Annotated in this window: 56 protein-coding genes and 1 pseudogene (2 of these 57 only partly in view); 22 read left to right on the top strand and 35 right to left on the bottom strand. The window is 71.2% G+C overall.

The features are described 5' to 3' along the window. Positions 1-282, top strand: partial view of an L-2-amino-thiazoline-4-carboxylic acid hydrolase gene (locus MZC64_RS12545; RefSeq protein ID WP_247757076.1) — the end only. 363 nt of this gene lie to the left of the window's left edge; only the last 282 of its 645 coding nucleotides appear in the window; the start codon falls outside the window, past its left edge; it ends in the stop codon at positions 280-282. Positions 283-340: 58 nt separating this feature from the next. Here the strand turns inward: MZC64_RS12545 and MZC64_RS12540 are convergent, their stop codons facing one another. From MZC64_RS12540 to MZC64_RS12530, 3 genes are read right to left on the bottom strand one after another with little or no spacing between them, the layout of a single operon-like run. Then, positions 341-1,552: an acyl-CoA dehydrogenase family protein gene (locus tag MZC64_RS12540; RefSeq protein ID WP_247757078.1), complete on the bottom strand. Its 1,212-nt coding sequence runs from the start codon at positions 1,550-1,552 to the stop codon at positions 341-343. Beyond that, complete coding sequence (locus MZC64_RS12535) at positions 1,553-2,665, bottom strand: phosphotransferase family protein (protein WP_247757080.1); 1,113 nt, start codon at positions 2,663-2,665, stop codon at positions 1,553-1,555. It lies immediately after the preceding gene. Further along, entirely contained in the window at positions 2,662-3,324 is a 663-nt protein-coding gene (locus MZC64_RS12530; protein ID WP_247757082.1) for an HAD family phosphatase, read from the bottom strand. Before MZC64_RS12530 ends, MZC64_RS12535 begins: the two co-directional genes overlap by 4 nt. Positions 3,325-3,412: 88 nt before the next feature. On the opposite strand from MZC64_RS12530, the gene MZC64_RS12525 reads away from it, so the two are divergent. Further along, positions 3,413-4,027 carry a TetR/AcrR family transcriptional regulator gene (locus tag MZC64_RS12525; RefSeq protein ID WP_247757083.1) on the top strand — a complete coding sequence of 205 codons (615 nt, stop codon included), beginning with the start codon at positions 3,413-3,415 and terminating at the stop codon, positions 4,025-4,027. A gap of 489 nt (positions 4,028-4,516) precedes the next feature. Here MZC64_RS12525 and MZC64_RS12520 read toward each other — a convergent pair whose 3' ends face one another. Continuing rightward, complete coding sequence (locus MZC64_RS12520; protein ID WP_247757085.1) at positions 4,517-4,969, bottom strand: MarR family winged helix-turn-helix transcriptional regulator; 453 nt, start codon at positions 4,967-4,969, stop codon at positions 4,517-4,519. Positions 4,970-5,088: 119 nt separating this feature from the next. Here MZC64_RS12520 and MZC64_RS12515 point away from each other — a divergent pair, with 119 nt between their 5' ends. Beyond that, positions 5,089-5,454, top strand: coding sequence for a cupin domain-containing protein (locus tag MZC64_RS12515; RefSeq protein ID WP_247757087.1), 366 nt, complete (start codon positions 5,089-5,091; stop codon positions 5,452-5,454). A gap of 34 nt (positions 5,455-5,488) precedes the next feature. Here MZC64_RS12515 and MZC64_RS12510 read toward each other — a convergent pair whose 3' ends face one another. From MZC64_RS12510 to MZC64_RS12450, 12 genes and pseudogenes are all read right to left on the bottom strand, one after another. Beyond that, complete coding sequence (locus MZC64_RS12510) at positions 5,489-6,289, bottom strand: helix-turn-helix transcriptional regulator (protein ID WP_247757088.1); 801 nt, start codon at positions 6,287-6,289, stop codon at positions 5,489-5,491. A 187-nt stretch (positions 6,290-6,476) separates the two neighbouring features. Then, entirely contained in the window at positions 6,477-7,349 is an 873-nt protein-coding gene (locus MZC64_RS12505; protein WP_247757089.1) for an NmrA family NAD(P)-binding protein, read from the bottom strand. Positions 7,350-7,421: 72 nt separating this feature from the next. Further along, positions 7,422-7,826 carry a hypothetical protein gene (locus MZC64_RS12500; RefSeq protein ID WP_247757090.1) on the bottom strand — a complete coding sequence of 135 codons (405 nt, stop codon included), beginning with the start codon at positions 7,824-7,826 and terminating at the stop codon, positions 7,422-7,424. Positions 7,827-7,930: 104 nt separating this feature from the next. Next, positions 7,931-8,488, bottom strand: coding sequence for a sugar O-acetyltransferase (locus MZC64_RS12495; protein ID WP_247757091.1), 558 nt, complete (start codon positions 8,486-8,488; stop codon positions 7,931-7,933). Between the two features lie 234 nt (positions 8,489-8,722). Further along, positions 8,723-9,838, bottom strand: coding sequence for a phosphotransferase (locus MZC64_RS12490; protein WP_247757092.1), 1,116 nt, complete (start codon positions 9,836-9,838; stop codon positions 8,723-8,725). Between the two features lie 157 nt (positions 9,839-9,995). Beyond that, positions 9,996-10,145, bottom strand: coding sequence for a hypothetical protein (locus MZC64_RS12485; protein WP_247757093.1), 150 nt, complete (start codon positions 10,143-10,145; stop codon positions 9,996-9,998). 24 nt (positions 10,146-10,169) lie between these two features. Further along, entirely contained in the window at positions 10,170-10,787 is a 618-nt protein-coding gene (locus tag MZC64_RS12480) for a pentapeptide repeat-containing protein (RefSeq protein WP_247757095.1), read from the bottom strand. Further along, positions 10,780-11,043 carry a hypothetical protein gene (locus tag MZC64_RS12475; RefSeq protein ID WP_247757097.1) on the bottom strand — a complete coding sequence of 88 codons (264 nt, stop codon included), beginning with the start codon at positions 11,041-11,043 and terminating at the stop codon, positions 10,780-10,782. Before MZC64_RS12475 ends, MZC64_RS12480 begins: the two co-directional genes overlap by 8 nt. Before the next feature lie 113 nt (positions 11,044-11,156). Continuing rightward, positions 11,157-13,024, bottom strand: a pseudogene (locus MZC64_RS49105) (dipeptide ABC transporter ATP-binding protein); the annotation flags it as partial. Position 13,025: 1 nt separating this feature from the next. Further along, complete coding sequence (locus tag MZC64_RS12460; protein ID WP_247757099.1) at positions 13,026-13,934, bottom strand: ABC transporter permease; 909 nt, start codon at positions 13,932-13,934, stop codon at positions 13,026-13,028. After that, the gene (locus MZC64_RS12455) at positions 13,931-14,926 is read right to left on the bottom strand and encodes an ABC transporter permease (protein WP_374205739.1); all 996 of its coding nucleotides are present in this window, start codon (positions 14,924-14,926) and stop codon (positions 13,931-13,933) included. Before MZC64_RS12455 ends, MZC64_RS12460 begins: the two co-directional genes overlap by 4 nt. Before the next feature lie 34 nt (positions 14,927-14,960). Beyond that, a complete protein-coding gene (locus tag MZC64_RS12450; RefSeq protein ID WP_247757100.1) occupies positions 14,961-16,781 on the bottom strand; it encodes an ABC transporter substrate-binding protein in 1,821 nt (606 codons plus the stop codon). Between the two features lie 100 nt (positions 16,782-16,881). Here MZC64_RS12450 and MZC64_RS12445 point away from each other — a divergent pair, with 100 nt between their 5' ends. Next, positions 16,882-17,709 (top strand): M55 family metallopeptidase, encoded by an 828-nt coding sequence (locus tag MZC64_RS12445; RefSeq protein ID WP_247757101.1) that lies wholly within the window; start codon positions 16,882-16,884, stop codon positions 17,707-17,709. 1 nt (position 17,710) lies between these two features. Here MZC64_RS12445 and MZC64_RS12440 read toward each other — a convergent pair whose 3' ends face one another. Then, a complete protein-coding gene (locus tag MZC64_RS12440; protein ID WP_247757102.1) occupies positions 17,711-18,934 on the bottom strand; it encodes an FAD-dependent monooxygenase in 1,224 nt (407 codons plus the stop codon). A gap of 85 nt (positions 18,935-19,019) precedes the next feature. Between MZC64_RS12440 and MZC64_RS12435 the strand changes: the two genes are divergently transcribed. From MZC64_RS12435 to MZC64_RS12415, 5 genes are all read left to right on the top strand, one after another. Continuing rightward, positions 19,020-19,598, top strand: a complete 579-nt coding sequence (locus MZC64_RS12435; protein ID WP_247757103.1) for a TetR/AcrR family transcriptional regulator — start codon at positions 19,020-19,022, stop codon at positions 19,596-19,598. Then, a complete protein-coding gene (locus MZC64_RS12430) occupies positions 19,591-20,124 on the top strand; it encodes a GNAT family N-acetyltransferase (protein ID WP_247757104.1) in 534 nt (177 codons plus the stop codon). Before MZC64_RS12435 ends, MZC64_RS12430 begins: the two co-directional genes overlap by 8 nt. Before the next feature lie 100 nt (positions 20,125-20,224). After that, positions 20,225-20,752 carry a hypothetical protein gene (locus MZC64_RS12425; protein WP_247757105.1) on the top strand — a complete coding sequence of 176 codons (528 nt, stop codon included), beginning with the start codon at positions 20,225-20,227 and terminating at the stop codon, positions 20,750-20,752. 141 nt (positions 20,753-20,893) lie between these two features. Then, a complete protein-coding gene (locus MZC64_RS12420; RefSeq protein ID WP_247757106.1) occupies positions 20,894-21,682 on the top strand; it encodes a hypothetical protein in 789 nt (262 codons plus the stop codon). Between the two features lie 24 nt (positions 21,683-21,706). Then, positions 21,707-23,974 carry a hypothetical protein gene (locus MZC64_RS12415; RefSeq protein WP_247757107.1) on the top strand — a complete coding sequence of 756 codons (2,268 nt, stop codon included), beginning with the start codon at positions 21,707-21,709 and terminating at the stop codon, positions 23,972-23,974. Between the two features lie 22 nt (positions 23,975-23,996). On the opposite strand, the gene MZC64_RS12410 is transcribed toward MZC64_RS12415, so the two are convergent. Both MZC64_RS12410 and MZC64_RS12405 read right to left on the bottom strand, forming a co-directional pair. After that, on the bottom strand, positions 23,997-25,892 hold the full coding sequence (locus tag MZC64_RS12410; protein ID WP_247757108.1) for an NB-ARC domain-containing protein: 1,896 nt from the start codon (positions 25,890-25,892) through the stop codon (positions 23,997-23,999). 58 nt (positions 25,893-25,950) lie between these two features. Then, a complete protein-coding gene (locus MZC64_RS12405; protein ID WP_247757109.1) occupies positions 25,951-27,093 on the bottom strand; it encodes a nucleotide disphospho-sugar-binding domain-containing protein in 1,143 nt (380 codons plus the stop codon). 49 nt (positions 27,094-27,142) lie between these two features. On the opposite strand from MZC64_RS12405, the gene MZC64_RS12400 reads away from it, so the two are divergent. Further along, positions 27,143-28,558 (top strand): FAD-dependent monooxygenase, encoded by a 1,416-nt coding sequence (locus tag MZC64_RS12400; protein ID WP_247757110.1) that lies wholly within the window; start codon positions 27,143-27,145, stop codon positions 28,556-28,558. Here the strand turns inward: MZC64_RS12400 and MZC64_RS12395 are convergent. Then, positions 28,524-29,468, bottom strand: coding sequence for a GlxA family transcriptional regulator (locus MZC64_RS12395; protein ID WP_247757112.1), 945 nt, complete (start codon positions 29,466-29,468; stop codon positions 28,524-28,526). The two genes, MZC64_RS12400 and MZC64_RS12395, sit on opposite strands and share 35 nt — an antisense overlap. A 132-nt stretch (positions 29,469-29,600) precedes the next feature. On the opposite strand from MZC64_RS12395, the gene MZC64_RS12390 reads away from it, so the two are divergent. The 4 genes from MZC64_RS12390 to MZC64_RS12375 all read left to right on the top strand — a co-directional run bounded on the left by MZC64_RS12390 (position 29,601) and on the right by MZC64_RS12375 (position 32,016). Continuing rightward, the gene (locus MZC64_RS12390; protein WP_247757114.1) at positions 29,601-30,236 is read left to right on the top strand and encodes a DJ-1/PfpI family protein; all 636 of its coding nucleotides are present in this window, start codon (positions 29,601-29,603) and stop codon (positions 30,234-30,236) included. Between the two features lie 4 nt (positions 30,237-30,240). Next, on the top strand, positions 30,241-30,705 hold the full coding sequence (locus MZC64_RS12385) for a DUF2269 family protein (protein WP_247757116.1): 465 nt from the start codon (positions 30,241-30,243) through the stop codon (positions 30,703-30,705). A gap of 1 nt (position 30,706) precedes the next feature. Beyond that, positions 30,707-30,949 carry a hypothetical protein gene (locus tag MZC64_RS12380; protein ID WP_247757117.1) on the top strand — a complete coding sequence of 81 codons (243 nt, stop codon included), beginning with the start codon at positions 30,707-30,709 and terminating at the stop codon, positions 30,947-30,949. A gap of 347 nt (positions 30,950-31,296) precedes the next feature. Further along, complete coding sequence (locus tag MZC64_RS12375) at positions 31,297-32,016, top strand: nucleotidyltransferase domain-containing protein (RefSeq protein ID WP_247757118.1); 720 nt, start codon at positions 31,297-31,299, stop codon at positions 32,014-32,016. A gap of 51 nt (positions 32,017-32,067) precedes the next feature. Here the strand turns inward: MZC64_RS12375 and MZC64_RS12370 are convergent, their stop codons facing one another. From MZC64_RS12370 to MZC64_RS12335, 8 genes are all read right to left on the bottom strand, one after another. Then, complete coding sequence (locus tag MZC64_RS12370) at positions 32,068-33,288, bottom strand: Glu/Leu/Phe/Val dehydrogenase dimerization domain-containing protein (RefSeq protein ID WP_247757120.1); 1,221 nt, start codon at positions 33,286-33,288, stop codon at positions 32,068-32,070. Positions 33,289-33,415: 127 nt separating this feature from the next. After that, a complete protein-coding gene (gene thrS, locus MZC64_RS12365) occupies positions 33,416-34,672 on the bottom strand; it encodes a threonine--tRNA ligase (RefSeq protein ID WP_308300993.1) in 1,257 nt (418 codons plus the stop codon). A 125-nt stretch (positions 34,673-34,797) separates the two neighbouring features. Then, entirely contained in the window at positions 34,798-35,406 is a 609-nt protein-coding gene (locus MZC64_RS48615; protein ID WP_247757122.1) for a TetR/AcrR family transcriptional regulator, read from the bottom strand. A 150-nt stretch (positions 35,407-35,556) separates the two neighbouring features. Then, on the bottom strand, positions 35,557-36,924 hold the full coding sequence (gene eccD / locus MZC64_RS12355; protein WP_247757124.1) for a type VII secretion integral membrane protein EccD: 1,368 nt from the start codon (positions 36,922-36,924) through the stop codon (positions 35,557-35,559). A 29-nt stretch (positions 36,925-36,953) separates the two neighbouring features. Next, a complete protein-coding gene (locus MZC64_RS12350) occupies positions 36,954-37,310 on the bottom strand; it encodes a YbaB/EbfC family nucleoid-associated protein (protein WP_247757126.1) in 357 nt (118 codons plus the stop codon). 21 nt (positions 37,311-37,331) lie between these two features. Then, a complete protein-coding gene (locus tag MZC64_RS12345) occupies positions 37,332-38,438 on the bottom strand; it encodes a polymorphic toxin type 44 domain-containing protein (RefSeq protein WP_247757127.1) in 1,107 nt (368 codons plus the stop codon). Next, on the bottom strand, positions 38,435-39,415 hold the full coding sequence (locus MZC64_RS12340) for a WXG100 family type VII secretion target (RefSeq protein ID WP_374205738.1): 981 nt from the start codon (positions 39,413-39,415) through the stop codon (positions 38,435-38,437). Before MZC64_RS12340 ends, MZC64_RS12345 begins: the two co-directional genes overlap by 4 nt. A gap of 40 nt (positions 39,416-39,455) precedes the next feature. Then, positions 39,456-40,211, bottom strand: a complete 756-nt coding sequence (locus tag MZC64_RS12335) for a type VII secretion target (protein WP_247757129.1) — start codon at positions 40,209-40,211, stop codon at positions 39,456-39,458. A 125-nt stretch (positions 40,212-40,336) separates the two neighbouring features. On the opposite strand from MZC64_RS12335, the gene eccCa reads away from it, so the two are divergent. The 6 genes from eccCa to MZC64_RS12305 all read left to right on the top strand — a co-directional run bounded on the left by eccCa (position 40,337) and on the right by MZC64_RS12305 (position 47,653). Beyond that, a complete protein-coding gene (eccCa, locus tag MZC64_RS12330; protein WP_374205700.1) occupies positions 40,337-44,305 on the top strand; it encodes a type VII secretion protein EccCa in 3,969 nt (1,322 codons plus the stop codon). Between the two features lie 119 nt (positions 44,306-44,424). Further along, entirely contained in the window at positions 44,425-44,787 is a 363-nt protein-coding gene (locus tag MZC64_RS12325) for a WXG100 family type VII secretion target (protein WP_247757130.1), read from the top strand. A gap of 23 nt (positions 44,788-44,810) precedes the next feature. Continuing rightward, positions 44,811-45,134: a hypothetical protein gene (locus MZC64_RS12320; protein WP_247757131.1), complete on the top strand. Its 324-nt coding sequence runs from the start codon at positions 44,811-44,813 to the stop codon at positions 45,132-45,134. A 111-nt stretch (positions 45,135-45,245) separates the two neighbouring features. Then, positions 45,246-45,611 carry a hypothetical protein gene (locus MZC64_RS12315; protein WP_247757132.1) on the top strand — a complete coding sequence of 122 codons (366 nt, stop codon included), beginning with the start codon at positions 45,246-45,248 and terminating at the stop codon, positions 45,609-45,611. Positions 45,612-45,616: 5 nt separating this feature from the next. Beyond that, positions 45,617-46,825, top strand: a complete 1,209-nt coding sequence (locus MZC64_RS12310; protein ID WP_247757133.1) for a PPE domain-containing protein — start codon at positions 45,617-45,619, stop codon at positions 46,823-46,825. Between the two features lie 12 nt (positions 46,826-46,837). Then, complete coding sequence (locus MZC64_RS12305; RefSeq protein ID WP_247757134.1) at positions 46,838-47,653, top strand: hypothetical protein; 816 nt, start codon at positions 46,838-46,840, stop codon at positions 47,651-47,653. On the opposite strand, the gene MZC64_RS12300 is transcribed toward MZC64_RS12305, so the two are convergent. Genes MZC64_RS12300 through eccB form a run of 5 tightly spaced genes read right to left on the bottom strand, consistent with a single transcriptional unit; the run spans position 47,634 to position 52,777 of the window. Continuing rightward, positions 47,634-48,290, bottom strand: a complete 657-nt coding sequence (locus MZC64_RS12300) for a hypothetical protein (protein ID WP_247757136.1) — start codon at positions 48,288-48,290, stop codon at positions 47,634-47,636. The genes MZC64_RS12305 and MZC64_RS12300 overlap by 20 nt on opposite strands. 32 nt (positions 48,291-48,322) lie before the next feature. Beyond that, positions 48,323-49,432: a S8 family serine peptidase gene (locus MZC64_RS12295; RefSeq protein WP_247757138.1), complete on the bottom strand. Its 1,110-nt coding sequence runs from the start codon at positions 49,430-49,432 to the stop codon at positions 48,323-48,325. Next, positions 49,429-50,718 (bottom strand): sensor histidine kinase, encoded by a 1,290-nt coding sequence (locus tag MZC64_RS12290; protein WP_247757140.1) that lies wholly within the window; start codon positions 50,716-50,718, stop codon positions 49,429-49,431. Before MZC64_RS12290 ends, MZC64_RS12295 begins: the two co-directional genes overlap by 4 nt. Beyond that, positions 50,718-51,380: a response regulator transcription factor gene (locus tag MZC64_RS12285; RefSeq protein WP_185004862.1), complete on the bottom strand. Its 663-nt coding sequence runs from the start codon at positions 51,378-51,380 to the stop codon at positions 50,718-50,720. Before MZC64_RS12285 ends, MZC64_RS12290 begins: the two co-directional genes overlap by 1 nt. Beyond that, positions 51,377-52,777: a type VII secretion protein EccB gene (eccB, locus tag MZC64_RS12280; protein ID WP_247757142.1), complete on the bottom strand. Its 1,401-nt coding sequence runs from the start codon at positions 52,775-52,777 to the stop codon at positions 51,377-51,379. The genes MZC64_RS12285 and eccB overlap by 4 nt, the downstream gene beginning before the upstream one ends. A gap of 126 nt (positions 52,778-52,903) precedes the next feature. Between eccB and MZC64_RS12275 the strand changes: the two genes are divergently transcribed. Next, positions 52,904-54,007 (top strand): type VII secretion protein EccE, encoded by a 1,104-nt coding sequence (locus tag MZC64_RS12275; protein ID WP_247757144.1) that lies wholly within the window; start codon positions 52,904-52,906, stop codon positions 54,005-54,007. Between the two features lie 4 nt (positions 54,008-54,011). Here MZC64_RS12275 and MZC64_RS12270 read toward each other — a convergent pair whose 3' ends face one another. Next, positions 54,012-54,794: an MBL fold metallo-hydrolase gene (locus tag MZC64_RS12270; protein ID WP_247757146.1), complete on the bottom strand. Its 783-nt coding sequence runs from the start codon at positions 54,792-54,794 to the stop codon at positions 54,012-54,014. A 92-nt stretch (positions 54,795-54,886) separates the two neighbouring features. Between MZC64_RS12270 and MZC64_RS12265 the strand changes: the two genes are divergently transcribed. Then, on the top strand, positions 54,887-55,489 hold the full coding sequence (locus MZC64_RS12265) for a TetR/AcrR family transcriptional regulator (RefSeq protein ID WP_247757148.1): 603 nt from the start codon (positions 54,887-54,889) through the stop codon (positions 55,487-55,489). 28 nt (positions 55,490-55,517) lie between these two features. On the opposite strand, the gene MZC64_RS12260 is transcribed toward MZC64_RS12265, so the two are convergent. Continuing rightward, on the bottom strand, positions 55,518-55,905 hold the end of the coding sequence (locus tag MZC64_RS12260; protein ID WP_247757149.1) for an ATP-dependent RecD-like DNA helicase. It continues 1,829 nt past the right edge of the window; only the last 388 of its 2,217 coding nucleotides appear in the window; its start codon lies beyond the right edge, outside the window; it ends in the stop codon at positions 55,518-55,520.

The following is a 55,905-nucleotide window of genomic DNA, read 5'->3' as shown; positions in this document are numbered from 1 at the left end:
GTCGCGATCAGCAAAGCCCGGGAGGAACACGCCTTCGGCGCCGGTTTCGCCTTCCACCGCGCGGCCGATGACGACCGCGAGTATCTGCTGGAAGTGCGGCAGTGCTTCTACCACGAGGTGCTCAAGGCGCACGATGCCGCGGAGCTGACGCCGGCGCTGTGCGCCTTCGACGAGAGCTGGATCGGCGCGATCGATCCGGACCGGCACGGCCTGACCTTCGAACGGTCGACCACGCTGGGCCTGGGCGGCACGCACTGCCCGTTCTCGTTCCGGCGTAGCTGAGCCCAGAACCGGATCCGGAATGTCCATTGTGGACATTCCGGACCCGGTTCCTCACTGTCTAGCCCTTGTACTTCTTCAGTTCCCGCCGCGCCAGCGAGGCCAGGTGCACCTCGTCCGGACCGTCGGCCAGTCGCAGCGTGCGGCCCTGGGCCCACAGGTGCGCCAGTGGCAGGTCCTGGCTGACCCCGCCCGCGCCGTGCGCCTGGATCGCCTTGTCCACCACCCATTCGGTCATCCGCGGGGTGGCGATCTTGATCGCCTGGATCTCGGTGTGCGCGCCCTTGTTGCCCACGGTGTCCATCAGCCACGCGGTCTTGAGCACCAGCAGGCGGGTCTGCTCGATGCGCACCCGGGATTCGGCGATCCACTCCCGCACCACGCCCTGCTCGGCCAGGGGTTTGCCGAAGGCGACCCGGTCCAGTGCCCGCCGGCACATCAGTTCCAGGGCACGCTCGGCCATGCCGACCAGGCGCATGCAGTGGTGGATCCGGCCGGGCCCGAGCCGGGCCTGCGCGATGGCGAACCCGTCACCCTCGCCGGCGACCAGGTTCTCCACGGGCACCCGGACGTTGGTGAACACCACCTCGGCGTGCCCGCCGTGCGCGCCGTCGGTGTAGCCGAAGACGTGCATGCCGCGCTTGATGTCCACGCCGGGGGTGTCCGACGGGACAATGATCATGCTCTGCTGGCGGTGCCGTTCCGCGCCGGGGTCGGTCTTGCCCATGACGATGAGCACCGCGCAGTCCGGGCTCATCGCACCGGAGGCGTACCACTTGCGGCCGTTGACCACGTAATGGTCGCCGTCGCGCTCGATCCGGGTGGCGATGTTGCTCGCGTCAGAGGAGGCCACCTCCGGCTCGGTCATGCAGAACGCGGAGCGGATCTGCCCGCCCAGCAACGGTTCCAGCCACCGCCGCTGCTGCGTCTCGGAGCCGAACTCGGCCAGCAGTTCCATGTTGCCGGTGTCCGGCGCGGCGCAGTTGAGCGCCTCCGGGGCCAGGCTCGGGCTGTGGCCGGTGATCTCGGCCAGCGAGGCGTACTGGAGGTTGGTCAGCCCCGCGCCGTGCGCGCCGGGCAGGAACAGGTTCCACAGGCCACGCCTGCGCGCCTCCTCCTTGAGGTCTTCCATCACCGACGGCCGGTCCCACTCCGCGCCGGGCGCGACGTCCTTGCCGAGCAGCTCCTGCTCGGCCGGGTAGATGTGGGAATCCATGAACGCCAGCAGCTTCTCGCGCAGTTCGAGGGTCCGCTCGTCGAGGGCGAAGTCCATCTAGCTCTCCTCTGCCAGTGCGTTCAGCCCGCTGCTCACCAGCAGGGGCGTGAGTTTGCCGATCTTGTCGAAGCCCGCGCCGACGGTTTTGCCGGCCACGAACCGGAAGTGGATGCCCTCCACGATCACTGCGAGCTTGAAGAAGCTCAGCGCCACGTACCAGTTCAGCCGGCCGACGTCGCGGCCGCCGTGCTGGGCGTAGTGCGCGATCAGCTCGTCGGTGCCGGCCAGTCCGGGCACGGAGTTGCTGCCGGAGATCTCCTCACCGGCCGCGCCGAGGTCGTGGTTGTAGACCACCAGCAGTCCCAGGTCGGTCAGCGGATCGCCCAGGGTGGACATCTCCCAGTCCAGCACTCCGGTGATGCCCAGCGGATCCGCGCCGACCAGGACGTTGCCCAGCCGATAGTCGCCGTGCAGGATCGCGGGTGCTCCGGATTCCGGGATCCGCGCGCCGAGCTGGGCGTGCAGGTCGTCGATCCCGGCCAGTTCCCTGCTCCGCGAGGCGTCCAGCTGCTTCTTCCACCGGTTGACTTGCCGGGTCAGGAACCCGTCCGGCCGCCCGAAATCCGCCAGGCCCACCGACTCGGGCGCCACGGCGTGCAGGTCTGCCAGGACCTCCACCAGTTCCAGCGACAACGCCCGAGCCTGTTCCGGCCGCAGCCAGGCGGCGTCGGACCGCGTGCGCAACACCTGCCCAGGCGTCCGGTCCATGAGGTAGAAGGGCGCGCCCAGCACCTCCGGATCGGCGCAGAGCAGCACGGTGGTGGGCACCGGCACCGCGGTGTCCCGCAACGCGGTGATCACCCGGTACTCCCGGCCCATGTCGTGCGCGGTGGCCAGCACATGCCCGAGCGGCGGCCGCCGCAACACCCAGTCGTGCACTCCGTCACTGACGGAGTAGGTCAGGTTGGACCGCCCGCCCGCGATGAGTTCGGCGGTCAGCTCCCCGGCGCGCAGTCCGGGCCGCTGCTCGTCGAGGTAAGCGCGGAATCGCCCGAGATCAAGGCCCGGCAGCTCCCCTGATCCGCCCGCGGGGACTCCGGAGGATTCGCCCGCGGAGGCTCCGGACCCCTCCAGGGTCCTGGGCTTGCCCGTGTTCTCCGGTCCACTCATGCCGATCCTCCCGCCAGCGCCGGCGCGAGCGCCGTCACCGCCGCGATGGTGCTGGCCGCGTCGGTGTGCCACACCGCGTGCATGCCCACCGCCCGCGCACCCAGCACGTTCGGCTCCGCGTCGTCGACGAACACGCAGCGCCCCGCGGGCAGCCCCAGCCGCTCCAGGGTGTGCTCGTAGATCGCCGCGTCGGGTTTACGCAGCCCGACCTCGCCGCTGATCACGATCACCTCGCACAGCTCGCGCAGCCGCTCCATCGGGTAGCCGCCGCCCCAGCTGTTGGACAGCAGCGCGGTACGCAGCCCGGCCTCGCGGGCATCCCGCAACAGGTCGAGCATCGCCTCATCCGGACCCACCCCGGCGAACATCCGCCGGATCAGTCCCTTCGAGTCGATGGCCCGGCCGTCCACGGAGGTGAGCCGGGCGGCCAGATGCCGCTCGAACTCGCCGGTGTCCAGCTCGCCGGTCTCCAGCAGATGGATCGGGTTGCCGGGCTCGGCCCGCGCGCCCAGCCAGTCGCCGAGCAAGCCGCGCAGGCTGTCCTGGGTGATGCCGTCGGCCTCGCACCAGTCGCGGAAGGACGACCGGATCGAGGTGGTCAGCACCCCGCCGTAGTCCACCACCAGCGCGTCGATCTCTCGGGTGTCCGTCAATGCCACCCCACGGAGGTTACCGACCGGTTGGAATGTCGGCAATGCCGCTCATCGGGTGCAGTGAATCACCCCAGTTAGTGGCAGTATCAGCACTGTGTCAGCACGATCCGAGTCCGCACCGACCGACCGGTTTGTCCCGGAACGACTGGTCGAGGCCGCAACGCGCCTGTTCGCCGACAAGGGCTACCCGGCCACCTCGGTCCAGGAGATCGCCGACGCCGCCGGGGTGACCAAGGGCGGGCTCTACCACTACTTCAAGTCCAAGGCAGAGCTACTGCACGAGGTCTACCGGCGCCTGCTGTTCCTGCAGACGTACCGCCTCGAACAGATCGCGACCAGCTCCGGCTCGCCAGCCGAACGCCTGCGCGCCGCCGCCGAGGACGTGGTGACCAGCAGCGCGAACAGCCTGCGCGAGGTGACGGTGTTCTTCCGCGAGATGCACCACCTCCCGCCGACCACCCTGGCCACGGTCCGCGCCGAACGCCGCCGCTACCACGAGCGCTTCCGTGGCCTGGTCGAAGAAGGCCAGCGCGCCGGCGAGTTCCGCCCGGACATCTCGGCGGACCTGGTGACGCACTCCTTCTTCGGCGCCATCCACCACATGGCGGTCTGGTACCGCCCAAGCGGCCCGAAGAGCGTCACCGAGATCGGCGCGGACTTCACCGAGCTGCTGCTCAGCTCACTCCGCCCGGTCACCCCGGCCAACTGAGCAGCACCGGCGAGGTCACCTCAGCCAAGCCCGCCACAGGCTCCGGCTCGGCACAGGCTCCAGCTCCGGCTCGGCACCGCCTGCACAGTCCCGCCGCCCTGGCCTAGGCCGATCCGGCCTTCGACCAATCCACCGAGACCACTCACCCAGTGCGCGACTCTGGCGAACTCGATCATGTCCGCCGCCACGCAGGTCTGACCTGCGACAGTGGCTCGCGACCAGCCACGCCCTGACCAGTCGCTGCCCGAGCAAGTCGCGCCGACGCACCTGACTCGGCCAAACGCCGCCAGTCCCAGCCCTGCGCCAGTCCAACAAGCGACGACGATCCGCCAGGCGGAAGCGCCCTGGAACCCAGCCCAGCACGGCCCGCACCGCACTGGCCCTTCGTCAGCCTGGTCGCCGCCCGCCGCCCTGACCGCCGTCCGCGCTGACGGTCATGTCCACGACGGTCACCGGCCCGTCAGCTCAGGCCCTCGCCACCGGAACGTGTCACCAGAGTGGTCGCAGTCCGACCGGTCGCTCTGAATTTCGCACGTAGGCCCAGAGCGCGAATCGCACCTCCTCCAGCGCCTGCTTACCAACCAGTTGTTCCCAACGTTCCTCCTCCTCCAGCCACATCAGCTCGACTTCCTGGATGCACTGCCTGCCTCGTTCGGTCAGTTCGACGATCTTGGCGCGGCCATCGCCCGGGTGTGGGCGCCGCGCCACAAAGCCCTGGTTCTCCAGTTCCTCGACGAGCTGCACCGCCGCCTGTTTGGTGACCCCAAGATGGATGGCCAGCGCCACCGCGGTCGTCGTGGGGTTGTGGGACAGGAAGTTGAAGGCGTATCCGTAGGCGGGCCGCAGCCCGGGATATCCCTGCTCGTCCATCCGCGCGTGCACGCGGTCGTTCATCAACCGGAACACCATCGCGAGCGTCACGGGAAGCTGCCTCTCGGCCATGGCGCCACCCTAGATCCGCTCGTTCGCCCGTCTGCATTCAACACCGACTTGCGCGATGTGGTCAAGCTGCTTTACCTTCAATCTCGACAAGCCGCTTGACCATCTCGCTGGAGGGACAGATGAACAGGACCTACCCCGGACCGACGTTCTCCCTGGGCGCCAACACATTCCATCCCGTCTCCACCCCGAGCCTCGGCGGCCGGGAGCTGGCGGTGTGCTGGCTGGAGCTGGGCGCCGGCAGCGCGGGCGAGGCGCACACGGTCGATCGTGAGGAGGTCTTCGTGCCCGTGGACGGCCCGCTGACCGCGACCGTGGACGGGGTCGAACGGGTGGTCCCGCCGGGCATGGCGCTGACCATCGCGCCCGGCGAGCTGTTCGCCTTACGCAACACCGCCGAGTGCCCGCTCTCGGTCCTGGTGTGCACGAGCGCGGGCATCTCGACGGAGCTGAACGGTCAGGTGTTCGCGCCCCCGTGGGCGCAGTGAGGAGGCAGACGATGAACCCGATCAACTGAGTCGGTCAACCCCGCCGCGCGCGCAACACGGTCTCGGTCGCCTCGTCGGCGGGAAAGAACGACTCGATCGCCAGTTCGGAGACGGTGATGTCCGCCGGTGTGCCGAACGTGGCGACCATGCTGAAGAAGGTCAGCTCCTGGCCCTCGTGGCGCACGCGTAGCGGCACCACGACCTCGCCCGGTCCGGGCAGCTCGATCTCCGGCTCCGGCTCGGCGCACGGATAGCCGGACAGTTCCTCGTACAACTCGGTCAACACCGGATCGGCGGTCATCGCCACCTGCCGCCGCAGCCGGCCCAGCAGATGTGCCCGCCACTCCCCCAGGTTCGCGATCCGCGGCGCGAGCCCTTCGGGATGCAGGCTGGCACGCAGCACGTTCACCGGTGGCACCAGCAGGTCCGGTCGCACCGACTCGGTCAGCACGCCGATGCTGGTGTTGGCCTCGACCATGGTCCAGGCCCGGTCGACGACGACGGCCGGGTAAGGCTCATGGGCGGTGAGGATCTGCCGCACCGCGGTCCGGACCGCGGTCATGTGCGGCGAATCCAGTGCCGACTCGGCGTAGACCGGCGCGTATCCAGCGGCGAGAAGGAGGTGATTGCGTTCCCGTAGTGGCAGGTCCAGGTGCTCGGCCAGGTGCAGGAGCATGTCCCGGCTTGGCTTGGATCGCCCGGTCTCCACGAAGCTGAGGTGCCGGGTGGAGATGTCGGCCCGCACCGACAACTCGAGCTGGCTGAGCCGCCTGCGGTCCCGCCACTCACGGAGCAGTTCGCCGACCGGCCGCGTGGCCTGGGTCGTGGTGGCCACACGACCTGGTCCAGGCCGGGAACGCTGAACCGTGCCCGTGAGGGTCGTGACCGAGGCGGACGGCGGCACCGCGGTCGCGTCGCCTTCGTGCCAGCCATTCCTGGCCGCGGCGGTCCTGCCGCCGGTGGCCGGCTCGCCGCGGCTGTCACGGGTGAGACTGTCTCGGGCGGGACTCCTCGGCCCCCGCCTACCGGAAGTCGTCGGCATGATCGGCCGCCCATCGCGCGTAGGTGCGAGCGGGCCGGTTCAGCACCCGCTCGACGTCATCGGTCAACTCCGCCGCCCCCACCAAATCCGATTCGGAGACAGGAGCGTCCTCTGGCCCCAGCATCCACTCTACGAAAGTCCGGCCATAGCCCTGGGCCAGCCAGTCCGCCCGCGCCTGGTCCGGGCTGATCGCCTCGAAGCGCAGGTCGCGCCCGATCGCCGCGCCGATCGCGGCGACCTGCTCCGGCGGGGTGATCAGCTCGGGTCCGGTGAGCACGTACTTGGCGCCGTGGTGTCCGTCCTCGGTGAGCGCCGCGATCGCGACCGCGGCGATATCCGCCTCGTGCACCATTCCGGAGGCGATCTTGCCGAAGGGCGAGCGCACCACACCCGTGGTCCGGATGGCGGGTGCCCAGTCCAGTGTGTTGGCCATGAACTCCCCGGCCCGCACGTGTGTCCACTCAACCCCGGCGGCCTCCACCGCCTGTTCCACGGTCACCTCGTCGGCGTGGTGGTAGTCGGCGTCCCCGTAGCCGGGTTCGTCCTCCACCACCGCACCCGAGGACAGCGTCACGATCCGTCGCAGACCGGCGGCGGTCGCGGTCACCAGCACGTCGTTCACCGTTGCCGACACAGCGAAAGCAGGTGCCAGAAAGAGCCGATCCACGTTCTCGAACACCCCGGTGAGCGTCTCCGGGGCGGTCAGGTCCCCGCGGAGGACCTCGGCAGCCTCGGGCAGGCCGGCCCGGCCCGGATCCCGAGTGAGTGCTCGCACCGTGTGCCCGGCGGCGAGCAGTTGCCGCAGTACCTCGCCGCCGACGGTTCCGCTGGCCCCGGTGACCAGAATCCGCATGACTCCCCCATTACTCAAGTTTGAATGGAGCGCCACTGTAGCGACCACCGAGGCCCTGGACAAGTCACGGGACTAGCGGGCGGACCGGCGCAGCCCGATCACCTGCAGCTCCGCGAACACCGCTACCGCCGCAGCCTGGACCAGCACAAACGCTACTCCCAAGCTGGTCGTCGGCAGGGTGACGGCGATCGCGACGCTGGCCGCGACCCACAGTGCGTTGATCACCACGATCTCCCAGGCACCAACCCGGCTGAGCTGCCGCCGCATCCCCACGGTGGCGACCCCGGCCGCGAACACGACCAGCACCACACCCGCCCCGAGCAGCAGTCCGGCGGGCAGGCCCAGCAACTCAGCGAGGAAGGAGCTGCCCAGCAGCAGAAGCACACCCATAGCGCCGGAGGCCACCGCGTCCAGCCGCAGGGCGAGGCGGAGCAGACCGGTGGGATTGGCGGTGGCGGCGGAAACCTGAGTGGTCATCGTGACTCCTTGATCGGAAGTTCGGCTGTCCTTGTGGACATGACGATCTCCCGTCACAGGTCAAGCTGTCGATTACCTCAGAGGTAATGCCGCAGGTCAGGACCTCACAAGTCCCTGATCACCCGGCACGGGTTGCCGACGGCCAGCACCCGCTCGGGCAAATCCCTGGTCACCACGCTGCCCGCGCCGACCACGGTGTTCGCGCCGATGGTCACGCCGGGGCAGACGATGACCCCACCGCCGAGCCAGGCGTTGTCCCCGATGATGATCGGTGCCGCGGTCTCCCAGCGTTGCCGCCGCTGCTCGTGATCCTCGATCGGGTGCAACGAGGTGAGCAGCTGAGCCCGCGGGCCGATGGACACGTCGTTGCCGATGGTGATCGGCGCGCAGTCCATCAGGATCGCGTCGTAGTTGATGAAACTGTTGTCCCCCATGCGAATGAGGTAGCCAAAGTCACACTGGAACCGTGGCATGATCCACGATCCGGCGCCGATCCCGCCGAGCAGCTCGGTCAGGATCTGTTGCCGCGCCTCGTCCTCACCGGAGCGGGTCGCGTTGAACCGGTCCACCAACTGCTGGCAATGCCTGCGCTCGGCGACCAGCACGGGATCGTTGTCGCGGTACAGCTCGCCGCGCAGCATGCGTTCCTTTTGCTCGCTCATGATCACCCACACTAGCCAGCCAGATTGCCGGGCGGGCTCGGATCCCGTGATCGGGAACGCGCGGGCACCGGGAAGTTCGGCCACTCTCGGGGGCGGAGGGAGGAGGAGTTCGACCACCCGGCGCCGGTGTGGCCCGGACTAGGGTGCGTGTGTGCCGCGCGGCGTGGATCGCGTGGTTGGCGTCGTGCGACCGGGCTTGGCTCGACCGGCTAGGTGCGGTGGCCAGCGTGCCATTCAGGGCGCTGCGGTGGGATCCGTGGCGATGGGATCCGGATCCGTGACCACGGCATCCGTAGCCGCGGTGGCTGAGACCGTGATGGCGTCGCCCGCGGCCGTGGTGGCCGTGGTGGCCGTGGCCATGATGCCTTCGAGCGCGGTGGCCTTGCCCGGCGTGCCCGTGAGCGCGGACAGGGTTTCCGTGAAACCGGTCCAGGCTTGTTCGGTGTCCGCGGTTCGGGTGTGAGGGGAGCGGAACCAGTGCAGGAAGGCCGACAGGTCGTCGAGGGCCCAGCGTAGGCGGTACAGCTCCAGGGTCGAGCGATCGACCGGGCGGCCGCTGATCTCGGTGTAGTGGGCCAGGTCCGCATCGTCCTGGGCGACCAGCCAGAGATCGCGTTCGGGGACTGCCAGGCCGACAGTGTCCCAGTCGAGCAGGATGTGGCGGTTTTCCAGGCGCATCAGGTTGCCGGGGTGGGGTTCGCCGTGGGTGATCACGAGAGTGCCATGCGGGGTGGCGGTTCTGCGGTCGAACTCGGTCAGGCGGTGGTGCAGGTGGGTGGCGTGCTGGGCGGTCAGGGCGCGGGCGGGTTCGGCGAAGGGGCCGCCGGTCCAGGGGGTGTGCAGGGTGGTCAGGGCTGCGGTGAGGGTGGCGCGGGAGGGCAGGGCCGGTGGGCAGATTGGGGTGGTGGCTGGGGGTTTGGTGCGGTGGAGGTGGGCCAGCAGGGTGAGGATCGCGGTGCGGTCGGGGCGGTTGACGGGGTCGCCGAAGTGGCCGGCGGTGCCGTCCAGGAATGGGAAAACGCTGAGGGCGTAGCGGGTTCCGAGGCGGCGGAGGGTGTCGCCGTCGGGGGTGGGCACCGGGGCGGCGATGAAGTCCAGGGGGAGGGTGGCCGCGGTGGTCATGGCTTGGTGGAGGCCGTGCCAGGCGGTGGCGGGGGTGGGGCCGCAGTGGGGTTTGGCGGTGAGGTCCGCGACGGTGATGAACCAGCGGCGGGTGTGCTGGTCGGTGGCGGTCCAGTGGTGGTCGCCGAAGCCGACGGGGGCGTGGGTGAGGCTGGTGGCGGTGATGTTCCAGGCTTGCAGGGCCTGGTGCAGGGTGTGGTCGTCCAGGTCCGATGGCCGGGATTTCATGGCGGGGAAGCTAGCCGGTGGGGGCCGGTCAGGGCGCGCGTTTTTTGGGCGGGCGCGTAGCCGTGAGGCTGGCGAGGTGGCGCGGCTGGGTGGCACGGGACTGGCTGGTGTGGGGATCGGGCGGTGGACCGGGTGGGCTGCTGGTGGGGGCTGGGGGTCAGACGGGGTAGTGCAGGGCGATGTCGCGTTCGGTTTTGCCGCCGTCGAAGTCGGGGGCCCGGCTGGTGTCCTTGGCGGGGCTGGTTTCCGACAGGGGGATGCGGTCGGGGAGTGTGGCGAACTTCGGGTCTGGCTTGTGCTCGGTCATGGACTCACCCCTTTTCTTTCGAGGTTAGCCGACGCGCAGGCCCAGCGCCGTAACGATGACCAGGGCTTGTTCCGGGTCGATCAGGGCGCCTTCGAGTTCGGCGTTGCGGGGGTCCAGGGCGGACAGGTCGGTGCCGCGGAGGTCGGCTCGGGTGAGGTCCACGCGGTGCAGCAGGGCGTCGGTCAGGTCGACTCGGTGCAGGGTGGCGCCGGGGAGGCGGGCGGCGGTGAGGTCGGCCTCGTGCAGGCGGGTGCCGGTGAAGGTGGCGCGGCTGAGGTTGGCGCCGGGGAGGCCGACGTAGGACCAGTCGCCGCCGCTGACCTTGAACAGCTCGAAGGTGCAGTTGTCGAACATGCTGCCGGTGAGTTTGCAGTCGGTGAAGGTGGTGTCGAAGAAGCGGCTGCGGGTGAAGGTGCAGTTCAGGAAGGCGCTGCCGGTGTGCTCGGCGGCGTTGAAACGACACTGCCGGAAGTTGCAGTCGACAAAACTCGCCTGGCGGCTGGACATCTCGGACAGGTCGACGTCGAGGAAGGCGACTCTGGTGAAGGTCTGGCCGTCGAGGTCCTGGTCGATGTCCCAGTCGCGGTTGTGGACCGTGGTGTCGGTGGCGGGGGCGGGTTTGCCGCCGAGGCGCTCAGCCATGGGCGGGGATGACGCGCAAGCCGGTGGGACTCTCGGTCAGGGCGGTGACCGGGTCGGGGGCGTCCAGGGTGAGGTTGTACTCGGCCAGGGAACGGGTGAGGCGTTCGGCGGCGTTGCGGCGGCCGGCGGGGCTGACCGCCATCACCAGGCTCACGGTCACCCCGCCGGGGGTGGTGTCGACGCGGAAGGTGCCGGCGCGCATGGCGCGCAGCGCGTGCTGGACTAGCTCGACGGGGATGGCGGGTTCCGGTGGCACGGGTTCAGAATGCCCTGACCTGGATCTCAGCCGCGCACGGGGGCGGCGGCCAGGTGGCAGGCGACCTCGATGTCGGCCTGGCCGGTGAGGATGGGCAGGTCGCGGCGGCGGCAGGACTCGGCCACCGGGTCGGCGATTCCGCTGGCCAGGGCGGGGCATCGGGGGTGGAAGCGGCAGCCGCCGGGCACGCGGGTCGGGTCGGGGGCCTCGCCGGTGAGCACCGTCGGGGTCTCGCCGAGCACGGAGAGCAGCGCCTGGGTGTAGGGGTGCTGGGGGTGGGTGAGGACCTGCTCGACCGGGCCCACCTCGACGATCCGGCCCAGGTACATCACCGCGACCCGGTCGGCGATGTTCCAGGCCAGGCCCAGGTCGTGGGTGACGACCAGCGCGGCCAGGTCGAGGTCGGCGCGGAGTTTGAGCAGCAGGGCCAGGATCTCGCCGCGGACGGAGGCGTCCAGGGAGGCCACCGGCTCGTCGGCGATGAGCAGGCGGGGGTGCAGGGCGAGGGCGCCGGCGATGACCACGCGCTGGCGCTGGCCGCCGGAGAGTTCGTGCGGGAAGGCGCGGAAGAACCGTTCGGGTGGGCGCAGGCCGGCCCGGGACAGGGCGTCGGCGACCTGGTCGGCCTCGTTGCCGGGGGTGCGGTGGATGCGCAGGCCCTCGGCGACGGCCTCGTAGACGGTCTGGCGCGGGTTGAGCGCGCCGGTGGGGTCCTGCAGGACGAGCTGGACCTGGCGGCGGTAGGCGCGCAGGCCCTTGGTGGTGTACGGCAGCGGCTCGCCCTCGAAGCTGACCCGGCCGCGGGTGGGGCGTTCCAGACCGAGCAGGGTGCGGGCCAGAGTCGTTTTGCCGCAGCCGGATTCGCCGACCAGGGCGGTGATCTCGCCGGCGTTGACGGTGAGGTTGACCCCATCCACGGCGCGGGCGGTGGCGCCGTTGCGGGAGCGGAAGTGCACCGCGAGGTCCTCGGCGCGCAGCAGCGGGCTCATCGGGCGGCCTCCGGGGCGGGGACGTGGGCGTGCACGCAGGCGGCGGTGTGTTCGGGTCCGGCGGGCCGCAACTGGAGGTCCTGGGTGGCGCATTCCGGTTGGGAGACACCGCATCTGGGGTGGAACGGGCAGCCGCCGGGCAGGTCGGCCGGGTCGGGCGGGTCGCCGGGCAGGCCGCGCGGGGCCATCCGGGAGGCCGGGTCGCCGACGGTGGGGAAAGCGGCCGAGAGCGCCGCGCTGTAGGGGTGCACGGGGGCGGTGGTGACCTGGTGGGACGGGCCGAGTTCGACGATGCGGCCGGCGTACATCACGGCCAGCCGCTGGCAGGTCTGGGCGAGCACGGACAGGTCGTGGCTGATCATCATCAGGCCGATGCCGCGTTCGGCGACCAGTTCGGCCAGCAGGTCCAGGACCTGGGCCTGCACCATGACATCCAGGGCGGTGGTGGGTTCGTCGGCGATGACCAGTCGTGGGGAGCAGGCCAGCGCGAGCGCGATCATCACGCGTTGTTTCTGCCCGCCGGAGAGTTCGTGCGGGTAGGCGCGGGCGTGCCGGGCGGGCAGTCCGACGCGTTCCAGGAGTTCGGCCACTGCTCTGTCCACATCGGACTGTCGGCTGGAGGCCGCACCCGCGCCGTTGTGCAGCAGGATGGGTTCGGCGATCTGCTCGCCGATGCGCCGCACCGGGTTGAGCGCGTGCATCGCGCCCTGGAACACCACCGAGGCGGCGGCCCAGCGAACCGCGCGCAGCCGTCCCCAGGACATGCCGGTGACGTCCTCCCCGTCCAGGAGGATCTGGCCGCCGATGGTGGTGCTGCGGGGCAGCAGCCGCAGGATGGACATGGCCACGGTGGACTTCCCGCAGCCGGACTCCCCCGCCATGCCGAGGGTCTGCCCCGCGTCCAGGGACAGGTTCACCCCGCGCACGGCGGGCACCGGGCCGCGGGCGGAGGCGTAGGTGATGGTGAGGTCGCGGAGTTCGAGCAGGGTCATCTCAGCGTCCCCCCGAGGTCCGCAGCCGTGGGTTGAGCACGGTTTCCAGGGCCCGCCCGCACAGGGTGAAGGCCAGCACTACCAGCACGATGCCGATACCGGGCGGGATCACGTACCACCATGCCCCGGCGGAGACCGCGCCGCTGTTGAGCGCGTTGCGCAGCATCGATCCCCAGGTGACCTGGGTCGGATCGCCCAGGCCGAGGAAGGACAGGGTGGACTCGGCCACGATCGCGCTGGCCACCTGCAGTGTGGTGTCGGCGAAGACCAGCGGCAGGGTGGAGGGCAGCACGTGTTTGGTGATCAGGTGGGTGTGGCCGCCGCCGAGGGCGCGGGCACGTTCGATGTAGGGCCGGGCCTCCACCGCGAGGGTCTGCGCGCGGACCAGGCGGGCGGCGCTGGGCCAGGAGGTCAGGCCGATGGCGAAGACGATGGTGACCAGGCCGCGGTCGAGCACGCTGCTCAGCGCGATGGCCAGCACCAGGGAGGGCAGCACCAGGAAGAAGTCGGTGAAGCGCATCAGCACCGCCGACACCCAGCCGCCGAAGTGCCCGGCGAGCAGGCCGACCACGGTGCCGATGAGCATGGTCAGCACCGCCGCGGCCAGGCCGACGGTCAGCGAGATCCGGGCCCCGCCGAGCACGAGCAGCAGCACCGAACGCCCGGTCTCGTCGGTGCCGAGCAGGTAGTCCGCGCCCGGACCCTGCAACGGCCGCCCGGTGGTCTTGGTGACGTCGAGATCGGCCGGGTCGGTGAACAGCGGCGCGGCCACGGCCAGCAGCGCGAACAGGATCAGCCCGAGCAGGCCGACCAGGCCGCCGCGGTCGGTGCGGAACTGCCGCCAGGCGCGACTGGCGGCTTCGCGGCGGCGGGCCCAGGCCAGGGCGCGCGCGGTCTGCGGGGCGCTCACGAGGCACGCACCCTGGGGTCGAGCACCCGGTAGAGCAGGTCGGCGGCCACGTTCATGGCCACCACGGTTCCGGCGAGCACGGTGAACACCCCTTGCAGCAGCGGCAGATCGGGCACGCTGAGCCCGTCGTAGAGCAGCAGGCCCAGTCCGGGCCAGGAGAACACGGTCTCCACGGTCACCGCGCCCTGCACCACCAGGCCCAGCCGCAGGAACACCAGGGTCACCGTGGGCAGCATGGCATTGGGCACGGCGTGGCGGCGGCGGACCGCGTCGTCGGTCAATCCCTTGGCACGCGCGGTGTTGAGGTAGTCCGCGCCCATCTCCTCCAGCAGCGCCGAACGCATCACCAGCTGGTACTGGGCGAAGACCACCGCGACGAAGGTCAGGCAGGGCAGCACCATGTGGTGGGCGATGTCGAGCACCTGCGGGAAGAACTCGTCCGGAGTGGACGGATCGAGCATGCCCCGGGACGGGAAGGCGTTGCCGGTGGCCATCATCAGGATCAGGCCGAGCCAGAACGTGGGCACCGACCACAGGGTCAGCGAGATCCCGGTGGAGAACTGGTCGAAGCGGCTGCCGTGCCGCCAGGCGCTGCGGATGCCCAGGCTCAGCCCGATGACCACCGCGATCAGCGTGCCGGTGCCCACCAGCAACACGGTGGGCCCCAGGCGTTCCAGGATCAGCTCCCCCACCGGGCGCCGGTAGGTGTAGGAGGTGCCCAGCTCGCCCTGGAACAGCCCGCCGAGGTAGTCCAGGAACTGCATCCACAGTGGACGGTCCAGGCCGAATTCGGCGCGCAGCTGGGCGATCTGCTCGGCCCCGACCGGGCGGCCGCGGGTCATGGTCTGCACGGGGTCGCCGGGAATGACCCGGAACAGCAGGAACCCGAGCACCGCCACGAAGAACACGCTGAGCAGCGCGCCACCGAGCTTGCCGAGCAGATAGCGCGCGGTGCCGGTGGACTTCCTGGTCTTCTGGGCGGCTGGGTCCAGCTGCTCGGCCGGGGCGAGCAGGTCGCTCACGCGCTCACTCCCGGTCGTCGGCGCCGGCCTTGCGGCGGCGGGTCACCAGCAGCACGGCGCCACCGCCGAGCACGAGCACGCCGACCACGATGCCGATGATCAGCCCGGTGTTGCTGCCGGATCCGCTGTCTCCGGCGGCGCCTGCCGGGGTGGCGCTGTAGTAGCCCCACATGCCGTTCTGCTCCCGGATGACCCCGCCGGTGCTGGGCTGCAGGGCGAAGGCGGCGAACTTGTCGCTGCGGTATGCCTCCAGCGCGTTCTCGTAGTACAGGACGATGCTGGCGGCCTGGTCGACGGCGACCTTCTGCATCCGCTTGACCAGTTCGCCGCGCTTGGCCCGGTCGAACTCGCTGAGCTGGGCCTTGTACAGCTCGTCGTAGGTCTTGTCGCACAGGTAGGCGTCGGTGGTGGCGCCCTTGCCGTCCGGGCCGGGCCGCTGGTCGCAGGTGTGCAGGCCGAGGATGAAGTCCGGGTCGGGGTTGGTGCCCCAGCCGGAGAAGGCGATGTCGTACTGGCCGCCGGTGGTGCGCTCGTTCATCTGGTTGCTGGAGATGGTCTGCAGCTCCACGCCGACGCCGATGTCGGCCAGCCAGCTCTTGATGAACTCCGCGCCGGTGATGTCGTTGGGCCGGTCGTTGCGGGCGTAGAGCCGGAAGGTCAGCGGCTTGCCGTCGGGGCCGACGCGGATGTTGTTGGCGCCCTTGGCATAGCCGGCGGCGTCCAGGGCGGCGTTGGCCGCGCCCGGGTCGAACTTGGCGCCGGCGGCCTCGGGGGTGAGGTGGAAGTCGGGGAAGACCGGGGGCAGGAATCCGCCGCCGACCTGGCCGAAGCCCTGCAACACCCGGTCGACCAGGGCCTTGGGGTCGATGGCCTTGGCGATGGCCTGGCGGACCCGGAGGTCCTTGAGCGCGGGGTGCCCGTCACCGATGGGCGCGCCGGTCTTGGTGGCCGCGCCGGGGTTGAGCACCAGTTCGGAGAAGCGGCGGCCGTTGGCCTTGTTCAGCGTGACCGTGCTGTCGCCCTGCAGGGACTGGTACTGGGCGGCGGTGAGCCGGTTGACCAGGTCCACCTCGCCCTTGCGCAGGGCCTGCACGGCGGCGTCGCTGTTCTTGAAGTAGAGGAAGTGCAGCTCGTCGATCTTGGGGGCGCCGCGCCAGTAGTTCTTGTTGGCCTTGAGCTTCACGTGCTGCTCAGGCTTGTGTTCCAGCAGGGTGAACGGCCCGCTGGAGACCACCGGCTGGGTCTCGTTGGTGAAGTCCTTGAGGTTGTTCACCTTGGACCAGACGTGCTCGGGCACGATCGGCACGTCCAGGGCGAGCATGGTGGCCTGCGGCGTCTTGGTCTTGATCACCACCTGCTTGCCGTCGGCGGAGGCGGTCACCGACTCGAAGTTGGCGACGAAGTTGCCGTTGGCGGTGGCCGCGACCGGGTCGCGCATCATCAGGTTGTAGGTGTAGGCGACGTCCTTGGCCGTGATCGGCGCGTCGTCGGACCACTTCGCGTTGTCCCGGAGGGTGAAGGTCCAGGTCAGCTTGTCCGGCGCGGTGGTCCACTCCTTCGCCAGACCCTCGCCTGGGCTGTTGTCCTCGACCTTGTAGGAGGTGAGGAAGTCATACATCAGCCTGCCGATCTCCGTGGAGGACTGCAGGCTGGCCAGGAACGGGTTGAGCGAGTCGATGCCCTGCAACAGCCCCACCCGCAGAACACTGCTCGCGGGTTGCTGCGCGGTGGCGGCGGGCGCTCCCGCGAGCATGGCGGGCGCGGCCATCACCGCACCGGCGAGCATCGCGCCGAGCAGTCCGCGCACCCTGCGTGCCGAGGTCATCGACTTCCCCTTCCAGGCTGGTGCCAAGAAATAACCATCTCGCCACATAACAAGTCAACGAGTACCGCGAAGTACTGACCAGGTCGTAACGTGATCAACCGTGCGCATTCTGATCTCGGCCGATATGGAGGGCGTCACCGGGGTGACCTGGGGCGCCGACGTCAAGCCCGGCACTCCCGGCTGGGAGCGGTTCCGGCCGGTGTTCACCGGTGATGTCAACGCCTGCATCGCCGGCCTGGCCGCCGGTGGTGCCACCGACATCCTGGTCAATGAGGCCCACTCCTCGCAGCGGAATCTGCTGATCGAGGACCTGGATGTGCGGGCGCGGCTGCTCACCGGGCGGCACAAGCCGCTGTCGATGATGCAGGGCATCGACTCCGGGGTGGACGGGGTGGTGTTCCTGGGCTACCACGCCGCGGCCGGCCAGCAGGGCGTGCTGGCGCACACCTACCTGGAAAACTCCATCACCGGGGTGTGGCTGGACGGGGCGCTGGCCAGCGAGGGCAGGCTCAACGCGGCCCTGGCCGCCGAGCACGGCGTCCCGGTGCTCATGATCACCGGGGACGACCGGTGCTGCGCGGATGCCGCCGAGTACGTGCCGGAGGCCGAGCATGTGGCGGTCAAGGAGTGCGTGAGCCGCTACGCCGCGATCTGCCTGCCGCCCACCCTGTCCTGGGAACTGATCACCACTGGGGCCCGGCGCTCGATGAACCTGGCCGGCCGCCGGGCGGTCGCGCCGGGGCCGCACCGGATCGAGGTGGAGTTCGACGCGGCACACCTGGCGATGGCCGCGGCGGTGATCCCCACCGTGGAACAGATCGGCGTGCTGCGGGTGGGTTTCGACGCGCCGGACATGACCGAGGCGATGAAGTGCTTCAAGATCGTCACCGCCATCGCGGGCGGGGCGACCGAGCCGGACTGGGGCTGAGTCAGCGGGACCCGGCGGGCGCGGTGACCGGGTAGTCGGGCAGGTCGACGGCGTGCGCGGCGCGCTGGATCTGCTCGTGCATCTTGGCCGCGATCCGGTTGCGGGCGCCCGACGGGGTGAACTTGAGCAGCCGGAAGGAGAGTCCGCGCAGGCGGCGCTGCCAGGCGGTGTCGGTGATCATGCCCTTGGCGCCGTCCACGCCGAGCTGCTGGTTGGCCTCGACGTAGGGCCGCATGATCCGCTCGTAGGCGGCGAAGGCGCTCGTGTGGTCGGCCTGCCTGGCCAGTTCGCCCGCCAGCACGTAGGCGCCGACCAGGGCCAGGCTGGTGCCCTGGCCGGAGGCGGGTGAGGCGCAGTAACCGGCGTCGCCGAGCAGCACGATCCGGCCGGTGCTCCAGCGCGGCAGGTGGATCTGGGCGACGGCGTCGAAGTAGAAGTCCGGCGCGCTCACCATCTCGGCCAGCAGCTTGGGCGCCTGCCAGCCGATCCCGGCGAAGGCGGTGCGCAGGGCCTGCTGCTGGGCGGCGACGTCCCGGCCCACCTGGAGGTCCCCGGCGCCGAACATGAGCAGGCCCTTGGCCGGCTCGCCGACGCCGGTGCGGTAGATGCAGGCGGTGCCGCCGACGCCGTTGTGGAACAGCTCCCAGCGATCCAGGTCCATGTGGTGCCGGGTGGTGAAGATCGAGATGTAGCGGCCGAGGTGGCGCAGGTAGTCCGACTCCGGGCCGAAGGCCAGCGCGCGAGTCGTGGAGTGCAGGCCGTCGGCGCCCACGACCAGGTCGAAGGTGCGTGACGCGCCGTGCTCGAAAGTGACCTCCACACCCTGGCCGGTCTCGGTGAAGGCGGTGGCGGAGTCGCCGTAGACGAACTCGACCTCGTCCCCGCAGGCCTGCACCAGGATGCGGCTGAGGTCGCCGCGCCAGAGTTCGGCGTCGCCGGTGCCGCGGCCGTACATGAAGTCGGCCTCCATGGTGGCGATCGGCTTGTTCTTCTCGGTCACGAAGGTGACGCCGCGGACCTTGGTGTCCACCGCCTCGATGGCCGCGCGGATGCCCATGCGCTCGCACACGGTGATCGCCGCGCCGCGGACGTCGATCTTGTAGCCGCCTTCGCGCGGGGCCGGGGCGCGCTCCACGACGGTGGGGCGGAAGCCGTGACGGCGCAGCCAGTAGGCGAGGGCGGGGCCGGCGATGCTGGCGCCGGAGATGAGCACGGTCTTGGTCATGGCGAGAATCATACGAACGTCTAGCACTTCTGTCTAGTACATCTGTCTAAGACGTTCGTCTGGGACATGTGCGAGGATGCTGACCATGACCAACAACCGGGAATCGCTGCTGGTGGGGGCCAAGCAGTGCCTGTACGACAAGGGCTATGCCCGCACCACCGCCCGGGACATCGCCCGCGCCTCCGGAGTGAGCCTGGCCGCGATCGGCTACCACTTCGGCTCCACCCAGGAACTGCTGAACCAGGCCCTCTACGCCGCCATCCAGGAGTGGGGCGACGAACTGGAGGCCACCCTGGCCGCCGAACTGGACCCGGAAGCCACGGTGCGGCAACGGTTCGAGACCTACTGGGAGCGGGTGCTGGGCAGTTTCCACACGCACCGGCGGATGTGGGTGGCCACCTTCGAGATCTTCCCGCTCATCGACGAACTGCCCCAGGTGCGCGCCAATCTGGCCCAGGGCATGGAGCACGCCCGCCTCGGCCTGGCCGAGTTGCTGCAACAGGTCGGCGCGGGCAGCGGGGACGCCCGGCAGGTCGGCGCGATCCACCAGGCGCTGCTCAGTGGCATCCTGGCCCAGTGGCTGATCGACCCCGAGGCCGCGCCCAGCGCCGCCGAACTCTCCGCCGGGCTGCGCCGGATCGCCCAGGACCTCGCCGATGACTGAGCTACGGGTGGCGCACACCGCCGACCTGGACCCCGGCACCCGGCGCGCGCTGCGGGAGTTGCTGGAGCTGACCTTCGACGGCGGATTCACCGACGAGGACTGGTCGCACACCCTGGGCGGCATGCACGCGCTGCTCTACGCCGAGGACACGCTGATCGGGCACGCCGCGGTGGTGCAACGCCAGCTCCTGCACGCCGACCGGGTCCTGCGCACCGGCTACGTCGAAGGCGTCGCGGTGCACCCCGGCCACCAGCGCCAAGGCCACGGCGGCCGGCTGATGGCGCCCCTGGAACGGATCATCCGCGACGGCTACGAACTCGGCGCGCTCGGCGCGGCCGAGGACGCCCAGCGCCTCTACCGCGGCCGCGGCTGGCTACCCTGGCTGGGACCGACCGCGGCACTGACCCCCACCGGGATCGTGCGCACCCCGGCCGAAGACGACGCCATCCACGTCCTGCCCGTGGGGCCGGCCCTGGATCGCACGAGCGAGCTGACCTGCGACTGGCGAGTGGGCGACGTGTGGTGAAAGTTCACCCGATCGCCGGATGTACGTAGTTACACCGACGCGACCACCCCCCGACTGGGACGAGCATTCACCGGTGCCACCAGTCCGGGAGGGATCCGCCATGACCAGCACATTCATCGGCCACGACCTCGGCACGCTGCGCCCCGTCCCGCAGGTGGCGACCTGGGCGCCGACCGGCCACCCCGGCCTGCCCGAAGAACTGCCCGAACCCGGTGTGCTCGGCGCCCACGACGGATTTCACTACACCGTGGATCCGGCCACCCCACGGTGGCTGCGTGCTCACCACCCGCAGTCACTGCTCCCGGACCCCGACCTGGACATCCCGCTGGGCCCGGCCCCGCTGCCGCTGACCGGGATCCGCGGCGGCCTGCTCACCCCGAACTCCCGCGTCCTGCTCATCGCCGCCGACCCGAACGCGGTGTTCTGCTTCGACCTGCTGCACGTCCCCGGCCAACCGCGCCCGGTCGGGGTGTGCACCGGCGCCCGGCTGCTGCCGGAGGTGCCGGGCCGGGCCATCGGGCTGGTGCTGCGGCCGTGGTGGCACGGCGGGGAGTACACGCCGCTGCACGTGCTCACCGCGCACGGCGGCGCACACGGACTGGCCGTGCCGGAGCCGATCGAGCTGTAAAACGCCGATACCGCGCCCGATGTCCGTAGTTTCCACGACGCACGGGCGCACACCGATGACAGAAGCTTGATGTGGTGGAGTCGCCCGCGCTTGGGGGTGGCGGGCGCCTCCCCATGTCAGCGCCGGCGCGGAAGGACCGTCATGGCCGAGTACAGCACAGAAACCCAGCCGCCCGGCTTGGCGCCCCCCGATGTGTCCGACTGGACCGAGGTCCGCACCGGCTCCGTGAGCTGCGACCACGTCTGCTGGTACCTGCCCACCAGCGCCGCCGGCGGCCGGGCCCTGGGCGCGCACGCCCACGACGGCGAGAACCTCGGTCTGCTGCACCCCGCCCCGTCCGTGCTGGCCACCGCGGGCGGCTTCGGCGCCCCGGTCTCCCACCGCGGCCACCTCGACGTCCCCGTCACCGGCCCCGCAGGCATCTGGCGACTACGCCCCGACGGCACCGGCCAGAGCTGGCTGCCCGCGAAGGAACTGCCGGAGGAGGGCCTGTTCACCTGGTGTGGCAACCAACTCGGCCTGCTCTACACCAGCGCCACCCGCCACCCGCGCACCCTGCGCGCCTACGACCCCACCACCCTGAGTCACCTCCCCTACTGGGACATCGACCTGGGCCCCAGTCCCCTGCCGCTGACCGACATCCGCGGCGGCGTCTTCACCCCCAACCGCCGCCTGCTGCTCGTCGGCGGCGGCCCCGAGGGCGTGAACACCCTGGCCTGCTTCGACCTGGTGCAGAACCCCCGGCACCATCGGCGACCGCTGTCCGCCCGGTGCAGCGGAGCGAGGCTGCTGCCCGAGATCACCGGCGAGATCGCCGGTCTGGCCATCCGCCCGGTGTGGATCGGCGACACCTACGCCCCCGTGCACATCCTGTCCACCGCGGGCTTCCCCGCGCACAGCTTCCGCGTGCCCGACCCCGACAACCTGTGACCCGGCTTCGGTTACGGTCTGGGCGTGCCGGCCCAGCCTGACCCCGACCACCGCCCGCTTCCCGCACCCGCGGAGTCGACGTGGCTGACGGTCCCGGTCCGCCGCCGGGTCCTGTTCATCGCGCACAACCTCACCACCGCCACCCGGCTGCTGGACGTCCTGCCGATCTTCGAGTCCGACTTCCGGGTGCAGCTCACCTTCACCTGGCCGGAAACCGACCCTTTCCGCCACGGACTTCCCGAATTCCTGGAAAGCCACGGCTTTCTCACCATGCCGTGGGCGGAAGCGTGTGCCGCTCCGTTCGACCTGGCCATCACGGCTAGCCATCATGCCGGGATCGACCAGGTCAGCGCACCGCTGGTGATCTTGTCTCACGGAATCGGCTACACTAAAAAGTCACCCGAATCCCGAATCCCGAATCCCGAATCCCGAATCCGGCACCGCGGCCCCCGCAACACCCCCGCCGATCCCGCCCCCGCCCCGGACGAACTTCCACCCGTCCCTGCCTGCCCCGGCGAAGCGCACTCCGCCGCGCCACTCCGCACCGGTGAGTGCCCCGAAGCTCCCCCACCGGACGACGTCTTCGGCCTCTCCGACGAGTGGGTCCTGCGCGACGGCGCCCCCTTCGCCAAAGCCCTCGTCTTCTCCCACCCCGAACAAATCACCCGCCTGACCCCCGCCGCCCGCCCGGCAGCCGTCCTCGCCGGCGACCCCTGCTACGACCGCATACTCGCCAGCCGCCACCTGACTCCCCGCTACCGCGCCGCCCTGGCCGCCCCCGCAGGCCGAACCCTCATCGCGGTCACCTCGACCTGGTCCCCCACCGCCCTGTTCGCCACCCCGGACCTGATCCGCCGCCTGCTCGCCGAACTCCCCGCCGACACCCACCAGCTGGCCCTGATCCTGCACCCCAACATCTGGCACCACCACGGCCCCCGCCAGCTCCACACCTGGCTCGCCGACTGCCTCCGCGCCGGCCTGCTCCTGCTCCCCGAACACGAAGGCTGGCGCGCCACTCTCCTCGCCGCCGACCTGGTCATCGGCGACCACGGCTCGGTAACCTGCTACGCCGCCGCCCTGGACCGCCCGGTTCTGCTGGCCGCCTTCCCGGCCGACCGCGTGGCCCCGGGCTCCCCCGTCGCCCGCCTCGGCGAACTCGCGCCCCACCTCGACCTGGCGGCACCGCTGCGGCCCCAGCTCGAGCGCGCCATCGCCGGCCACCGGGCGCTGGCCGCGGGGCCGGTGCGCGAACCGGCGGGCGGCCCAGCGCGCGATGGCGACGCGGATCGCCGAGGGCACCCCGGCCGCGCGTCCAGCCGCGATGGCGAGTGCCCCGCTCCCGACGCTCCCGCCAGTCCCACGCCCGCCAGTTCCGCTCCTGCGAGTCCCGTTCCCGCGAGTCCCGAGAGTTCCGCGACGAGCGCGGATCCAGGCGAGGCCGGGCAGGATCCGCGCGCTGCGGGCCGCTACGCCGAGGTGGCGGAGCTGGTGACCTCGGCGCCCGGCGAGTCGGCCCGGCTGTTGCGGGCGCTCTGCTACCGACTGCTGCACCTGCCGGAACCGGACGCCGAACCGCCGGTCCCGGTCCTGCCACCGCCATCGGCCACCGGCGCACTCAACGCGCCCGGCTCGCCCAATTCGCCCGGCGCGCTCGTCGCGGCCGCGGCGAGCCCGGGGCTCACCGCCGTCGGGCCCGAAGCCGCGGGCCTGGCGAGCGGCCGGCTCCGGCGCGAGCGGTCCGGTGGTGGCGGGCAGCTGGCCGGCTTCCTGCCCGGGGCTCCTGCCACGCCTCCTGCCGGGCCCCCTAGTCCTCGGCCGGTGCTGCAGGCCTCCTGGGTGACCTGTTCGCTGGTGCCGCCCCGTGCCGGGTCCGCCGCCGCCACCGTTCCTCTGCGGAACGCGGAAACGGGCGTTTTGGTTGCCTTGGCGTTTCTGTCGCGTCACCCGGCCGAGTTAACCGAGGCTCCGGACCATGCCCATCTCGTTGTCCACGCCGACCATCCGCTGCCCAGCCTGCGCAACGCGGCCGATGTGCTGTTCATCCAGGTCAGCGAGTTGCGGGAGACTCCGGAGGAGTGGCTCGCCCTCACCTTAGCGGCTCGGCCGGGGGCTGTTGTGGCGGCGGTGGTGGATGGCCGGCACTGCTGGATTCTCACCCGGAATGGGGACCAAGCCGTGTTCATCGCGGCGGGTGCTGACGATCCGGTGTGCTGGGCTTCGGTGGCGTACGCGGCGGTATTGGGTGGGCGGCGACTCGCTGAACTGGCGGGGGCGGTGCTGCGGTTCGAGTGACGAGTGAGCGGCGGGCGGCGGGTTAGGACTGCTCGTCGAGTTCTTGGCGCAGGGCGTCGAGTTCGGACTGGGCCTCCTCGCGCTTGTCCGGGATGTCGGCGGCGATCAGCTGGGCCAGGGCGTCCCGATACGCGGTTTCCGCTTCGGAGCGTTCGCCCAGGGCGCGGTGGACTCGGGCGCGTTCCAGGCGGATTCGGGCCAGGTTGCCGGTGTCGGTGGCTGTGAAACGGCACTTGGCCTCGTCGAGTTTGGTGGCGGCGGTGTGCGGGTCGCCGGCTTTGCGGGCGATGCGGCCGTGGTGCATGGCGTAGAGCGCCAGCGCGCGTGGGCGGGTGGGGCCGGCCGCGGTTTCTTCGGCTTCGGCGAACAGGGCGGCGGCCCTGGTGTAGTGGGCGGACTGCTCGGTGGCGAGGTCGGCGGCCCTGGACTGCTCGCCTGCTGCCTCGGCGGCGCGGCGGGCGGTGGCAGACTGGTCGCCCTGCTGTTCGGCGGCGAGGCCGAGTCCTTCCAGGCAGGCGGCCAGGTAGCGCGGGTGCCGGAGTTCGCGGGCCGGGGTCAGGGAGTCCTCGAAGGCGGCGGTGGCCTCGGCGGGGCGGCCCAGACCTTCGTGGCCGTGGCCCAGTTCGTTCAGCAACACCATGCGCGCCAACGGATCCTCGGTCACCGACAGCGCGAACCGGCGGGTGTCGACCAGTTCCTCATAGCGGTTGGTGTCGTAGTACCAGCGGCACAACGCGTGGCTGACCTGCCAGATCAGGTCACCCCGGCCGAGCCGCTGGGCCAGCGCCTGCATCTCGCGCAGGGTCACCGCGTCCGCGTCCAGCTCCCGCCGCGCGACCTGGGCATCGACCTCGGCCGGCGGGATCTCGGCGGCGAGCGGGCCCTCCAGCTCGCGGTCCGGGTAGAGCGCCTTGGCCAGCGCGATCGTCCGGCGGGCATGCCTTTCGACGATGCCGGTCTGGATCCGGGTGATCTCCTGCGGCAGCTCGACCAGGTAGGCCCGTGCCACCGACTCGGCGTACTGGGCGGTCAGCCGGTGCCAGGAGAACCGCTTCTGCTCCCGATGGAGCACGAACGCCCGTTCCAGCTCCCGCAGCACCGCGTCCCGGGCCGCCTCCTCCAGTCCCAGCAACTCGGTCACGGTGCACAGCCCGAACCGGGTGCCGGGCAGGAAGGCCAGCAGCCGGCACGCCTGCGCCGCCGCCGGGGACAACTCGGTGAAGGTGACGCGCAGGATCGCCTCGACCGGCTTCTCCCCGTCCACTTCCAGACCGCCCGCGCCGTCCTGCCGGATCCGCGCGATGTACTCCCGCATCGGCACTTCCGACCAGGTGTGCAGGTATGCCGCGGCCGCGCGCAAGGCCAGCGGCAACCGGCCGCACACCTCGACCAGCTCGCGCACCTCGGCGGGTTCACCGGTCCGCGCGATCATCGAGCTGACCATCTCCACCGCGGCGTCCTCGCTGAACTCGGTCAGCCGCAACTCGGCGAAACCGTGGAAGGCCAACGCCTCCAGCTTCTGCCGACAGGACAACAACACCGCGCATCCCTTGAGCGCGGGCAGCAATCCGGTGAACTGACCGGCGACGCGCACGTCGTCCAGCACCACCAGCACCCGCGACCCCGCGCACCGGCGCCGGATCAGCGCGATCCGCGCCGGATCGCTCACCGGGAGGTCGTCCTCGGCCACGTCCAGCTGCCGCAGCAACTCGGCGTAGACGTCAGCGGGCGGCACCGCACCCTCGAAAGAGCCGTACAGCACCCGCTCGAAGTCCGCGCCCAGCCGGTCGGCGAGTTCCAGCTGCAGCACCGACTTGCCGATCCCGGCCGGACCGGTCAGCGCCACCCACTTCTGCGCCCCGGTCAGCCACTCCCGCACCTGGTCCAGCTCGTCATACCGGTTGTGAAACGCGCTCATCGCCCAGCACCCCCTACCGCCCGACCCTACCGGCCCTCGGTCGCGGTGCGCGACCGGATCAGCACACCCGGTCAACGACCAGTTCCGCCACCCGCGCCACCGCCCCCTCCGCCACGATCCGCTCCCGCAACACCGCCGCCCGCGACCGCATCCCGGCATCCCCCGCCACCCGGGTCACCGCCCGGTACAGCCCCGCCGCCCGCACCGGCGCGGCCACCGGAACCGCCAGCCCCAGCTCGACCAGGCGCCGCGCCGTGCCCTTCTGATCCCCCGCCCGCGGTGTCACCACCATCGGCACCCCCGCGGCGAGGGATTCCAGCACCGAGTTCATCCCGGCGTGGGTCACGAACACCTCGGTGTGCGCCAGCACCGCCCGCTGCGGCAGCCGGCGTCGCGCGATCACGTTGTCCGGCAACCAGCCCAGCTCACCCGGATCGGTCGCGCCGGTGGCCAGCAACACCAGCCAGTCGGTGTCGGCGAAGGCATCGGCGGCCGCGCGGAAGAACTCCGGGCCGCGCGCGAACACCGTCCCCGGCGACACCAGCACCACCGGCCGCGCCTCGATCTCCTGCCACGGCAACGGATCCGGCCCGCGATCCGGCTCGCGCAGCAGCGGGCCGACGAAGTGGAAGCGTGGCGGGAAACTCGCCCGTTCCGGCTGCAACTCCGGCAACGTGGTCACCAGCACCGGTTCCGTGCCCCGGCCCGACGGGTGCAGGCGGCTCAGCCTGGACCGTCCGGCCACCGCGGCCACCAGCGCGCCGTAGCGGTGCCGGGTCGTCTCGGCCAGCACCGCGTCGTTGACCGCGTACGTCGTGCTCCACACCATCGAGGGCACCCCGGCCGCCCGCGCGATCCGGCCCGCCCAGCCACCCAGCACATCCCACACCACCAGACCCGGCCGATCCGCGCGGATCACGTTACGCAGCAAGGCTTTGCTCGCCTGATCCGCACGCAACCGGGTCCGCACCGACCGCCCGATCCGCGGTAACTCGGCCCAGCGGACACGGTCCGGCACCCAGGTGTCGAACCCCACCGGCACCGTGAGCACCTCCGCGCCGGTGGCGGCGATCGCCTCGGCGAAGGCCGGGCCGACCAGTACCCGCACCCGCGCGCCACGGGCCACCAGGTCCCGCAACACCGGCAGCAACGGGTTCACATGGCCGTGTGCCGAGTACGGCACGAACATCACATCGATCACACCAACCGACCGTAATCGGTCCGTCCAGCACTGGTGGCAGGATGGGCGAGTGCCCACTCAACACGCCGTCGTCCTCGGCGGCGGTCTCGCCGGGATGCTCGCCGCGCACGTGCTCGCCGAGCACGTCGACGCGGTCACCATCATCGACCGCGACGAGCTGCCCGACGGCCCCGACCACCGCAAGGGCACCCCGCAGGCCCGGCACACGCACGTCTTCGTCGAGGGCGGCTACGCCGCGCTGGAAGACCTGCTGCCCGGCATCGTCGAGGAACTGACCGGGCTCGGCGCGCAGCGACTCGACCACCCCACCACCATCCTCATGCGCAACCCCGCGGGCTGGCGCGAACGCCTGTCCCCGGAGGCCGGGGTGATCAGCGCCAGCCGCTCGCTCACCGACTGGGTGGTCCGCCGCCGCGTGCTCGCCCACCCCCGCATCACGGTGGCCGCACCGGCCACAGTGGTCGGTCTGCTCGGCGATCGGCGCCGGGTCAGCGGCGTCCGGCTGCGCGACCGCGGCGCCACCGACACCCGGCGCCTCACCGCCGACCTGGTCGTCGACGCCACCGGCCGCTCCTCGCACACCCACGAGTGGCTGGCCGAGTTCAAGATGCCGACCGTGCACCGCGAGCACATCGACTCCGGCATCCGCTACTCCACCCGCGTCTACCAGGCCCCGCCCGGCACCCCGGCCGGATTCCCGTTGCTGGTCGTGCAATCCGACCCGCACTCCAATCGCCCCGCGGTGGCCGGGATGCTCTCGCCCATCGAGCACGACCGCTGGATCGTCACCGTGGTCGGCCCGAAACACGATCCGCCGCCCACCACCGAAGCCGAGTATCAGCCGTTCCTGCGTGGACTGCCTGATCCGGTGCTGGCCGACCTGGTCGCCGCGGCCACCCCGCTGACCCCGCCGCACGGCTTCGCCAACACCGCCAACCACCGTCACTTCTACGAACGCGCCCGGTTCTGGCCGGACGGTCTGCTGGTGCTCGGCGACGCCTACGCCACCTTCAATCCGATCTACGGCCACGGCATGGCCACCGCCGCGCTGGCCGCCCGCGCACTGCGCCAGCGGTGGCAGCGGCACCATCCGCTGCTGCCCGGGTCGGCCCGCCGCGCCCAGCGCACCGTCGCCCGGGTCACCGAACCGGCCTGGCGGCTGGCCACCGCGCAGGACCTGCGGCTGCCACACACCACGACCACCGGCCGGCCACCGGGCAAGCTGGCCCGGCTCAACTACCGCTACGCCGACCGGATGGTGGCCGCCATCCCCGGCCGCCCGGACATCCTGCGCACCAACCTGCGCGTGCTCACCCTGCTCGCCTCGCCGTTGCGGCTGTTCAGCCCGCGGATGATCTGGCAGGTCCTGCGCGGCCCGCGCGGCGGCTACCTGCCCGAGGTTCCACTGACCGCGGAGGAGCGCAAGATCCTCATTCCGGCGAACGGAACGACCGCCGATAGCTAGCCGGGGACACCCCGACCAGCAGCCGGAATCGGTCCCGGAACGCCGTCGGTGAGCCAAAACCGACCTGCGCGGCGATCCGGTCCACCGAGTGTCCGGTGGTTTCCAGCAGGTGCTGGGCCCGCCGCAACCGCTCCCGCATGATCCATTGCAACGGGGTGGTGCCGGTCTGCTCGCGGAAGCGGCGGCTCAGCGTCCGGGTGCTCAACCGCGCCTGCCGGGCCAGTTCGACCAGGCTCAGCCGCCGTTCCAGGTTTTCCGCCAGCCACACCAGCAACGGTTGCAGCGAGCCGCCGTCGGGGGCTGGGTCGGAGTGCGCGATGAACTGGGCCTGCCCGCCCGCGCGTTCCAGGGGCATCACCGAGACCCTGGCGATGTCGGCGGCCACCGCGGCCCCGTGGTCTTTGCGCACCATGTGCAGGCACAGGTCCATGCCCGCGGCCGCGCCCGCGGAGGTCAGGATCTGGCCGTTGTCCACAAAAAGCACATCCGGATCGACCTCGATCGAGGGATAGCGGGTCGCCAGCGCGGCCGCGCCCAGCCAGTGCGTGGTGGCCCGCGTCCCGTCCAGCAATCCGGCCTCGGCCAGCACGAACGCCCCCGAGCAGACCGAGGCGATGCGCACCCCGGCGGCCGCGGCGGTGCGCAGGGCGGCCAGCACCGCGGGGTCAGCCGGAACGGTGACATCGCGGACGCCGGGAACTATCACGGTGTCCGCGCCGGCCAGCCCGCTCAGGTCCCAGCGGGTGCGCAACTCGAACAACCCGGCATCCACCACGCCATCGGCCGAGCACACCCGCACCTGGTAGGCGGGATGCCCGTCGGGCAACCGGGTTCGCTCGAACACCTCGCACGGAATGGCCAGATCCGAGGGCACCACATCGTTCAACGCCACAATGGCCACCACCCGCATGGAGCCACACCCTACTCATCACCGCAGTTCAGCGACTTGGCTGAAACTCGGTGATTATTGGCTTTCCAGCCACTCCTCTCCCGGCCCCGCGCCAGCCAAGGTGGTCACCGACCCCGAGGGGAAAGGATCACCATGCTCGTCCAGATCGTCCTGTTCGACGGCGTCGACCCACTCGACGCGATCGGCCCGCACGAGGTGTTCGCCGCCGCGAGCCAGTACACCCCGAGCCCGCTCACCGCCGAACTCGTCACCACCGGCGAAGCCCGGCCGGTGCTCAGCGGAACCGGCGTCACCCTGCACGCCCAAGCGGCCCTGGACCCCGGCCGCGCCGACCTCCTGATCGTGCCCGGCACCGCGGGCTCCCTGGCCGAGGACGCCGCGGAGATCACCCACCGACTCACCGCCGCCCTCACCCCCGAGCTGCACCAGGCACTGCACGCCTTCGCCGCCCGCGCGGACACCGTGCTCGCCGCCGTCTGCGGTGGCTCCCTGCTGCTCGGCGCGGCCGGCCTGCTCACCCATCGCCCCGCGGTGACCCACCGCAGCGCCATGGCCCGGCTCGCCGACTTCGGCGCCACCGCCGTCCCGGCCCGGGTGGTCGACGACGGCGACCTGGTCACCGCCGGTGGCGTCACCTCCGGCCTGGACCTCGCACTGCACCTGGTCGAACGATTCCACGGCGCACCAACGGCAATCGCCGTGGAAACCTTGTTCGAGCACGAACGCCGTGGCGTGGTATGGCGGGCCAACGCAGCGATGGCGGGCTGAGCCGATGACGAAGTTCCTGCTCAGCGTGCACGTGCTGGCCGCCATCGTGCTCATCGGCCCGGTCACCGTCGCCGCCAGCCTGTTCCCCCGCTACGCCGGCGCGGCCCTGCGCGCGGAGGCCAGCGCGGTGCCGGTGACGTTGCTGCTGCGGCGCATCACCCGGGGTTACCTGGTCGCCGGGATCGTGGTGCCGGTCTTCGGCCTGGCCACCGCGGTGCAGATGAACGTGCTCGGCGATGTGTGGCTGATCGTCTCGATCATCCTGACCGCACTGGCCGCGGCGGTGCTCGCGCTGGTGGTCGTGCCGGCGCAGAACACCCTGGTCAACGCCCTGCCGCAGGCCGAGGGCGAGCAGCCGTGGCGCGGACTGCTGAGCCGGCTGCGGATGGGCACCGGCGTGTTCAACCTGCTGTGGGCGGTGGTCGTGGTCCTGATGATCGTCCGCCCCGGCTCGACCACCGGAGCGTGAGATGCGCCTGCTGCGCTACGCCGCCCTGGCCGAGATGATCACCGTCGCCGTCCTGCTGCTCAACCTGGTCACCGTGCACTGGCGCCCCGTCAGTGCCCTGACCGGCCCCCTGCACGGAACGGCCTACTTGCTGGTCATCGCCGCTTGCCTGCTCCGGGAGAACACCCCGCCCCGAACCCGCCTGCTCGCCTTGATCCCCGCCATCGGCGGCTACCTCGCGCTGCGCCGCCTCCAGCAGAGCTAGGTCCACCAGATCCTTACGTGGTGGGCGATGCGGGTGCCCTTCTTGGCCGTGTTGGGTTTTGCGGGTGGAGAGGGATTAGTTTTGATTGTCACTGAAATTATCAGAAGGGATGAGCTTTTTTAGGAAGACCGACGCCATGGCTTGAATGCCGGACATATCAGCCCGGTACGGTGGGGAGGGGGCACCGTTTGGTGAAGGGGGACAGGCGATGTGGACTGAGGCTGAGTGGACTGAGGCCGAGCTTGTGGGCTTCGTGGTGGGCTGGATCGGCGCGATCATCGGCATGATCCTGCTTGCCTTGTGGATCATCCGCGACGCGGAAAAGTAGCCGCCGTTAGACTCCGGGCATGGCGCCGATCGTCACCGAGTTCGCCGGACGACTGGCCGGGTTCGAGTGGATCACTGACGTGTTCGTCGCGGGGTCACTGGCGACCGGCGACTACCTCCCAGGGGTCAGCGATCTTGACCTGGTCGCGCTGGTCGACGGTCCGGTGGACGCGCCTCGACAGGCCGCGTTAGCCGCGGTGCACCGGGACATCGACGCGGGGGCCGGCGCCGGGCTCGACCTCGGGTGTGTCTACGTGGACTCCGCCACGCTCGCCGAGGTCGGAGTGAAGCACCCGACCTGGACGCACGGGTTGCTGGTCCAGCGGATCCTCTCCGGTGTCACCAGGGCCGAGCTTGTGCTGCACGGGTATGCCGTGGCCGGGCGGGCCCCACAGGCGGTGTTGCCCGCGGTGCGTGCTGACGATGTCCGGGCGGCGGCCCGGGCCGAGTTGACCGGGTACTGGGCGTGGGCCGCCCGGCGGCCCTGGTTGTGGCTGAACCCGGTTATCGCCGACCTGGGGCTCACCTCGATGGCCCGGGCCCGGCACGCCTTGCGCACCGGGACCCTGCTCACGAAAAGCGACGCGGTCGAGCAGGCTGCCGCGCCGGGATGGCTGATCGATCAGCTGCGGGCCCGGCGCCGCGGGGGTGCGCTGGCCTCGCCACGGTGGCGGACGGCGTTGATCGCGTGGCGCGATGCTCGTCGTACCGTCGCCGGAGCGCGCACGCCCGGCGGTTGAGGACAGTTCCACGCCGGGCCGGTGGCAAGGGCATCGGCGATCGTGTTGTGGTCAGCCGAAGCGGGCCTCGATGGCGGTGAGGTTTTCGGTGGTCATCGCGGTGGCGGCGGTTCGGGGGAGTTCGCCGGTGGTGCGGGAGCGGGTCAGGATCTGGGTGACCAGGTGGCGCATCTGGGTGCGGACCTTGGTGAAGGACTCGGGGGCGTTGGGGTTGATGTCGCCGAAGAGAGTCCACCACCACCAGGAGTTGGTGGCGGAGTTGGCCACGAAGTCGGGGATGACCACCACTCCCCTGGCGGCCAGGGCCGCTTCTGCCTCGGGGGTGACCGGCATGTTGGCGGCTTCGACGATCAGCCTGGCGGCGACCCGGGAGTGGTTGGCGGTGTTGACGCAGTAGGAGACCGCGGCGGGGACCAGGACTTCGGTGTCCAGGGTGAGCCAGGCTTCTCTGGGGAGTTCCTGGTCGGTGGGGCGGAGTTGGGTGCGGTCGATGGCGCCGAAGGGGTCTCGGGTGAGCAGGAGGCGTTCTACGTCCAGGCCTTCGGGGTTGGCGATGGTGCCGTGCACATCGGCGATGCCGACCACACGCAGGCCTGCTTCGGCGAGGAATCTCGCGGTGGCGCCGCCCATGGAGCCGAAGCCCTGGATGACTACGCGGGCGCCGTCCTGGGGCAGGTTCAGTTCCGCCATGGCGGTGAGGGCGGCTTGGGCCACGCCCGCGCCGCCGACCAGCTCGTCCAGGGAGATGCCGTCGACCTTGACCGCGAAGGCGTCGGCGAGACGTTGGATGGCGGCGGGTTCGTCGTCCAGGAGTGGGAAGACGGCTTGGATGGAGCTGCGCAGGCCGACTTCGGCGACGACCTCGTCCAGGGTGTCCTGGCGCAGGCCCAGGTCCTCCCCGGTGGTCCAGGACCGTTCCAGGTACGGGCGGACCGCCTGCAGATAGCGGCGCAGGACGGCCCTGGACTCCGGGTCGTAGGGACTGCAGTCGATGCCGCCCTTGGCCCCGCCCAAGGGCAGGTACCGGGCGGCGGGGTCATAGTTGAGGGCCTCTTTGGCGGTCATGCCGCGGGCCAGCCCTCGGACCTCTGCCAGCGTGCAGCCCTCGCGCATGCGCAGGCCGCCGCTGCACACGCCGCGGACCAGGCGGTCGATGACCAGGAAACCGCGTTTGCCGGTGATCGGGTCGGTCCAGGTCAGTTCGAGCAGCGGCGGACGCGGACCGGTCTGCTCCTCGGCCGGGGCGACCGGCTGCTGGACGACCTCGACCATGGACCACTCCTCACCACAACGACACCTGGCTGACTAACCAGACAGTCAACATAGTATCGATCATCGCTGGCCGGTGTCGACCGCCGCCCGCCGGTTCTGACGGGAACTGGACAGGTATATCCAGGTATCAGTCACTATCCCAGAGCCGTGGGCTGTGAGCCTCGACAACCGCCCCTACCCTGCGCAAACACTCCTCCACCGGCATGGCGTCCAGGCGACGGCCGTCACGCAGGCGCAGCGCGACCCGGTGTTCGGCGACCTCCCGGGCGCCCAGGATCGCCTGATACGGGACCAAGCGGGCATTGCGGATCCGGGCGCCGAGCGACCCCTCCCCCGCGCTGATCACCTCGGCGCGCAGGCCCACCTCCCGGCAGTGCCGCAGCAGGTCGTGCGCGGCGGGTTCCTCCGCCTCCGAGATGGGCAGGATGGCCACCTGGCGGGGGGCTAGCCAGGCCGGGAACGCGCCGCCGTGGCGTTCGATGAGGTGGGCCACCGCGCGTTCGACGCTGCCGATCACGCTGCGGTGCACCATCACCGGGCGGTGCCTGCCGCCGTCGGCGCCGATGTAGTGCAGGTCGAACTGCTCCGGCTGGTAGAAGTCGACCTGGACGGTGGACAGGGTGGACTCGCGGCCGGCGCTGTCGGTGATCTGGATGTCGATTTTGGGGCCGTAGAAGGCGGCCTCGCCCTCGGCCTCGTCGTAGTCGATCCCGGCGGAGTCCAGGACCTCGCGCAGCAGGGCGCTGGCGCGCTGCCACAGCTCGGGGGCGGCCACGTATTTGCCGCCGGGGCCGGGCAGGGAGAGGCGGTAGCGGGCGTCCTGGATGTCCAGTGCCGCATAGGCTTTCCGGATCAGGGCGAGGGCGCCCGCGGCCTCCTCGGCGACCTGGTCGAGGGTGCAGAAGATGTGCGCGTCGTTGAGCTGGATGGCGCGCACCCTGGTCAGGCCGCCGAGCACGCCGGAGAGTTCGGCCCGGTACATGCCGCCGAGTTCGGCCATCCGCAGCGGCAGCTCGCGGTAGCTGTGCGCGCGGGAGCGGTAGATCAGCGCGTGGTGCGGGCACAGGCTGGGCCGCAGCACGACCTGCTCGCCGCCGAGGTCCATCGGCGGGAACATGTCCTCGCGGTAGTGCGCCCAATGCCCGGAGCGTTCGTACAGCTCGCGTTTGGCCAGCACCGGGGAGTAGACGTGCTGGTAGCCGGCGCGGGTCTCGGCGGCGCGGACGTACTCCTCCAGCCGGTGGCGGATGATCGCGCCGTCGGGCAGCCAGTAGGGCAGGCCAGCGCCGATGAGCGGGTCGGAGTCGAACAGGTTCAGCTCGCGGCCGAGCTTGCGGTGATCGGGCATCGTGGTCTCCTCGCTGGTGGGCGAGCGGGTGACCACATGGCGAAGCCCCGGGGCACCCGCCCCGGGGCTTCGCGTCAAGTCAAGCTGTCAGCGCGCCGGGACGATCTCCGGCGTCGTGGTGACGTTGGCGCGCTGCATGCGGCAGACCGTAACAGACCGGCTCAGACCAGCGCGCTGAGTTTGTCCGCGCTGATGCCCAGCTCCCTGGCCACCGCCTCGTGCATCCACCCGGTGAGGTCCTCGGGCTGGACGGTGCCCTGGCGGGCCACCAGCTGCACGGCCAGGCCGTCGAGCAGGGAGGTCATCCGCCAGGCCGCGCCGCGCGGGTCGGGGCAGACGAACTCGCCGTCGGCCACGCCCTCCCGGATGAGTTCCTCCACCACGGCGCGCCAGCGCAGGTCCAGGTTCTGGGCGACCTTGCGCAGGTTGTCATCGTGCAGGGCGGCGGCCCAGCCCTCGATCCAGAGCACCCAGCCCGCGGCGTCGCCGGTGGGGGCGTAGAAGCGCAGCACCGCGGAGAGCCGGACCAGGGCGCTGCCCGCGGTGCGGAGTTCCTCCAGGCGGCCGAGGTCGTGCTCGGCGGCGGCGGAGAACGCCTCGGTGATCAGGTTCTCGATGGTGCCGAAGTGGTAGAAGACCAATGCCGTGCTGATACCGAGGGACGCGGCGATGTCCGCGGGCCGCGTGGCAGCGATTCCCCTGGTGCGGATGTGTTCGATCGTCGCGCCGAGGATGTCGTGCCGGCGTCCACCGTTTTGCCTGTTCGACACGCGATCACTCTAACCGTTCCGGCCGCTGCGCTCTTGGGTTGGGGGTTGTGGTGGTCGGACGATTAATTTCACTCGACACTGAAGTTATCGGGAGCATGAAGATTTTTGCCACTGCGGAAGGACTTTTGCCAGGGGTGGGGCTGGGTCAGCTCACGGCGTCGCGGATGGCGTTGTAGACGCCCAGGACCGCGCCTGCGAGGGGACCACCGAGATGAGCAGGGTGTATTCGAGGGCGTCGAGCAGGCGGGCGCCCTGCGGGGAGTGTTTGCCGCGGACGACGCGGCCGGCGTAGCTGACCGAGACTCCCCCGGCGACGGCGAGCACGGCGGCGGTGGCCAGCAGCCACGGGGTGGGCAGGGCGTGGCCGAGCCAGACGCCCAGCACGCCGAGCGCGCCCAGGCCCGCGGCTACTACGACGATGCGTTGCAGGGTGCCGGCGTAGCCGCGGGAGCGCAGGATCCAGGCCAGGCCGGTGACGCCGACCAGCAGCGCGGGCCACATCGACGGCGACTGGGTCAGCACTACCGCGCTGCCGAGCACGAGCGCGCCGAAGGCGGCGAGCAGCCCGGTGAGGATCTCTTCGGCGGCGGTGGTCTGGCCCAGCACGTCGGGGCCGAGGGCGGGTTTCTCGTCGGCGCGGAAGGATTTCATGTCGGCGGGCACGGTGGGCAGCGGGAGCCGGGCGAAGCGCAACGCGATCATGGGGGCGGCGGCGCCCAGCGCGGTGGCCACGGGCAGGGCGACCGCGGCGGCGTGCACCGGGTCCAGGTCGAAGAGCAGCACCGTGGCGGCGGTGAGCGCGCCGAGGGCGGCGGCGGTGGCCAGGGCGCCGAACCAGGCCAGGCGGTGCGCCAGGAGCACGGCGGCGATGGCGGCATGGAGGGTCAGCGCGGCCAGGCCCAGGGCCAGGGAGTCCGCCCGCAGCGGCAGCGGGTTGTGCGGTGGCAGCGCGGTCATCCCGGCCAGCAGGGCCGCAGTGGCGCCGGTGGCGGTGCAGGCGCTGCCCGCGCGCTCGTCGGCGTAGGCCCGGGTGAGGGCGGCGCCGATGAGCAGCAGGGCCACCGCGAGCACCCCGGTGACGATGGGGGCGAAGAAGTTTCCGGCCAGCGCGGCGGTGGCCAGCAGGGTGGCCGCGGTGAACAGGATCGCGGCCGCGGACAGGCCCAGGGTGCGGCCGACAGTGGGCTGCCAGGCCCCGGAGTGGGCGGTGGCGGAGCTGGCGATGGCGTCCACGACATCGTCGAAGAGCAGCGGGGTCTCATACCGTTCGCGCGGGCTGAGGTAGAGCACCTCGCCGTCGCGCACGGCCGCGGCGGCCACGGTGAGCCCGGGGGCGAGCGCGGCCTCGCCCAGCCGGGACAGGCCCCAGCCCGGACCGGGTCCGGTGGGATGGTCCTGGGCCCCGGCCAGGCGGACCAGCTGGGGCAGGAGTTCGGCGACCGTGCTGGCCATGGGCAGCGCCAGGTCCATCCGGGCGCGCGGGGTCACCACGGTGACCCGCCGTGCCGTCGACGTCATGCGTGTCGTCCCTGTCAGAGCCGGGCTGGTCAGAACTGGAAATTCTCCGAGCGGGAGGCCGATTCGATCACCGGCGCGAACCGGGCGGTGCTGGCCTCGGCGACCTTGCGCAGCCCGTCGTTGACCGCCTCCACCACGAACTCCCCCAGCGCCCTGGCATCGCCCTGGCGCAGCACCCTGGGGTCGATGGTGACCTCGGTGAGCCTGCCGGTGCCCTGCACGGTGACGCTGACCTCGTCCCGCTGGGAGCGGCCCTGCACCAGCATGGACTCCACGTTGCGCTGGATCCGCTCGATCTCCTCCTGCTGACGGCGGACCCGTTCGAGCAGGTCGTCGACCTGGGGGGTGTCGCCGCGATCGAAGGCGGCGAAGGGATCGGGCTGCATGTGACCGTCCTTAGTGGAGTGTTACTGGGTGACCGAACCGCGCTGGCGCAGTTCGTTCAGCCGGGTCGGGTCGGTGATGTACTGGCGGATCACCTCGGGGGTGAGCTGGTCGGGCGGGACCTGGCCGAAGAGCTGGATGCCCATCTCCACCGCGTACTGGTCGGCCGGGTCGGTCCAGTGCCCGCTGGCCAGATCGGCCGCGTTGGCGCCCTGGTGCAGCTCGAAGGAGTTGAACCCGGCCGCGGTGCCGACGTAGCCGTAGTGCAGGTTGGACCAGAAGTCGTGCCGGATCTGCAGGTTGGTGCCGTCGACCGAGGTGAGGAACCCGGTTTGCCGGTTCATCCCCATCATCTGCCGGATCTCGCCCTTGTGGTCCCACGGGCCGCCCGGCCGGACCAGCCAGGTGAACAGGCCGAGCGCGTGCGCCTTGTTACGGGCGGAGTCCAGGGGTTCGAGCAGCGCGCCCCAGCCGGGGTTGTTCAGCCGGTGCAGGCCCGCGCTGGTCTGGGAGCGGCCGTTGTAGGCCATCTCGTTGCCGATGTAGTCGACCAGGCGCTGGAACGGGGTGCGCAGCGAGGCCGCGGAGGCCGGGCCGTGGTGCGGGAACAGGCCGGTGAGTTCGGCGCCGAGCTGGGCGACGATCTTGCGGGCGGCCAGCACCGCGACCTCGCCCATGGCGTTGGCGTGCACCAGATAGGGCCGGTAGTCGCCGCCGTGGATGGCCGCGGAGACCGACAGGCGTTCGACGTTGCGGCCGCGTTCGGTGAAGTCGGCGACCACCTTGTCCATTGCGGTGCGGGCCTTGCGCAGCGCGGTCGCGGCCGAGCGCAGCCGGTCGGCCTGCTGGCGCAGCTCCTGTTCGGCGCCCAGCCGCACGGCCACGCTCCAGCGTTCGACGAGGGCGAGGAAGGCGGCGTAGGCCGGGCCGCGCCAGCCGCTGTTGGCCTTGCGCGCGGCTTCCAGGGTCGAACTGGCCACTGTGGACAGTCGATCGGCCAGGCCGAGCAAGCGGGTGGCTTCGGTTTCCAGGGCGGCCGGGTTGCCGGTGACGATGACCTGGAACTGGCGCAGCGCGGCGGCGTAGCCGGCCAGAACGGCCGAGACCGGGCTGCCCAGCTGGGTGGTCATGCCGACACCTTGCCGTCACCGTCGCCGTCGATGGCGACCTTGATCGGCGTGTTGCCGACGGTGGCGTTGACGATGGTGTCCCGCCCCGAGGGCGCGGTCACCGTGGCGCTGCCTTCGCCGGTGGTGACCGTGACGCTCACCCCGCCGCCCGCGCCGTGACCGCTGGGGACGGACGGGGCGGGGGCCGGGGGTCCGGGCGGTGGTCCGCTCGGGGCGGGAGTTCCGGGTGCGGGCGCGGCCGGGTCGACCGGGATCCACATGTTCTGCCCGTTGCCCGGCGCGGTGGCGCCGAGGGCGGGCGGCTGGTAGCCGGTGAAGTCCTTGGCGGGCAAGGTGGTCGGCTGTTGCCCGGCCGGGGCCGGGACCTGCTGGCCGCCGGGTGCGGAGCCCGCGCCGGTGGCAGGGTCCTTGCCGGTGACCAGGCCGACCAGCTTCTCCAGGTGACCGATGACCTCGGCCATGGTGGTCAGTTTCGCGGCCAACTCCACCGCGCCCAGGGACTTCAGCAACGCGCCGAGCGCGGCCAGGAAGCCCTTGAGCGCGCCGCTGGTGGCGGTGGACAGGGCGACCGCGGCGGCGTAGGTCCACGGGTTGGACATGAGTCCGGACACCGTGGGGTTGATCGCGGCGACGATGCTCTTGAAGGCCAGCTGGGCCTTCTGGATGATCGAGGCGGCCAGGCCGAGCTTCTGCGCGACCTCCTTCACCACCGAGATGATCTTGGTGAAGGAGTCCAGCAGGGTGGTGATCTTCTTGCTGGCCGCGCCGGAGGCCGGGCCGCGCCAGACCTTGCGCAACTGCTCGCCCGCCTGCTTGAGCTGGTCGTAGAGCTGGGCGAACTCGTTGGCCTTGGCCAGCAGATCGGTGACCTGCTTGAGGATCTGGCTCGGATTGCCGTTGATGATCCAGTTGAGGAAGGTGCCCGGCCCGCCGCCGGTGGCCGTGGCGTCCATGGCGGCGCTGACGGGAAAAGTCATCGCGGTCACGCGGATCTCCTCTGCTTCGCCGGTGCCGGGTTCAGGACGCCGAGATCGGGCGGTACACCCGGGTGTCGGCGAGTCCGCTGAAACTGGGCTGCACCAGGCCGTGGTTGTAGAGCTGCCCGCGGTCGCCGACCACGGCGATCACCGGGTCCGGGCCGCGGTCGAAGGCCAGCACCACGATGTCCCCGGAGCGGACCCCGCCCGGCACGTCGCCGAGGTCGCGGGCCAGTCCCGCGTACACCCCGATCACGCCGGTGGCCTGCTGGTTCGCCGGTCCGGCGTCCAGCCAGCGGGCGAAGGCGACCGCGTCGGCGAAGCTGCGTGACTGCTGATCGCCGATGCCGGCGCTGCGCAGGTAGCCGAGCACGTTGTCCACCGAACCGGGTTGCGCGGTGGCCGAGAGGCTGGCACCGGTCGCGGCGGCGGCCAGCCTCTCAGCACTCGGAGAACTCCACAGGGTGGAGGACACCGCGGCCAGTTCGGTCTGCCGGCCCGCGTAGGCGTCGGCGATCCGCCGATCCTGGTCCTGATAGGTGTCCGCGACCTTGCGCACGTTGTCGTTGAACTCCTGCAACAACGACAGCAGCGTGTTCAGCGAGCTGACCTGACTGGCCTCCAGCTTGGCGTTCATCGCGGCTACTGCGGCACCGAGGGTGGAGAAGTCCGAGGGATTCACCTTCATCGAGCGCAGCGCGCTGACGGCGTTGGCCGCCTGCATGATGATGCCGCTGAGGTTGCCCGCCACGGACCGCATCTCCTCGGGGCTGGCGTCGAACCCAGGCAGGCTCACGGCCATCTCACCCTCCCACGTCTGCCGGTCACGTTCTCCGTGGTGAGCCTAAGTTCGGCAGGGCCTGCGCACAGACGGCAAAAGTACCCACCACCGCGACGGCCGAAGTGACCAGAATCGGGTGCGTGCAGACCGCGCGGAAGAGTCGACGCCTGCCCGAGCCCGCGGCCGGGGAGATCACCCTGCAGTCCCCGCCCATGCTGGCCAAGGGCGGCAACCAGGGCATGATGGGCCTGCTGTTCATGCTGCCGATGATGCTGGGCATGGGCGCCATGTCCTTCGTCTACATCGGCCGCGGCGGCGGCGTGATGACCTATGTCTTCGGCGGTCTGTTCGTCGTGGTGATGATCGGCATGATCGTGATGTCCCTCGCCCAGGGGCGCTCGCAGAACAAGGCCAAGATCAACGAGGAGCGGCGGGACTACCAGCAGTACCTGGCCAATCTGCGCAAGCAGGTCCGCGAGGTGGCCGGCGCGCAGCGGGCCTATCTGGTCGAGGCCCATCCCGAGCCGGGGGATCTGTGGACCTTCGCCGCCGGGGACCGGTTGTGGGAACGGCGGCGCTCGGAGCCCGAGTTCGGGCAGTTGCGGGCCGGGCGGGGGCCGCAGCGGCTGGCCACGCCGTTGCGCGCGCCGCAGACGGTGCCCCTGGAGGAACTGGACCCGGTGTCCTCGACCTCGTTGCGGCATTTCATCCGCGCCTACTCCACCGTGCCGGACCTGCCGGTGTCGGTGTCGCTGCGGTCCTTCGCCCGGATCGGCATCAGCGGGCAGCGACCGGTCGTGCTGGATCTGGCGCGGGCGGTGCTGGCCCAGGCGGTGGTGTTCCACTCCCCCGCCGACCTGCGCATCGCGGTCTGTGTGGCCGCGGATCGGCGCGGTGAGTGGGAGTGGGTGAAGTGGCTGCCGCACGCCCAGGACGCCACCGCCGCGGACGCGGTCGGCCCGGCCCGCCTGGTCGCCGGCGATCTGACCACCCTGGCTGATCTGCTGGGCAAGGATCTCGGCGATCGGGCGCCGTTCACCAAACGCGCCGGGATGGGTTTTGAGCAGCCGCACATTCTCCTGATCGTGGACGGTGGGCGCACCTTCGGTGATCCGCGCCTGGCCCCCGCCGGTGGGCAGCACGGGGTGACGGTCCTGGACGTCAGCCACGAGGTGCCCCTGGACACCCCCGGCACCGAAAGCCTGCGGTTGCACGTCTCGCCGCGGCGGATGGGCATGGTCACCGGCGAGGGCTCGGAAGCCAGGGTCGCCTACCTCGGCGAGCCCGACGTCCTGGACGTCGCCGCCGCCGAAGCCCTCGCCCGCTCGCTCACCCCGCGCTTCCAGGGCGTGGCGAGCACCGCCGAAGCCCCGGTCAACACCTCCTTCGGCCTGGCCGGACTGCTCGGCCTCGGCGATCCGCGCGACGTCGACCCCGCCGTCACCTGGCGGCCGCGCACCCCGCGTGAACGCCTGCGCCTGCCCCTGGGACTGGATCCGGAGGGCAGGCCGATCGAGCTGGACCTCAAGGAGTCCGCCGAGAACGGCATGGGACCGCACGGCCTGGTGGTCGGCGCGACCGGGTCTGGCAAGAGCGAACTGCTGCGCACCCTGGTCACCGGTCTGGCCGTCACGCACTCCTCGGAGACGCTGAACCTGGCGCTGATCGACTTCAAGGGCGGGGCGACCTTCGCCGGGATGACCGGGCTGCCGCACACCTGCGCGGTGATCACCAACCTCTCCGACGACCTCACCCTGGTCGACCGGATGGCCGACGCGCTCAACGGGGAAATGCTGCGCCGCCAGGAACTGCTGCGCGCGGCCGGGAACTTCGCCTCGGTCCGGGACTACGAACGCGCCCGCGAGAACGGCGCGCCCCTGGCACCGCTGCCCTCACTGCTGCTGATCATCGACGAGTTCAGCGAACTGCTCTCCAGCCGCCCCGAGTTCGTGGATCTGTTCGTCATGATCGGCCGCCTCGGCCGCAGCCTCGCCGTGCACCTCCTCCTTGCCTCACAACGCCTGGAGGAAGGCCGGTTGCGTGGCCTGGAAGCGCACCTGTCCTACCGGATCGGGCTGCGCACCTTCTCCGCCGCGGAAAGCCGCACCGTGCTCGGCGTGCCGGATGCCTACCACCTGCCCGCGATCCCCGGCTCGGCCTACCTCAAGAGCGATACCGAGACGCTGCAACGGTTCAAGGCCGCCTACGTTTCCGGCGACCTGCCACCGCGGGAGATCAGCGACAGCGGCAGCACCAGTACCCCGGGCCGCCAGGTGCTGTTCTACTCCCTGGACCGGGTGGAGATCATCGAACCGGTGCACGCCGAGACCGCCGCGGTGGTGCAGGCCACCACCGGAGAGACGATCATGGGTGCGATGGTCGACCGCCTGGTCGGCAAAGGCCCGGCCGCACACCAGATCTGGCTGCCCCCGCTGGACGAACCACCCACCCTGGACCACCTGCTGCCGCCGCTGGGCGAGGACCCCGACCGCGGACTGGCCCCGATCGGCTGGGGCGGCAACGGGAAACTCACCGTGCCACTGGCCATTGTGGACAAACCCTTCGAACAGCGCCGCGACCTCATGTGGGCCGACCTGGCAGGCGCGGGTGGACACGTGCTGCTGGTCGGGGCGCCACAGAGCGGCAAAAGCACCTTCCTGCGCAGCCTGCTCGGCGTCCTGGCACTCACCCACACCCCCGCCGAAGTCCAGTTCTTCCTCCTCGACATGGGCGGCGGCGCCCTCGGCCCGGTCGCCGGACTTCCCCATGTCAGCGGCTACGCCGTGCGCCGGGACGCCGACTCCTGCCGCCGCCTGGTCGCCGAACTCAGCACCCTCCTCGCCCAGCGCGAGGCCCTCTTCGCCCAGCACGCGGTCGACTCGATGGCCACCTTCCGCCAGCGCCGCAACGAGATCCAGGAGAGCGAACTCGGTGACCGGGAGTTCGGCGACGTGTTCCTGGTCGTCGACGGCTGGACCACCGTGCGCGAGGAGTACGAACAGCTAGAGGAGGCGATCACCCGGCTGGCCGCCCGCGGCCTCGGCTTCGGCATCCACGTGGTCATCGCCGCCAACTACTGGATGGCCGTGCGGCCACCACTGCGCGACTCCATCAGCACCCGCTACGAACTCCGCCTCGGCGACCCCGGCGACTCCGCCATCGACCGCCGCGCCGCCCAGAACGTGCCAGCCGACGCGCCGGGACGCGGCCTCACCCCGGACAAACTGCACTTCCTCGGCGCCCTCCCCCGCATCGACGGCGTGCAGCTGGCCGACTCCACCACCGCGGGCACCGGCGACCTCGTCAAACAGATCACCGCCGCCTGGACCGGCGACCCCGCACCCCGGGTCCGGCTGCTCCCGCACGAATTCCCGGCGAGTGACCTGCCCGATGTGGTGGCGCACCCGGGTAAGCAGATCCCGTTCGGCATCGCCGAAGCCGACCTGAAAGCGGTGTTCCTGGACTTCCAGACCGAACCGCACTTCCTGGCCTTCAGCGATGTCGAAGGCGGCAAATCGGGGCTGCTGCGCACCATCGCCGACGGCATCATGGCCCGCTACACCCCCCAGGAAGCCGCGATCCTGGTCGTGGACTACCGCCGCGGCCTGCTCGGCGCCGTCCACGGCGACCACCTCCTCGGCTACGCCGGCAGCGCGCCGGTGCTGGAAGGACTACTCGCCGAGGTCACCCAGGCCATGCGCGCCCGCCTGCCCGGCCCCGAGGTCACCCCCGACCAGCTCCGCCGCCGCGACTGGTGGAGCGGCCCCGAACTGTTCGTGCTCATCGACGACTACGAACTCGTCGCCACCCAGGGCGGTGTTGGGCACCCGCTGCTGCAACTGGTCGAATTCCTGCCCCAGGCCAGGGATATCGGCCTCCATGTGGTCCTCGCCAGGGGCAGCGGTGGCGCGGCGCGCGGCATCTACGACCCGGTGCTGATGCGTATCAAGGAACTCGGCTCCCCCGGCCTGATCATGTCCGGCTCCCGCGACGAAGGCGTGCTGCTCGGCGACGTCCGCAGCAGCCCGCAACCACCGGGACGCGGCCAGCTTGTCTCACGGCGCAACGGAAACCAGCTCGTCCAGGTCGCCTGGACACCCGGAAGTTGACCTCTGTGGGTACAAGTACCGGCAGCACAACCGGCACTTGTGCCGTTGGGCGGCAACATCACCCGACCTAGGCTCGAAACCAGGAAACACCCCGGTGAATGAGAGGAGGTGGTTCGCCCATGGCCGGTCCCGGCTTTGAGGCAGATGCCGCCGCGATGACCAAGGCGATCAGCGGCTTCCACCAGTCCGCCACCGCCACCAAGTCCACCATGTCGGGTCTGCAGAGCGACCTCGGCTGGGCGCTGAGCAACAGCTACCAGGGCAACCAGGCCGCAGCCTTCCAGCAGCTGCACACCACGCTGCAGGAGAAGATGGCCAAGGCCACCGGGGCCCTGGACCGCATGTCCAGCCTGATGACCGACGTGAGCCGGAACTACAACACCGGTGACAGCAACGCCACCGACGATATCAACAAGGTGGCCAGCGCCGCGACCAACAGCGCGGCCGGATCCGTCTTCAACCGCCTCGCCGGCGGGGCCTGAACCCGGAGAGGAGAGAGACGCCAATGCATTCCCAGGGCAACGGTGGAGACGTCGTCTCCGTCAACTTCAGCCAGCTCGCCAGCAGCTCGGAGTCGCTCAGCAACCGCGCCAACGCGCTGGAACGGCACATGCACGAGCTGGACGGCTCCCTCGCCTACCTGCGCAACACCTGGTACCAGTCCGGCAGTGCCGCGGGCGCGCAGGCCCAGCAGGCCGAGAACGACCTGCGGGCCGCGATCGGCGAGATGGTCGCGGTGATCCGCAACTTCTCCGCCAACACCGGCAAGGCCATGACCGACCAGATGGCCATGGAGCGCACCAACGCCAACCTGTTCCCCGGCGGCTGATTTAGGCCCCCGCCTGCCGCCGGGGCCCCTGTCCAGGGCAGACCCGGAAACTTCGCCCTGGACAGGGGGCCGCGGCCGCGTGAGAACCAACAGCAATCGAAGGGGGCAGGGGTGAGCACCGAGAACAACTCCTTCGCCGTGCACCTCGCGTCGCTGGTGGACTTCGCCCGCGAGCTGGGCACCCAGCTCACCGGCATGTCCCAGCCGTTGGCGCACCTGGGCGGCCTGGCCGAACGCGAGGTCCAGCTAGGCGCGTTCAGCGAGGCCAGCACCCTGGGCACACAGCACCTGGCCGCGGCGGAGGAGATGCACGCGTTGCTGGGCCGGGCCGGGCAGGCCATCGACTTCGCCGAGGACGTCACGCACACCATCGCCGAGGCCTACCGCAGGCTCGACCAGCAGGCCGGGCAGTCGCTGCTGAACCTGGGCAACGTGTTGCACATCAACGATCCGCGCACCGATCCCGGGAGGATGTGAGACCCGTGGAGATCGTCAGCGCGACCGACTTCGCCCGCTACAGCCATCGTCAGCTCTACGACATGCTGCACGCCGGGCAGCCCAAGACCATGCGCGCGGCCGCGGACTCCTGGGACGCGGTGGGTTCCCGGCTGCACGAGCAGGCGGGCAACCTGGAGCAGCAGCTCAGCCGGTTCCGGCACCAGTGGCGTGGTGGCGCCGCCGAGCAGTACCAGGCGATGATCACCGACCTGGCCGCCGGACTGCGCCGCACCGCCGAGGCCGCGCACGCCATGCGCAACCTGGCGCACGATTCGGCCGAGGCGCTCATCCGCGCCCAGGCCACCATGCCGCCGCCCACCGAGGTCCCCGAGGTCTCCGCGGCGACCCTGCGGTTGGCGGGCACCCCGATCCAGCTCGGCCCCGGCACCTCCCCCGAACTCGCCGCTCGCGTGGCCACCCAGCAGGCCGAGGCGGTCGCGGCGGTGCGTCAGCAGCAGCAGGCGGCGCAGGTGGCCAACGCCAGTCACGCGCGCGCGGTGCTGATCATGGAGGACCTGGCCAACCGCTACCGGGTCGCCCAGGCGTCCATCCCCGACTCCCCCGCCGGTCAGGTCCCGTCCGGGACTCCCGGCACCGATCACCCCGGTTCCGGCGCGACCCAGTCCCGGCCGCCGTTGTTCGGCGGCATGTTCACCGCCGGGCTGGCGGCGGCCTCGGCCGCGGCGGCCGGCCGGTTCGCCGGGACACTGCCCAAAATCCCGGACTGGGCGAAGAAACCCGATCCGCAGACCGGTCTGCCCGCACCCGGCGCGGGTGCGGAGGCGGCCAAACTCGGCGCGGGCGCGGCAGCGGGCGGCGCCGGACTCGGCGCGGGTCTGGGCAAGGTCAGCGGCGGTGGCGGACTCGGCAAGGTCCCCGGCCCCGGTGGCCAGGGTCCGCAAGCGGCGGCCGGACTCGCCGGTGCGGTCGGCGCGGCCGCGGCTGCCCGCGGGATCGCCGGTGCGATGGGCGCGGCCGCCGGTGCGGCGCAGGGCATGGCCGGTGGCATGCCCATGATGCCCATGATGCCGATGGGCGGTGGTCAGGGCGGCGATCTGGGCGGTGGCCGCCGGATCCCGCCGTGGCTGGTCGAAACCGAGGACGTGTGGGGCGAATCCTCGGTGATCACCCCCCAAGTAATCGGCGAGGAACCCGAGAACCGTCCCGAACCACCCTCGTCCTTCCGCTACTAGGAGGTCCCGGCGATGCCCAGGCTCACCGACCAGGAGATCGCACAGCACGCCTGGGACGCCGGGTTCCGCGGCGACAATCTCAACACCGCGGTCGCGGTCGCACTGGCCGAATCCCGCGGCCGCACCGACGCCCTGGGCGATATCTCCCTGCAGAACAACACCTGGGGACCGTCGGTGGGGTTGTGGCAGATCCGCTCGCTCAACCCCGGCCACGGCACCGCCCTGGAACGCACCCAGCGGGACCAGACCGCCAACCTGGACCCGGCGACCAACGCGGCCAACGCCTTCGCCATCTCGGACAGCGGCGCCAGTTTCCGGGCCTGGTCGACCTTCACCAACGGCGACTACCGGCAGTTCCTGGACCGGGCCCGCACCGCTTCCGGCCTGGTCAACGGCGACCCGGTCCAGCCGGTCCACCAGACCGAACCCGCTCCCGCGCCGGTCCCGGCCCCAGCACTTGCCCGCCCACCGGCCCCGGCACGGGGTGGCACTGGGCAGTCCTTCCACGCCAGCGGCGGCACCCTCGGGCCACTGGCCCGGACCCTGCACACCGGCGCGGCCGAGCTGCGCACCCTGCGCGGGAACCTGACCGCCGCCCCGCTACCGGCTGACACCTTCGGTCAGATCCCCGAGTCCGGCCAGGCCGCCCAGGCGCACACCGCGACGCTGAACCGCCTGGCCGGAACCCTCGGCGAGGCTGCGGAGGAGATCGACCGCACCGGCACCAACGTGACCACGGCGCGGGAGAACTACCTGCGCCAGGACCGCCACCATGCTGACCAGTACCGCAAGCTGATCCTGGACCTGTTCACCCGCGATCCGCGCTAGCCCGCGTGTACAGCCGCCAGCCAGGGGTCCCGGTCTGTGCCACCCGCTGGGCCTCGCCGCTGAGCCGTTCGTCCCGGCTGTTGAGGGCCTGCCAGTAGCGGCGGCCGTCGGCGGTGAAGTCCGCAATGGACACCGGGGTGCCGTTGGCGCGCAGTACGGTCAGGTCCGCGAAACTGACGGTGCCCTCGATGCAGTAGCCGCCGTCGGTACGTCCGCATTCGTTGAACCAGTACAGCTCCCGCGCCCCGGTGTCGGGTCCACAGTGGACGGTGAGGCTGGGTTCGGCGGGCCAGTCCGCGGTGAGTGCCGGCTCGTCCAGGAATCGCCACCCGTACATCTGCCCGGACCAGGTGAGCCCGGCGAAGAACTCCTCCACCGCGGCCAGGTCCGCCAGCGGGAGCGCCGGCCCGAACCCTCCGTCCGGCAGGGACTTCCGTAGCAGCACCCGCACTCGCGCGGGCGCGTTCAGGCGCAGAATCCGGCGGGCGTCGGGGTCGATCGGACCGGATTCCGGCAGCGCGAGCACGTGCACCAGCAGCTCACACCACTCCGCCGAGGACCCGATCCGCAGACCGAGCACGTCGGCTTCGTTGAGCGCTGTCTCCACGGCCGTCCGGCCCTGTTCGTCCCACCGCATTGGGCCATCCTCCGGCACCGGCGCGGTGGCCGCTAACCAATTCGCCAGCCGCGTGCCCGCCCGCGCCGCACCGCCACGGTGGCCACCACCGCTACCCCGGCCGCCAGCACACCGAGCACCGTCAGCGCCCCGGCCAGCCGATCGTGTTTGGGCGCCGCCGCTGGTCCGGCCGCGATCACCACGGTCGGCTTGGGTCCGGCGCTGGGCCGCTCCCCCACTACTGGGGCCGCGATCCCTTCGGGCAGTTCCGCGGTGACCGCCGAGTACGCGTCGAGGACACCCCAGCCCAGCAGCGGATCGTGTGCCCCGCCCGCGCCGCCTGCGGTGACCAGCAACCGGGTCCGCACCTGTTCGGCGGTCAACTCGGTCCGGTAGCCGCGCACCAGTGCCGCCGCCCCGGCTACGTAGGCCACCGCGAACGCGGGTGCGCCCACGCCCCACCGGTGTCCGCGCCCACCGGCGGACACGCTGACCAGGTCGGCTCCTGGCGCGGCCAGGGACAGGTGCTCGCCGGATTCCGCCGACACCGGCGATCCGTTCGCGTCGATCCCACCGACGGCCAGGACGCCCGGCAACGCGCCGGGGAAAGTCCGGGTTCCCGGCTTCTCCCCCGCCGCCGCGGCGACCACGACCACGTTGCGGGACAAGGCGTTGCGCACCGCCGCGGACAGCGCGCCGCTGCCGCTGGCCGAGGGGCTGACCACAGCGATCACGGTCGCCCCGCCTTCCACCGCGCGGGTGATCCCGGCGGCCAGGGAGTCCGGATCGCCCTGCGGGACCCGCACCCCAAGCACTTGGCTGCCCGGCGCGATCCCGGCGAAGGTGGTGCCCGGATCGGTTGGCGCGGCGATGATCCCGGCCGCGAACGTGCCCCGCCCGTCGCAGTCGCTCTGGGCTTCCCGCACCCGCCCGGCGAGCTGCCCGGCCGCCTCCACCCCGCCGGGGGCGACTACCGCGATCCGCTGTCCGGCCCCGTCGGTCAGCGGCCACACCCGTTCCGCCCCGACCAGGCGTTGCGCCCAGTTGACCGGACCGGTGTAGTTCCCGGCCGGGGCCGCGCACTGCTGCGCCAGGGCGACCGGCGTGAACCCGAAGGCGCACAACGAACACACCGCCACCAGTCCGGCGGCCCGGCGGCTCATCGCGGCACCCACAAGGTCACCCGGGTGCCCCCAGAAGGCCGCGAGTCGACCATGGCCGTGCCGCCGACCTCGCCCAGTCGCGCGGTGATCGACTCCCGGATGCCGAACCCGGCGGGCCGGTCCGCCGGGCTGAATCCGGTGCCGTAGTCCCGGGTGGTCACCGCGATCCCGCCATCCCGTTCCTCCACCCGCACCACGACCTCACCGCCGCCACCGTGTTTGACCGAGTTCCGCAGCGCTTCCCTGGTGGCGTCCCGGATCGCGGCCCGCCGCACCTGGGTCAGCGAGTCGTTGATCTCGGAGAGCACCAGCCGGGCCCGCAGGCCGTCCCCGGCCATATCGGCCACCAGTTCGGCCAGGTCCTCGCTCAACCGCACCGCCGCCGCGCCCACCCCTGGCCGTTCCAGGTTGCGCCGCAACCGGGCCGCCTCCCGTCGGGCCAACTGCCTCAGCTCGCTCAGCGCCTCGGTCGCGCGGGTCGTGTCGGCAGGGGTGGTCATGGCCATGACTTCCAGGGCCTGCAGCACGGTGTCGTGGATCTGCCGGGCGCCGCGCACCCGTTCGGCGTCCCGGCCGCGGATGATGCCGACCGAGATGGCCAGCCGCACCGCGAGCCCGACGTAGAACAGCAGGCAGGCACCCACCACCACGGCCAGCAGGAAGTCCACCGCCCAACCGGCGGCCAGGGTCCACTCGCCCGGCGGCAGCAACAGCATCGCGCCGAGCACCGCCACCGCGGCCCCGAACACCACTCCGCGCAGCACCGTCCACAGGAACACCAGGCCCAGGAAGTAGGCGCCCACCACGGTGATCGCGTCTAGGAACACTTCTCCGGTGCTGAGCAGCCACACGCCGAGCACCGCGCTCATCCCCAGCGCCAGGTCGGCCCACAGCGCCGCGTGCACGGCTTCCTTGCGCATGCCGCTGTAGACCACGAACCGCACCGCCACGGCCACGTTCAGCCCGAGGGCCAGCACCGTGAACACCGCGACCGGCCAGGCGGCGGCAATGCCTTGGCGCACCAGCACGATCGCGCCCAACAGCGGCAACCCGACCAGGCGGGCCAGCACCGCGACCAGCAGCACGTAGCGGGCCGAGCGGGTCAGCACGCTCTCCACCGGCGCCCGGCAGTAGGAGCCCACCATCAGCCACATCCGCTCCGCGCCGGACATCCCGGCCGGGTCGACGACCTGCTCGACCCGGTCCTCCGGCGGCGCGGCCACCGTGTGCATGCCGCTGAGCATCAGTCCGGACAGGTAGGTCGAGATCCCGACGGCGGGCGCCATCAGCTACGGCCCGCCCAGTCCGTCGGCGTGCTGTGCGCCAGCCCTTCCTCGATCGCGTACCGGGTCAGCTCCGGCCGCCGCCTGCAGCCGGTCTTGTCCCGGATCCGGTCCAGGTAGGACCGCACGGTGCGCACGCTGATCGCCATCGCCTCGGCGATGTCCTGATCCCGCTCCCCTGCCGCCAGCAACGCCAGCACCTGACGTTCCCGCACCGACAACTCGATCACCGGACCGTTGTTGCGGTCCCGGGAGGCGTTGAGCACGTAGGAGGCCAGGATTGGCGAGACGTAACTGTTCCCGGCCGCGATCTCCCGCACCGCACGTAAAATCTCGTCCCCGTCGCTGTCCTTGGACAGATATCCCCTGGCCCCGGCCGCGATCGCGCCCAGCACCTCCGATTGCCCGGCGTGCGCCGAGACCACCAGGACCCGGTGGCCCATGCCGACGACCTCCATCACCGCGGCCGCGTCCCGCACCCCCGGCAACTTCAGGTCCAGCACCACCACCGAACCCGATCCGGTGCGCCGGGCGGCGAACTGCGCCACCGACTCGGCGATGCCGTCCACCTCGATATCGGGGGCATCGGCCAGCACCCTGGCCACCGCGGCCCGGTACAGCGGGTGATCCTCGATCACCCCGACCCTGATCGGCTCCCTGTTCACCGTGCCATCACCTCCTGCGCCCTGGCGCGGTCGAGCACCGGTCCGGTTCGGAACAACGCCAGCACACTCGCCGGCACCGGCTGCCGCGCCACCGCCCCATATCCCAACGCCTGCACCGATTCCCCGCCTGTGATCGGAAATTTCCAGCCCGCATCGGTCACCAGGAACACCGCGCCGGAGGAGGCCCCCGGCGCGGGCTGGTCGGCCACCAGGGCACCGGCGCCACCGGGCACCCGCGCCACATCCGCCACCCGCCCCCGATCGTCCACTGTGGACGGTGTGGTCGAGGTGTCGCCATAGGTCAGTTTCGCGCCGGTGGCCGCGAAATCGGTCGCGCACACCGTGCGTGGCAACCCGCCGAGGGACACCGGTTCCGGCCGCCGCAACGGATATCCGGTCGGTTCCCGCTCGGCCGGGGTCTCCGCCCGCGGCGCCTCGGCCAGTTCGGCCGCGGGCACCGCCAGCACCCGGCTCCGCCGGTCCGGATAGGCCGCGGCGTTGCCGGGTGCGGCCAGGGCCAGTCGTGCCTCGGTCTCGCTCACCGGCGACACCCCGTCGGCACGCACCAGGTAGAAGCCGTCCGCGACGCCTTCGGCGCGCAGCACCTGCCCGACCCGGGTGTCCACAGTGCCCAGCCGCGGCCCCGGCGCACCGGCCTGCCGCACCGCCACCACCGCCAGATCCCGGCCAACCGGCACCGTGTTCAGCCAGTTGCGTGCCACCGGCAACGCCTGCACCGCCTCATACCCCAGCGCCGCCGCGGCCCGGTCATCGGCCAGCTTGAACCGGTGCCCGCCGGTCAGCAGGAACCGCTCCCCGCTGCCCAGCCGCACCAGAAGTCCTTGTCCCGCACCGAGTTCCCGGCCACCGGGCGAGCGTCCGATGGAGACACTCGACCCCGGTTCCACGTTCGCGGGCAGATCGGTCGAGCCCCGCGAGCAGGTCGTCCACGGCCCGGTCAGCAACCGGCCCGGCTCCGGCAACGAGTCCGGCGCGCCAGGGATGCCCACGGTGACCCCGCGCGGCAGATCCGCCAGGGTCTTGGCGGGCACGGTCACGGTGCGATCCCCGTTGCCGCCGGAGAGCAGCCGGGCCGAGGCGAAGTTGAGCACCGGGTGCAGGACATCGCCCTCACCCAGCACGAACCGGGCGCCGGTCTCCTTCTCCACGATGACCTGGCCGCCCTGTTTCCACTCCGCGGCACGAGCGGGGCTGAGCACGCCGATGATCCCGAACACCGCGGTGACCAGCAGCGCCACCGCCAGTCCGAGCACCGTGCCCAGCAGCAACCGCCTGCTCGGCGACACCGGGTGATTGGCGTCCCCGGCCACCAGCGCGGACACCAGTCGCCTGCGCAGGAACTGGTATGCCTGCACCTGGTCCTTCTGCGTCCACACCGCCGCTGCCCCCTCGCGCCATTCTCTGCTGGGCCATACTATCGATCACCACTGTCACTTCCTGTGGTTCGTTGGCCGGAATCCTTGTGCCGCAAGGCTTTCCCAAACTCTCGGTGGTGCATGCGGATGAGCGTTCCCTCGACCGGTCGGCGGGGACGGGTGGTGCCGTTGGGCGCGGGCACAATTGCCGTGGTGGAAATCGCGGCGTTGGCCGTGCTGGCCACCGCGGTCCCCTTCGGACCGGTGAGCATCGCCGCCATCACCGTCGCCACCCTCGCCCTCGCCGTTACCCTGCTCCGGATCCGCGGCCTGCCGCCGTACCGCTGGGCAGCCCTCTACCTGCGCTTCCTTCGCCGCAGGCCCCGGCTGGCCGCCCGCGAGGCGGCCACCCCGCTGCGGGCCCTGTTACCGGACCTGTCCGTGCATACCCAGGTGGACCGGGCGGGCAACAGGGTAGGAGTGGCAACTCTTGAGGCAGAGGCCTCTTTCTGCACGATGGTGCGGATCGCACCGGCGGCACACCCTACGCCGGACGCGCTGATCCGCTTACTGCAAGAGGTCTACGAGCGTTCCGACATCCGGCTCAGCAGCGCCCAGCTGGTGGTCTGGGCCCTGCCCGGACTGCCCGCCAGCACCGGCGCGGCCACCCCGATCCGGGTGCACTGGCTGTCCCTGCGCTACCGCCCCGCCGAGGCCCCACTGGCCGCGCTGGCCCGCGGCGGCGGCCAGGAAGGCAGCAGGCGCGCGGTGGCCAGCGCCGCACACCGACTGGTGAGCCGCCTCGCCGAGGCCGGATATCCGGCGACCGCCCTGGATACCCTGGAACTGCACCAGGAACTCCTGGTCGCCGTCGGCGCCGACCCGGAGGTCGTCTCCGGCCCGGTCGCGCACGACGGCACCGCCCGGCACCGGGTCACCGAGTCCTGGCGGGATGTCTCGGTGGGCAGGCTGCGCCAGGCCTGCTTCGTGCCCAAGGACCCGGCCGACGCGGTGGCCCTGCTCGGCCGCTGCGCCCCGGAGGCGATGTTCACCTGCACCTCCTACACGCTGTCCCGCACGGCCCGCGGCGACCTGGTCGCCCAGGCCCGCGCCCGGGTCGGCGTGGCGGCCGGTGGGCTGTGGCTGAGTCCGCAGCGGGCCTCGCAGAGCCTGGGCGTGCCGGTGGTCCCGGTGGACGGCCGCCAGGACGAGCACACCAAAGCCACCCTGCCCCTGGCCTTGACGCCTTAGCCGGTCAGGCAGCCAGGTCCAGCCATTCCCCGACCGCCAGCACCCGTGCCCGCCCGCCTGCGTGCGTGCGGAACTCGGCCTCCGGGTCGGTGACCTCGACGTAGCCCGGGATCTTGTCCGGCTGCTCGGCCTCGTAGTGCATCGGCACCGCGTGCCGGGCGTCGAGGATCGCCGCGGCCGCGGCGGCCTGCCTGGGGTCCAGCGCGGCGGGCAGCGGACTCGGCGGCTGGAGGTGCGGCGCGTCGACCACCGCGCCGTTGGCGGGCAGGAACACCGCGTCGACCGGGCTGAACCGGCGCGCGATGAGCCACCAGTAGCCGTGGAACATGGTGTCACCGCCGTGGAAGACCCGCTGTCCGTCGGCCTGCACCACCCAGTTCAGCTGCGGGTCGCCCAGCCCGTCGACGGCGGGGACCGCGGTGACCCGGAACGGTCCGAGTTCGCGGGTGGACCAGGCGTCCAGGACCTCGGCGGCCAGTTCGTGCCGGACCAGTGCGCGCTCGGCGGGCAGGGTTGTCACGTTGTCCAGGTCGTCGCCGTGGCCGGGCGCCGGTCGCAGCACCGGCGCGCCCGGGGTCAGCACGTCGGCGAGTGCGGCCGCGTCGGTGTGGTCGCGGTGCAGGTGGGTGAGCAGTGCGGCGGCCACCTTCCCACTCGGCCTGACCAGTCCCGCACCGGGCTGCCACCCGGTGAACAGCGGTGACAGGTCCCGCACGTAGTCGATCACCAGTCGCTGGCCGCCTGCCTCGATCTCCACGCCGGCCCAGCCCAGTCGTCGCACCCGCATCTCGCACTCCCTCGTTCCGGTGGCTACCGCGGAAGTTAGCGTACGGGCGTTCTCTAAATCAATAGCGAACGCCCGTACGCTATTCTCGTCACATGTCACCACGACGCTCAGCGGCCGAAGCCCAGGCCACCCGGGGCCGGATCCTCGACCGCGCCGCCGAGATCGCCTCCGAGGAGGGCCTGGACGGCATCACCATCGGCCGGCTCGCCGAGGAGCTGGAGATGAGCAAGTCCGGGGTGCACAAGCATTTCGGCACCAAGGAGACGTTGCAGATCTCCACCCTGGACAAGGCGTTCGTGGACTTCTGGCACCGGGTGGTCGAGCCCGCACTGGCCGAGCCGCCGGGTCTGGCACGGCTGCGCGCGGTGTGCGCGAACTCCGTGGACTACCTGGAGGCGCCGCTGCTGCCCGGCGGCTGCCTGATGACCGCGGCGCTCACCGAGTACGACGGCCGCCCCGGCCGGGTCCGCGACGCGGTGGCCGAGGTGTGGTCGCGCTGGCGGGACCAGCTGCGGGCGGACCTGGTCGCGGCGGTGGACAACGGCGAGCTGCCCGCCGGGTTCGATCTCGACCAGGCGCTGTTCGAGATCATCGCCGCCGGGCTGGCGTTGAACGCGGCCATGCAACTCCAGCACGACCAGACGGCCGCGAACCGGGCCCGCCGCGCGATCGAACGGGCCCTGGACCAGTCCTGACCCACACGATCCTGTTGCCGCGCAACGCCTATCCGCGCAGCCGCCAGGCCAGCGCGGTGTGCCTGCGCCCGGCCCCGACCGTGCGCACCGCCTGACCGATCGCCCGCCGCGACCCGACCAGCACCACGATCCGCTTCGCCCGGGTCACCGCCGTGTACAGCAGATTGCGCTGCAACATCATCCACGAACTCGTCGTCAGCGGAACCACCACCACCGGATACTCGCTGCCCTGGCTGCGGTGGATGGTCACCGCGTAGGCATGCGTCAGCTCGTCCAATTCGCCGAACTCGTAGTCGACGTCCTCGTCCTCATCGGTGCGCACGGTCAGCTTCTGCTCGTCGTTGTCCAGCGCCACCACCACACCCAGGGTGCCGTTGAACACGCCGTTGGCGCCCTTGTCGTAGTTGTTGCGGATC

The organism is Crossiella sp. S99.2, from assembly GCF_023094165.1.
In the GTDB taxonomy this organism is placed as follows: Bacteria; Actinomycetota; Actinomycetes; order Mycobacteriales; family Pseudonocardiaceae; genus Crossiella.
Note: the sequence above shows the minus strand (reverse complement) of the source record. Positions and strands in the feature narration are given on the sequence as shown.

Coding starts and splice junctions, on each gene's coding strand:
- MZC64_RS12540 (WP_247757078.1), bottom strand. CDS start 1,552: ATGGACTTCGCCCTCGACGAGCGGACCCTCGAACTGCGCGAGAAGCTG.
- MZC64_RS12535 (WP_247757080.1), bottom strand. CDS start 2,665: ATGAGTGGACCGGAGAACACGGGCAAGCCCAGGACCCTGGAGGGGTCC.
- MZC64_RS12520 (WP_247757085.1), bottom strand. CDS start 4,969: ATGGCCGAGAGGCAGCTTCCCGTGACGCTCGCGATGGTGTTCCGGTTG.
- MZC64_RS12515 (WP_247757087.1), top strand. CDS start 5,089: ATGAACAGGACCTACCCCGGACCGACGTTCTCCCTGGGCGCCAACACA.
- MZC64_RS12505 (WP_247757089.1), bottom strand. CDS start 7,349: ATGCGGATTCTGGTCACCGGGGCCAGCGGAACCGTCGGCGGCGAGGTA.
- MZC64_RS12500 (WP_247757090.1), bottom strand. CDS start 7,826: ATGACCACTCAGGTTTCCGCCGCCACCGCCAATCCCACCGGTCTGCTC.
- MZC64_RS12495 (WP_247757091.1), bottom strand. CDS start 8,488: ATGAGCGAGCAAAAGGAACGCATGCTGCGCGGCGAGCTGTACCGCGAC.
- MZC64_RS12490 (WP_247757092.1), bottom strand. CDS start 9,838: ATGAAATCCCGGCCATCGGACCTGGACGACCACACCCTGCACCAGGCC.
- MZC64_RS12485 (WP_247757093.1), bottom strand. CDS start 10,145: ATGACCGAGCACAAGCCAGACCCGAAGTTCGCCACACTCCCCGACCGC.
- MZC64_RS12480 (WP_247757095.1), bottom strand. CDS start 10,787: ATGGCTGAGCGCCTCGGCGGCAAACCCGCCCCCGCCACCGACACCACG.
- MZC64_RS12450 (WP_247757100.1), bottom strand. CDS start 16,781: ATGACCTCGGCACGCAGGGTGCGCGGACTGCTCGGCGCGATGCTCGCC.
- MZC64_RS12440 (WP_247757102.1), bottom strand. CDS start 18,934: ATGACCAAGACCGTGCTCATCTCCGGCGCCAGCATCGCCGGCCCCGCC.
- MZC64_RS12435 (WP_247757103.1), top strand. CDS start 19,020: ATGACCAACAACCGGGAATCGCTGCTGGTGGGGGCCAAGCAGTGCCTG.
- MZC64_RS12430 (WP_247757104.1), top strand. CDS start 19,591: ATGACTGAGCTACGGGTGGCGCACACCGCCGACCTGGACCCCGGCACC.
- MZC64_RS12425 (WP_247757105.1), top strand. CDS start 20,225: ATGACCAGCACATTCATCGGCCACGACCTCGGCACGCTGCGCCCCGTC.
- MZC64_RS12420 (WP_247757106.1), top strand. CDS start 20,894: ATGGCCGAGTACAGCACAGAAACCCAGCCGCCCGGCTTGGCGCCCCCC.
- MZC64_RS12410 (WP_247757108.1), bottom strand. CDS start 25,892: ATGAGCGCGTTTCACAACCGGTATGACGAGCTGGACCAGGTGCGGGAG.
- MZC64_RS12395 (WP_247757112.1), bottom strand. CDS start 29,468: ATGCGGGTGGTGGCCATTGTGGCGTTGAACGATGTGGTGCCCTCGGAT.
- MZC64_RS12390 (WP_247757114.1), top strand. CDS start 29,601: ATGCTCGTCCAGATCGTCCTGTTCGACGGCGTCGACCCACTCGACGCG.
- MZC64_RS12385 (WP_247757116.1), top strand. CDS start 30,241: ATGACGAAGTTCCTGCTCAGCGTGCACGTGCTGGCCGCCATCGTGCTC.
- MZC64_RS12380 (WP_247757117.1), top strand. CDS start 30,707: ATGCGCCTGCTGCGCTACGCCGCCCTGGCCGAGATGATCACCGTCGCC.
- MZC64_RS12375 (WP_247757118.1), top strand. CDS start 31,297: ATGGCGCCGATCGTCACCGAGTTCGCCGGACGACTGGCCGGGTTCGAG.
- MZC64_RS12370 (WP_247757120.1), bottom strand. CDS start 33,288: ATGGTCGAGGTCGTCCAGCAGCCGGTCGCCCCGGCCGAGGAGCAGACC.
- eccD (WP_247757124.1), bottom strand. CDS start 36,924: ATGACGTCGACGGCACGGCGGGTCACCGTGGTGACCCCGCGCGCCCGG.
- MZC64_RS12350 (WP_247757126.1), bottom strand. CDS start 37,310: ATGCAGCCCGATCCCTTCGCCGCCTTCGATCGCGGCGACACCCCCCAG.
- MZC64_RS12345 (WP_247757127.1), bottom strand. CDS start 38,438: ATGACCACCCAGCTGGGCAGCCCGGTCTCGGCCGTTCTGGCCGGCTAC.
- MZC64_RS12340 (WP_374205738.1), bottom strand. CDS start 39,415: ATGACTTTTCCCGTCAGCGCCGCCATGGACGCCACGGCCACCGGCGGC.
- MZC64_RS12325 (WP_247757130.1), top strand. CDS start 44,425: ATGGCCGGTCCCGGCTTTGAGGCAGATGCCGCCGCGATGACCAAGGCG.
- MZC64_RS12320 (WP_247757131.1), top strand. CDS start 44,811: ATGCATTCCCAGGGCAACGGTGGAGACGTCGTCTCCGTCAACTTCAGC.
- MZC64_RS12305 (WP_247757134.1), top strand. CDS start 46,838: ATGCCCAGGCTCACCGACCAGGAGATCGCACAGCACGCCTGGGACGCC.
- MZC64_RS12300 (WP_247757136.1), bottom strand. CDS start 48,290: ATGCGGTGGGACGAACAGGGCCGGACGGCCGTGGAGACAGCGCTCAAC.
- MZC64_RS12295 (WP_247757138.1), bottom strand. CDS start 49,432: ATGAGCCGCCGGGCCGCCGGACTGGTGGCGGTGTGTTCGTTGTGCGCC.
- MZC64_RS12290 (WP_247757140.1), bottom strand. CDS start 50,718: ATGGCGCCCGCCGTCGGGATCTCGACCTACCTGTCCGGACTGATGCTC.
- MZC64_RS12275 (WP_247757144.1), top strand. CDS start 52,904: ATGAGCGTTCCCTCGACCGGTCGGCGGGGACGGGTGGTGCCGTTGGGC.
- MZC64_RS12270 (WP_247757146.1), bottom strand. CDS start 54,794: ATGCGGGTGCGACGACTGGGCTGGGCCGGCGTGGAGATCGAGGCAGGC.
- MZC64_RS12265 (WP_247757148.1), top strand. CDS start 54,887: ATGTCACCACGACGCTCAGCGGCCGAAGCCCAGGCCACCCGGGGCCGG.